The organism is Mycolicibacterium sichuanense (genome assembly GCF_033741125.1).
Taxonomy (GTDB): domain Bacteria; phylum Actinomycetota; class Actinomycetes; order Mycobacteriales; family Mycobacteriaceae; genus Mycobacterium.
This window is the reverse complement of the sequence record NZ_JAWQPU010000007.1, coordinates 229672-286278: the sequence shown is the minus strand read 5'-3', so window position 1 is coordinate 286278 and position 56607 is coordinate 229672. Positions and strand designations below refer to the sequence as shown.

At 69.0% G+C, this 56607-nt stretch carries 52 protein-coding genes (1 of these 52 only partly in view); 25 read left to right on the top strand and 27 right to left on the bottom strand.

Features of this window, described 5'->3' with window-relative positions; translation table 11 throughout:
* Both SBI80_RS21990 and fadD4 read right to left on the bottom strand, forming a co-directional pair.
* A protein-coding gene (locus SBI80_RS21990) for a cupin domain-containing protein (RefSeq protein ID WP_318976945.1) crosses the window boundary here: on the bottom strand, positions 1-888 show its 5' portion. It extends 156 nt beyond the left edge of the window; the window shows 888 of its 1044 coding nt (coding positions 1-888); its start codon is at positions 886-888; the stop codon falls past the left edge of the window.
* A 188-nt stretch (positions 889-1076) separates the two neighbouring features.
* Entirely contained in the window at positions 1077-2621 is a 1545-nt protein-coding gene (fadD4, locus tag SBI80_RS21985) for a fatty-acid--CoA ligase FadD4 (RefSeq protein WP_318976944.1), read from the bottom strand.
* 274 nt (positions 2622-2895) lie between these two features.
* Between fadD4 and SBI80_RS21980 the strand changes: the two genes are divergently transcribed.
* Positions 2896-3738 carry a hypothetical protein gene (locus SBI80_RS21980; RefSeq protein ID WP_318976943.1) on the top strand — a complete coding sequence of 281 codons (843 nt, stop codon included), beginning with the start codon at positions 2896-2898 and terminating at the stop codon, positions 3736-3738.
* Positions 3739-3767: 29 nt separating this feature from the next.
* Here SBI80_RS21980 and SBI80_RS21975 read toward each other — a convergent pair whose 3' ends face one another.
* From SBI80_RS21975 to SBI80_RS21965, 3 genes are all read right to left on the bottom strand, one after another.
* Positions 3768-5597 (bottom strand): phosphoenolpyruvate carboxykinase (GTP), encoded by a 1830-nt coding sequence (locus SBI80_RS21975; protein WP_318976942.1) that lies wholly within the window; start codon positions 5595-5597, stop codon positions 3768-3770.
* A 153-nt stretch (positions 5598-5750) separates the two neighbouring features.
* Positions 5751-6899, bottom strand: coding sequence for a hypothetical protein (locus SBI80_RS21970; RefSeq protein WP_318976941.1), 1149 nt, complete (start codon positions 6897-6899; stop codon positions 5751-5753).
* Positions 6896-7897: a hypothetical protein gene (locus SBI80_RS21965; RefSeq protein ID WP_318976940.1), complete on the bottom strand. Its 1002-nt coding sequence runs from the start codon at positions 7895-7897 to the stop codon at positions 6896-6898. The genes SBI80_RS21970 and SBI80_RS21965 overlap by 4 nt, the downstream gene beginning before the upstream one ends.
* A 146-nt stretch (positions 7898-8043) precedes the next feature.
* Here SBI80_RS21965 and trmB point away from each other — a divergent pair, with 146 nt between their 5' ends.
* Genes trmB through SBI80_RS21950 form a run of 3 tightly spaced genes read left to right on the top strand, consistent with a single transcriptional unit; the run spans position 8044 to position 12962 of the window.
* Entirely contained in the window at positions 8044-8853 is an 810-nt protein-coding gene (gene trmB / locus SBI80_RS21960) for a tRNA (guanosine(46)-N7)-methyltransferase TrmB (protein ID WP_318976939.1), read from the top strand.
* A 7-nt stretch (positions 8854-8860) separates the two neighbouring features.
* Positions 8861-9601 carry an NYN domain-containing protein gene (locus SBI80_RS21955; RefSeq protein WP_318976938.1) on the top strand — a complete coding sequence of 247 codons (741 nt, stop codon included), beginning with the start codon at positions 8861-8863 and terminating at the stop codon, positions 9599-9601.
* A 52-nt stretch (positions 9602-9653) separates the two neighbouring features.
* The gene (locus SBI80_RS21950; protein ID WP_318976937.1) at positions 9654-12962 is read left to right on the top strand and encodes an MMPL family transporter; all 3309 of its coding nucleotides are present in this window, start codon (positions 9654-9656) and stop codon (positions 12960-12962) included.
* Here the strand turns inward: SBI80_RS21950 and SBI80_RS21945 are convergent.
* Positions 12959-14131, bottom strand: coding sequence for an AI-2E family transporter (locus tag SBI80_RS21945; RefSeq protein WP_318976936.1), 1173 nt, complete (start codon positions 14129-14131; stop codon positions 12959-12961). The genes SBI80_RS21950 and SBI80_RS21945 overlap by 4 nt on opposite strands.
* Before the next feature lie 109 nt (positions 14132-14240).
* On the opposite strand from SBI80_RS21945, the gene SBI80_RS21940 reads away from it, so the two are divergent.
* The 3 genes from SBI80_RS21940 to SBI80_RS21930 are packed head-to-tail and all read left to right on the top strand — an operon-like array spanning position 14241 to position 16908.
* Positions 14241-15278 carry a lysylphosphatidylglycerol synthase transmembrane domain-containing protein gene (locus tag SBI80_RS21940; RefSeq protein WP_318976935.1) on the top strand — a complete coding sequence of 346 codons (1038 nt, stop codon included), beginning with the start codon at positions 14241-14243 and terminating at the stop codon, positions 15276-15278.
* 9 nt (positions 15279-15287) lie between these two features.
* Entirely contained in the window at positions 15288-16541 is a 1254-nt protein-coding gene (locus SBI80_RS21935) for a M23 family metallopeptidase (protein WP_318976934.1), read from the top strand.
* A complete protein-coding gene (locus SBI80_RS21930; protein WP_318976933.1) occupies positions 16528-16908 on the top strand; it encodes a DUF3054 domain-containing protein in 381 nt (126 codons plus the stop codon). Before SBI80_RS21935 ends, SBI80_RS21930 begins: the two co-directional genes overlap by 14 nt.
* A gap of 51 nt (positions 16909-16959) precedes the next feature.
* Here SBI80_RS21930 and SBI80_RS21925 read toward each other — a convergent pair whose 3' ends face one another.
* The 4 genes from SBI80_RS21925 to SBI80_RS21910 form a co-directional block, all read right to left on the bottom strand.
* A complete protein-coding gene (locus tag SBI80_RS21925; RefSeq protein WP_318976932.1) occupies positions 16960-18393 on the bottom strand; it encodes a HAMP domain-containing sensor histidine kinase in 1434 nt (477 codons plus the stop codon).
* A gap of 1 nt (position 18394) precedes the next feature.
* Positions 18395-19063 (bottom strand): response regulator transcription factor, encoded by a 669-nt coding sequence (locus tag SBI80_RS21920; protein WP_318977034.1) that lies wholly within the window; start codon positions 19061-19063, stop codon positions 18395-18397.
* A gap of 56 nt (positions 19064-19119) precedes the next feature.
* The gene (locus tag SBI80_RS21915) at positions 19120-19503 is read right to left on the bottom strand and encodes a heme-binding protein (RefSeq protein WP_318976931.1); all 384 of its coding nucleotides are present in this window, start codon (positions 19501-19503) and stop codon (positions 19120-19122) included.
* Between the two features lie 191 nt (positions 19504-19694).
* On the bottom strand, positions 19695-20270 hold the full coding sequence (locus SBI80_RS21910) for a hemophore (RefSeq protein WP_318976930.1): 576 nt from the start codon (positions 20268-20270) through the stop codon (positions 19695-19697).
* A 293-nt stretch (positions 20271-20563) separates the two neighbouring features.
* Here SBI80_RS21910 and SBI80_RS21905 point away from each other — a divergent pair, with 293 nt between their 5' ends.
* From SBI80_RS21905 to SBI80_RS21890, 4 genes are all read left to right on the top strand, one after another.
* Positions 20564-23521 carry an MMPL family transporter gene (locus tag SBI80_RS21905; RefSeq protein ID WP_318976929.1) on the top strand — a complete coding sequence of 986 codons (2958 nt, stop codon included), beginning with the start codon at positions 20564-20566 and terminating at the stop codon, positions 23519-23521.
* Positions 23518-24033, top strand: coding sequence for an XRE family transcriptional regulator (locus tag SBI80_RS21900; RefSeq protein ID WP_413232773.1), 516 nt, complete (start codon positions 23518-23520; stop codon positions 24031-24033). The genes SBI80_RS21905 and SBI80_RS21900 overlap by 4 nt, the downstream gene beginning before the upstream one ends.
* Positions 24012-24701, top strand: a complete 690-nt coding sequence (locus SBI80_RS21895) for an alpha/beta fold hydrolase (RefSeq protein ID WP_318976928.1) — start codon at positions 24012-24014, stop codon at positions 24699-24701. Before SBI80_RS21900 ends, SBI80_RS21895 begins: the two co-directional genes overlap by 22 nt.
* A 67-nt stretch (positions 24702-24768) precedes the next feature.
* Positions 24769-25155: a DUF1330 domain-containing protein gene (locus SBI80_RS21890; protein WP_318976927.1), complete on the top strand. Its 387-nt coding sequence runs from the start codon at positions 24769-24771 to the stop codon at positions 25153-25155.
* Here the strand turns inward: SBI80_RS21890 and SBI80_RS21885 are convergent.
* Together SBI80_RS21885 and SBI80_RS21880 are read right to left on the bottom strand one after the other, a co-directional pair.
* A complete protein-coding gene (locus SBI80_RS21885; RefSeq protein ID WP_318976926.1) occupies positions 25152-25841 on the bottom strand; it encodes a hypothetical protein in 690 nt (229 codons plus the stop codon). The genes SBI80_RS21890 and SBI80_RS21885 overlap by 4 nt on opposite strands.
* Positions 25838-26428 (bottom strand): hypothetical protein, encoded by a 591-nt coding sequence (locus tag SBI80_RS21880; protein ID WP_318976925.1) that lies wholly within the window; start codon positions 26426-26428, stop codon positions 25838-25840. Before SBI80_RS21880 ends, SBI80_RS21885 begins: the two co-directional genes overlap by 4 nt.
* An 85-nt stretch (positions 26429-26513) precedes the next feature.
* On the opposite strand from SBI80_RS21880, the gene SBI80_RS21875 reads away from it, so the two are divergent.
* Positions 26514-28505, top strand: a complete 1992-nt coding sequence (locus SBI80_RS21875) for a M13 family metallopeptidase (RefSeq protein WP_318976924.1) — start codon at positions 26514-26516, stop codon at positions 28503-28505.
* A 65-nt stretch (positions 28506-28570) separates the two neighbouring features.
* Here SBI80_RS21875 and SBI80_RS21870 read toward each other — a convergent pair whose 3' ends face one another.
* From SBI80_RS21870 to SBI80_RS21860, 3 genes are all read right to left on the bottom strand, one after another.
* Positions 28571-29554, bottom strand: coding sequence for a L,D-transpeptidase (locus SBI80_RS21870; protein ID WP_318976923.1), 984 nt, complete (start codon positions 29552-29554; stop codon positions 28571-28573).
* A gap of 164 nt (positions 29555-29718) precedes the next feature.
* Positions 29719-30024 (bottom strand): copper-sensing transcriptional repressor RicR, encoded by a 306-nt coding sequence (ricR, locus tag SBI80_RS21865; protein ID WP_318976922.1) that lies wholly within the window; start codon positions 30022-30024, stop codon positions 29719-29721.
* Positions 30025-30026: 2 nt separating this feature from the next.
* Positions 30027-30644 carry a DUF305 domain-containing protein gene (locus SBI80_RS21860; protein WP_318976921.1) on the bottom strand — a complete coding sequence of 206 codons (618 nt, stop codon included), beginning with the start codon at positions 30642-30644 and terminating at the stop codon, positions 30027-30029.
* Positions 30645-30724: 80 nt separating this feature from the next.
* Here SBI80_RS21860 and ilvD point away from each other — a divergent pair, with 80 nt between their 5' ends.
* Positions 30725-32437: a dihydroxy-acid dehydratase gene (ilvD, locus tag SBI80_RS21855; RefSeq protein ID WP_318976920.1), complete on the top strand. Its 1713-nt coding sequence runs from the start codon at positions 30725-30727 to the stop codon at positions 32435-32437.
* 12 nt (positions 32438-32449) lie between these two features.
* Here ilvD and SBI80_RS21850 read toward each other — a convergent pair whose 3' ends face one another.
* On the bottom strand, positions 32450-33709 hold the full coding sequence (locus tag SBI80_RS21850) for an HNH endonuclease signature motif containing protein (RefSeq protein WP_318976919.1): 1260 nt from the start codon (positions 33707-33709) through the stop codon (positions 32450-32452).
* A gap of 82 nt (positions 33710-33791) precedes the next feature.
* Here SBI80_RS21850 and SBI80_RS21845 point away from each other — a divergent pair, with 82 nt between their 5' ends.
* From SBI80_RS21845 to SBI80_RS21835, 3 genes are read left to right on the top strand one after another with little or no spacing between them, the layout of a single operon-like run.
* Entirely contained in the window at positions 33792-34280 is a 489-nt protein-coding gene (locus tag SBI80_RS21845; RefSeq protein WP_318976918.1) for a peroxynitrite isomerase, read from the top strand.
* Positions 34277-35506: a lipase LipE gene (gene lipE / locus SBI80_RS21840; protein WP_318976917.1), complete on the top strand. Its 1230-nt coding sequence runs from the start codon at positions 34277-34279 to the stop codon at positions 35504-35506. Before SBI80_RS21845 ends, lipE begins: the two co-directional genes overlap by 4 nt.
* Positions 35507-35529: 23 nt before the next feature.
* On the top strand, positions 35530-35961 hold the full coding sequence (locus SBI80_RS21835) for a type II toxin-antitoxin system Rv0910 family toxin (RefSeq protein WP_318976916.1): 432 nt from the start codon (positions 35530-35532) through the stop codon (positions 35959-35961).
* Here the strand turns inward: SBI80_RS21835 and SBI80_RS21830 are convergent.
* The gene (locus SBI80_RS21830) at positions 35958-36389 is read right to left on the bottom strand and encodes a PPOX class F420-dependent oxidoreductase (RefSeq protein WP_318976915.1); all 432 of its coding nucleotides are present in this window, start codon (positions 36387-36389) and stop codon (positions 35958-35960) included. The two genes, SBI80_RS21835 and SBI80_RS21830, sit on opposite strands and share 4 nt — an antisense overlap.
* A 49-nt stretch (positions 36390-36438) precedes the next feature.
* Between SBI80_RS21830 and SBI80_RS21825 the strand changes: the two genes are divergently transcribed.
* The gene (locus SBI80_RS21825; protein ID WP_318976914.1) at positions 36439-37989 is read left to right on the top strand and encodes an acyl-CoA carboxylase subunit beta; all 1551 of its coding nucleotides are present in this window, start codon (positions 36439-36441) and stop codon (positions 37987-37989) included.
* Positions 37990-37992: 3 nt separating this feature from the next.
* Here the strand turns inward: SBI80_RS21825 and SBI80_RS21820 are convergent, their stop codons facing one another.
* Positions 37993-39075 carry an aldo/keto reductase gene (locus tag SBI80_RS21820; RefSeq protein WP_318976913.1) on the bottom strand — a complete coding sequence of 361 codons (1083 nt, stop codon included), beginning with the start codon at positions 39073-39075 and terminating at the stop codon, positions 37993-37995.
* A gap of 161 nt (positions 39076-39236) precedes the next feature.
* Here SBI80_RS21820 and SBI80_RS21815 point away from each other — a divergent pair, with 161 nt between their 5' ends.
* Positions 39237-40142, top strand: coding sequence for an AraC family transcriptional regulator (locus tag SBI80_RS21815; RefSeq protein ID WP_318976912.1), 906 nt, complete (start codon positions 39237-39239; stop codon positions 40140-40142).
* Between the two features lie 54 nt (positions 40143-40196).
* On the opposite strand, the gene SBI80_RS21810 is transcribed toward SBI80_RS21815, so the two are convergent.
* The 3 genes from SBI80_RS21810 to SBI80_RS21800 form a co-directional block, all read right to left on the bottom strand.
* Entirely contained in the window at positions 40197-40595 is a 399-nt protein-coding gene (locus SBI80_RS21810) for a heme-binding protein (protein WP_318976911.1), read from the bottom strand.
* A gap of 281 nt (positions 40596-40876) precedes the next feature.
* Complete coding sequence (locus tag SBI80_RS21805) at positions 40877-41980, bottom strand: FAD-dependent oxidoreductase (protein ID WP_318976910.1); 1104 nt, start codon at positions 41978-41980, stop codon at positions 40877-40879.
* A complete protein-coding gene (locus tag SBI80_RS21800) occupies positions 41977-42855 on the bottom strand; it encodes a DUF1295 domain-containing protein (protein ID WP_318977032.1) in 879 nt (292 codons plus the stop codon). The genes SBI80_RS21805 and SBI80_RS21800 overlap by 4 nt, the downstream gene beginning before the upstream one ends.
* 112 nt (positions 42856-42967) lie before the next feature.
* Between SBI80_RS21800 and SBI80_RS21795 the strand changes: the two genes are divergently transcribed.
* Both SBI80_RS21795 and SBI80_RS21790 read left to right on the top strand, forming a co-directional pair.
* Complete coding sequence (locus tag SBI80_RS21795; RefSeq protein ID WP_318976909.1) at positions 42968-44164, top strand: acyl-CoA dehydrogenase family protein; 1197 nt, start codon at positions 42968-42970, stop codon at positions 44162-44164.
* Positions 44157-45332, top strand: a complete 1176-nt coding sequence (locus tag SBI80_RS21790; protein WP_413232772.1) for an acyl-CoA dehydrogenase family protein — start codon at positions 44157-44159, stop codon at positions 45330-45332. The genes SBI80_RS21795 and SBI80_RS21790 overlap by 8 nt, the downstream gene beginning before the upstream one ends.
* A gap of 8 nt (positions 45333-45340) precedes the next feature.
* Here SBI80_RS21790 and SBI80_RS21785 read toward each other — a convergent pair whose 3' ends face one another.
* Positions 45341-45523: a hypothetical protein gene (locus SBI80_RS21785; RefSeq protein ID WP_318976908.1), complete on the bottom strand. Its 183-nt coding sequence runs from the start codon at positions 45521-45523 to the stop codon at positions 45341-45343.
* 57 nt (positions 45524-45580) lie between these two features.
* Positions 45581-46264, bottom strand: coding sequence for a GAP family protein (locus SBI80_RS21780; RefSeq protein ID WP_318976907.1), 684 nt, complete (start codon positions 46262-46264; stop codon positions 45581-45583).
* Between the two features lie 68 nt (positions 46265-46332).
* Here SBI80_RS21780 and SBI80_RS21775 point away from each other — a divergent pair, with 68 nt between their 5' ends.
* Positions 46333-46986, top strand: coding sequence for an MOSC domain-containing protein (locus tag SBI80_RS21775; protein WP_318976906.1), 654 nt, complete (start codon positions 46333-46335; stop codon positions 46984-46986).
* A complete protein-coding gene (locus SBI80_RS21770) occupies positions 46983-47855 on the top strand; it encodes an LLM class flavin-dependent oxidoreductase (RefSeq protein WP_318976905.1) in 873 nt (290 codons plus the stop codon). Before SBI80_RS21775 ends, SBI80_RS21770 begins: the two co-directional genes overlap by 4 nt.
* 32 nt (positions 47856-47887) lie before the next feature.
* Here SBI80_RS21770 and SBI80_RS21765 read toward each other — a convergent pair whose 3' ends face one another.
* Positions 47888-48334 carry an FAS1-like dehydratase domain-containing protein gene (locus SBI80_RS21765; protein WP_318976904.1) on the bottom strand — a complete coding sequence of 149 codons (447 nt, stop codon included), beginning with the start codon at positions 48332-48334 and terminating at the stop codon, positions 47888-47890.
* Between the two features lie 156 nt (positions 48335-48490).
* Between SBI80_RS21765 and SBI80_RS21760 the strand changes: the two genes are divergently transcribed.
* The gene (locus SBI80_RS21760; protein WP_318976903.1) at positions 48491-48658 is read left to right on the top strand and encodes a hypothetical protein; all 168 of its coding nucleotides are present in this window, start codon (positions 48491-48493) and stop codon (positions 48656-48658) included.
* 78 nt (positions 48659-48736) lie between these two features.
* Here the strand turns inward: SBI80_RS21760 and hrpA are convergent, their stop codons facing one another.
* Together hrpA and SBI80_RS21750 are read right to left on the bottom strand one after the other, a co-directional pair.
* Positions 48737-52663, bottom strand: a complete 3927-nt coding sequence (gene hrpA, locus SBI80_RS21755) for an ATP-dependent RNA helicase HrpA (protein ID WP_318976902.1) — start codon at positions 52661-52663, stop codon at positions 48737-48739.
* Between the two features lie 22 nt (positions 52664-52685).
* Positions 52686-53510 carry a PHP domain-containing protein gene (locus tag SBI80_RS21750; protein ID WP_318976901.1) on the bottom strand — a complete coding sequence of 275 codons (825 nt, stop codon included), beginning with the start codon at positions 53508-53510 and terminating at the stop codon, positions 52686-52688.
* A 56-nt stretch (positions 53511-53566) separates the two neighbouring features.
* Here SBI80_RS21750 and SBI80_RS21745 point away from each other — a divergent pair, with 56 nt between their 5' ends.
* Entirely contained in the window at positions 53567-54490 is a 924-nt protein-coding gene (locus SBI80_RS21745) for an SGNH/GDSL hydrolase family protein (RefSeq protein ID WP_318976900.1), read from the top strand.
* A 4-nt stretch (positions 54491-54494) separates the two neighbouring features.
* Here the strand turns inward: SBI80_RS21745 and SBI80_RS21740 are convergent, their stop codons facing one another.
* Positions 54495-55388: a mycobacterial-type methylenetetrahydrofolate reductase gene (locus SBI80_RS21740; RefSeq protein ID WP_318976899.1), complete on the bottom strand. Its 894-nt coding sequence runs from the start codon at positions 55386-55388 to the stop codon at positions 54495-54497.
* A gap of 211 nt (positions 55389-55599) precedes the next feature.
* On the opposite strand from SBI80_RS21740, the gene SBI80_RS21735 reads away from it, so the two are divergent.
* Positions 55600-56601 (top strand): ABC transporter substrate-binding protein, encoded by a 1002-nt coding sequence (locus tag SBI80_RS21735; RefSeq protein WP_318976898.1) that lies wholly within the window; start codon positions 55600-55602, stop codon positions 56599-56601.
* Positions 56602-56607: the final 6 nt, after the last annotated feature.

Sequence of the window (56607 nt, the reverse complement as noted above, 5' to 3'; positions counted from 1 at the left end):
CTGGTCGAAGAAGATCAGGAAGTGCCAGTCCTCGGTGCCGAGGTTCTCGATGTGGTGCGGGTAGGCCCGTGGGATGAAGTACACGTCACCGGTCGTCAGCTTCCACGTGTCGAGCGTGCCATCGGGATTCATGATCGTCATGCGGGCGTCGCCGTAGTGCACGTAGCCCATCTCGCCGGTCACCGGATGCCAGTGCGGCTCGCGCATCCCGTCTTCGGTGACGCGCAGGGAGTACATCGACATGTCCTTCAGCGCAGGCCAATACTGATCGCGGGCGAACCGGGCCTGCCCGCTGACGTAGTTCAGGCTGGGCGGCTGCGCTTCGACGTCGTACTTGTGCGGGTCGCCGAATCGGGCCGACGCGGGAATCTCCGGGTTCCCAACGCGGGCGGCGAGCTTGTGGTCGACGGTGGTTCGGCGGATCTTGGCCATGTCGGCCGACGGCAGGTCGTAGGTGTTGCCCAGCACGGCGTCGCTGAACGCACCGAGGGTGGCTCCGAAGCCGAAGTCCTCGGGGCGTTCGTGGCGGAACGCGATGATGAACTCGGCGACGTCGGTGCCGATGTTCTCGATGTGGTGCAACGACCCCGAGTCGACGTGGAACATCTGCCCGGCGGTGATGATGAAGCTGGAGAACCGGCTGTGGTCGTCGAGCACCGAGACCAGCGCGGTGCCGGAGATGCAGTAGGTGAGTTCGTTGGCGTTGGCGTGCCAGTGCGGCGTGCGCATCGCGCCGGGGTTGAGCAGCACGCGCTTGATCGACAGGTTCCTCAGGATCGGCAGGTTGTCGGCCGTGACGCGGCGCATCGAGCCCAGTTCGCTCTCCTCGACGATCTCGCCGTCCAGCAGGGAGGTGGTGTGGCTGCTGGGACTGATGGACGTGGTCATGATGATGCCTCCTCGAGTGTGGCCCGCTGACCCGACGCTACTGCGGGTACGAGGAGAACTCTCGTCGATTTCATCGCCGCCGTCGTCGCGGCTGACCACCATCACACCTGCCGGGTGGCGGCATGATCCCGTTTCCGGCTAGCCCCCATTGACGGGGTAATCATGATGCCTGGCAGGAATGTCGAACCTCAGCGCGGTGTCGAGTACTTCTCGATCAACCCCTGCTTGTAGAGCTTGCCGGTGTCGGTCCGAGGGAGCTGCGCCTCGAACGAGATCGACCGCGGACACTTGTAGTGCGCGAGCCGCTCCCGCAGCCAGCCGAGCAGCTCCTCGGCGAATTCGTCGGTGGCGTCGGCCTGATCCACGGTCTGCACGACGCCCTTCACGCGTTGGCCCATGTCGTCGTCCGGCACGCCGAACACGGCCGCGTCCATCACCTTCGGGTGGGTCACCAGCATGTTCTCCGCCTCCTGCGGATAGATGTTCACCCCTCCCGAGATGATCATGTGGTGTCGGCGGTCGGTCAGGTAGAGGTATCCGTCCTCGTCGAGGTAGCCGATGTCCCCCACGGTCTTCCAGCCGTGCGCATCCCGTGACGACGCCGTCTTGGCGGGGTCGTTGAGGTATTCGAAGTCGGCCCCGCCCTCGAAGTAGATCTCGCCGGCCTGACCGGGCGGCAGCTCGTTTCCGTCCTCGTCGAGGATGTGCAGCGGGGTCATCATCGACTTGCCGACCGACCCGGGGTGCGTCAGCCAGTCCTCGGCCAGGATCAACGTCGACCCGATCGCTTCGGAGGACGCGTAGTACTCGTCGATGATGGGTCCCCACCAGTCGATCATCTGCTTCTTGATCTCCACCGGGCACGGCGCGGCCGCATGCATGACGCGCTCCAGGCTCGACACGTCGTACGAATCACGCACCGCAGCAGGTAGTTTCAGCATGCGGGTGAACATCACCGGGACGAACTGGCCGTGTGTGACGCGGTGCTTCTGGATCGCGTCCAGTGCGCCCTGCGGGTCGAACTTCTCCAACACCACCGTGGTGATGCCACCGGCCTGCGTCTGCATCGACCACACCGATGGGGCGGTGTGATAAAGCGGGGCGGGGCTCAAGTAGACGGCGTCCGGGTGCATCCAGAACCCGACGAGGGCTGCCATCAGACCCGGTACCTCCGACGGCGGTAGGTGTGGCAGTTCGCGCTTGATGCCCTTCGGCCGTCCGGTGGTGCCCGATGAGTACTGCAGCAGGTCACCTTCGATCTCGTCGTCGATCGGCGTGGTCGGCTGGTCCGCGACGCACTGCGGGTAGTGCTGCCAGCCGTCGAGGTCACCCGACGCGCCGGCGGCGTCGACGAGGAGGCGGACCGGTGGCAACCCGTCGGGCAGCTCGGCAGCCAGACCGGCCAGGATGTCGCGCAACCCCGCCGAGCCGACGATGGCCTTCGCGCTGGAGTTGTCGACGATGTAGGCGACCTCGGCGGCCGTGAGATGGGTGTTGATCGGGACGTAGTAGAGGCCCGCGCGGCGCGCGCCCCACATCACCGCGTGCACGTGCTCGCCGTTCTCCATCAGGATCGCCACCGCGTCACCCTCGACGAGTCCGGCCGCCCGGAAGTAGTGCGCGAGTTGGTTGGCCCTGGCCTCCAGTTCGCCAAAGGTCACCACGATTCCGGACGGATGCATGATGACGGCGGGCTTGTCGGGAGTGGCAACGGCGGTGTCGCGAATCTGCATGGCAGAACTCTACGACGATGTGAATTGACAGGTGTCAATTGGGTTCCTTCGGCGCGCCAGGCGTCCCCGAGTTCTGCCCAACTGGACCTCACCATGCATTTACAGCAACTACACCACGAGTTGCGAGACTCGTCGTATTCCGTGGTCATGGCTCTGCAAATTGGTTACCAGCTCCAGGAATGCGATAGCAGCGTGCAACTTCAGCTATTACATCCCAGAAGTATGTAATACAGTGAACGCACGGACCCGAAGTCCGTTCAGGGGAGGACCAATCATGACGACATTCGAGTGCGCGAAACCCGACGAGCGGACCGCGGGGAAGACACCGGCGCTGGCGGAGGGCTTCGATGCCACGATCGACGCCGTCGCACACGAGATCGCCACCTCCGGCACGGCGTGCCTGCGCAACGTGGTGAGCGAGCGGTGGCTCGAGACTGCTTGCGACTACGTGCGCACCTCGGTCGACCTCGACGGCAAGCAGGAACTGTTCATCGAGAACTTCGCCGCCGACCCGCGCAACTTCGCCGGCGAGCTCTTCGCCGACCCTCGACTGGCGACCTTCCTGCGGGCGGTCGCCGGAGCCGCGCTCCCCCGATTGCGCGCCGAGGGCCAGCCAATCGAGACCGAGCTACGAGTCATCGACGGGCCGCCCCGCACCGACGACCCCCTGTGGTTCCACTACGACGGCACGGCCGTCACCATGGTGCTGCCCATCCTGATTCCCAAGGCCGCACCCGGTGCATCCGGCGAACTGATCCTCTGCCCGAATCGGCGCCCATTCCGGCGTTCGGTCGTCACCAACATCGCCGAGAAGTTCCTGTCCCAGAACCGCCGCTACCGCCGCCGGTTCGTCGAGCGCCTCCCTCGCGAGGCCAACGTCGCGACGGTGACCCTCGAGCCGGGCAATGCCTACCTCTTCAGCGGTTACCGGTCTTACCACGCCACGTTGCCCTGCCCGCCCGACAGCTTGCGGGTGACGCTGATCCTGCACTTCGGCAACGTCCACCAGGACAGCAGGCTGCTGGCCACCGCCCGGCGGCTCTACCGGTCGGTCTACGAGCGCAGCCGCGCCCACGGTCCGACGGCCGCCGTGAAGCTCGCGGCCGACGCCGCCTGACGAACGCCGCCCGATCCGCGGGCCGAGCGTCAGTCGGCTTCGGCCAGGCGGGTCTTCAGCGCGTCGAACTCATCCATGATGCCGGTGGGCAGCTTCTCACCGACGAACTCGAACCACTCCTCGATCAGGGGCAGCTCCTTGCGCCATTCGTCGGCGTTGACCGCCAGCGCCTCGTCGACGTCGGCGGCGTCCACGTCCAGACCCTCGAGGTCCAGATCGGCTGCGGTGGGCACGATTCCGATCGGCGTGCTCTTGCCATCGGCCTGGTGCTCGATGCGCTCGATCGCCCACTTCAGCACGCGGCTGTTCTCACCGAAGCCCGGCCACAGGAAGCGGCCGTTGTCCCCGCGCCGGAACCAGTTGACGAAGAACACCGCGGGCAGCTTGGACTCGTCGGCGTTCTTGCCGAGGTCGATCCAGTGTTGGAAGTAGTCGCCCACGTTGTAACCCATGAACGGCAGCATGGCCATCGGGTCGCGGCGGATGGTACCGACCTTGCCCTCGGCCGCGGCGGTCTGCTCCGAGCCCAGGGTGGCACCGATGAACACACCGTGCTGCCAATCGCGGGCCTGGGTGATCAGCGGGACGGTCGTCTTACGCCGACCGCCGAACAGGATCGCCGAGATCGGAACGCCCTGCGGGTCATCCCATTCCGGCGCCAGCGTCGGGCACTGTGAGATCGGCGTGCAGTAGCGCGAATTCGGGTGCGCCGCCTTGCTTTCCGTCTCGCGCAGGTTCCAGTCCTGGCCCTTCCAGTCGATCAGGTGGTCCGGCTCGCCCTCGAGGCCCTCCCACCACACGTCGCCGTCGTCGGTCTTGGCGACGTTGGTGAAGACCGTGTTGCCGGCTGCAATCGTCTTCATGGCGTTGGGGTTCGAGCTCCAGTTGGTACCCGGCGCCACGCCGAAGAAGCCGAACTCCGGGTTGACGGCGTACAGCCGGCCATCCTTGCCGAAGCGCATCCAGGCGATGTCGTCACCGACGGTCTCGGCGCGCCAGCCGGGGATGGTGGGCTGCAGCATCGCCAAGTTGGTCTTGCCGCACGCCGACGGGAACGCCGCCGCGATGAAGTAGGCCTTGTTCTCCGGGCTGATCAGCTTGAGGATCAGCATGTGCTCGGCGAGCCAGCCCTCGTCGTGGGCCATCGCCGAGGCGATGCGCAGCGAGTAGCACTTCTTGCCCAGCAGCGCGTTGCCGCCATAGCCCGAGCCGTAGCTCCAGATCTCGCGGGTCTCGGGGAAGTGGGTGATGTACTTGGTGTCGTTGCAGGGCCACGGCACGTCCTTCTGGCCCGGCTCCAGCGGCGCACCGATCGAGTGCAGCGCCTTGACGAAGAATCCGTCCTCACCCAGCTTGTCCAGCGCGCCCTTGCCCATCCGGGTCATGGTGCGCATGGACACCACGACATACTCCGAGTCGGTGATCTCCACGCCCAGCTTGGGATCCTCCGCGTCGAGCGGGCCCATGCAGAACGGCACGACCCACATCGTGCGGCCGCGCATCGAACCGCGATAGAGGCCGGTCATCAGCTCCCGCATCTCCGCGGGGTCCATCCAGTTGTTGGTCGGCCCGGCGTCGATCTCGCGCTCCGAGCAGATGAAGGTGCGTGACTCCACCCGGGCGACGTCGGACGGGTCCGAGAGCGCAAGGTAGGAATTGGGCTGCTTCTTCGGGTTGAGCTTCTGGAAGGTGCCCGCCGCGACGAGCTCGTCGCACAGTCGCTGGTACTCCTCCTCGGAGCCGTCGGCAAACATCACGCGATCGGGCTGGGTGAGCTCGGCAACCTCGCGGACCCAATCGAGCAGCCCCTCGTGTTTGGTCGGCGCGCTGTCCAGGCCGGGAATGGTCGCTGAGGTCATCAATGTTCTCCTGCTGGCGGTCTCGGTGATACCTGGCTCGAGGTTAACGTGGGTGACATACCCGCGGTAAATCGGGACTATGTCCGTTGTCTCACAAGAACGATTCAGAGACGGGTAACCGGCGAAATTGGTGCCGAAATCTTCCACATTTCATCATCGGTACTGGTCAGTAACATGATCACGGGTCCGTTCGGCCCCGTCGGCAACCCCCATCCGGGGCCCGTCCGACGCCCGCCACGACCGCCGCGCCGACCACCCGGACTCCACGTCGAGCAACCGTTCGGCAAGCATCGCCTCGCCATGCCACCGCAGCGTCGCGGCAACCTCGGTGACCCATCGGTCGAGCAACGCGCGATCGTGCAGCAGACCCCGGGCTCGCACCACCCACGCCACCAGGACGGCGCCGGCTCCGGCACCAACCACCAGAGCCACGAACGACAGACCCGGGGCCAGCCCGGACAGCAGCCGGCTGGTCGCCAACGCGATACCCAGCCCGAACCCGACGCCGAGAACGGTCATCAGCCGACCCTCCAGCGAGCGTGACGACGACGGGATACGGGCGATCTCCGGCAGCACCACCCGACGAACGGGCACGGGCACCACGCGCCCGAACTCGATGGCCGTCTGCGCCACCGCGGTGATGATCTCGGCGTCGAGCTCGGCCACGAACCGCTCGGCCCGCTCCGCCACCATTGCCTGGAAGGACGCCGATCCTCCCGCCGGCACGGCCGACGCCGCCTCGCGCAGGTCGCTGCGCAGCGCGGCCGATCGGTCCCGGACGGCCCTCAGCAGCCCAAGGCGCAGCCGGGCCAGCGCGGTTCTGCCTCGCTGGGCCTCGTCCGACGGCGGCCGGCCCGACGGCGCGGGCGCGTGCCGGGCCACCCGTGGCGCGGCCAGCCGTTCGGTCAGCAGCGCGACCAGCTCCTCGACGCACGGGGCGCCGAGGTCGGGCGCCGCGGCGACACCCAGCCACGGCACGTCCGCCCGACCGCTCCACTCCGTCACGCGCGTCTGGTCGGCTCGAAGAACCTCTCTCCACCCCCGGTGCGCGTCGACCTTGGTCACCACGCCGACGAGGAGCTCGGTGCGGGCCGCGGCCTGCTCGACCGGCAGCCAGTCCGACGAAGTCAGCGGCGTGGCGGCGGAGAACACGCCCAGTACCGCGTCGGGGGCCCGGTTCCGTGGTTGTGCACCGTCGAGGATCACCAGGTGCGGCAGCCGGGTGCGCAGTGCGGCCACCACGCCACCGACCCCGGCAAGGGGCGGTCCGACGACGAGAACCACCCGCTCCCCCGACGTCACGTCGTCGACCCGCGCACGGCGGCCAGCAGCCGCAACGACCCCCTGACCACGTCCGCGCTGCACCTGCGGTGCAGGCCGTTGACGGGCCCACCGCCGTAGCGCCGCCAGCGGACCGCACGGTCCAGGTGCGCGGTCGCGGTGTCGGCGCGATCGACGCACAGTCCCTCGGCCTCCAGCACGTCGACGGCGACGGTCATGGCTGCCATCGCCGCGGCGTCGGAGGCTGCCAGCTCCGCCACCCGCGGATCGTCCAATCGAACTGCCAGCGAACGCAATTCGTCGATCGCCTGATGTACGCGCCGGTACCGGATCGGCGCGCAGACGGCGTGCAGCGCCGAGGCGACCTCATCGAGCAGGCCGATGCCGGCCAGGTGGGTGCCCAGGTGCGAGGGCTCACATCCCTCGGCGAGTGCAACCAGCGCGTGCGCGACGCCGAACCTGTCCAGGCGGGCCAACAGCCGGGCCCGCAGCTGCGGCGGCGCCGGGTGGGGTCCGCCGACGAAGGCGTCGACACCGGTCAGGTTCGGCGGATGCGTCGCCAGCAGGGCGAGGCCTTCGATCAGCTCGGCCTCGAGGTCGCCGAGCGACGCCAGCAGTCCCACCATCGGCACGGTCGGCACCCCGCTGCGCCGGGCGATGGCGGTGGCCCGGCGTCTGGCGACGGCGATCGGCCCACCCTCACCGGCGCCGGAGAGGTCGGCCTTGGTCAACACGACGAGCACCGGCACACGCGCCGTCCGCACGACGGCGAGCTCCTCGTCCTTCAACGCCTCGGCGATCACCAGCACGCACACCTCGTGGGCAGCCGTTGCGGCCGGGGAGGCGACGAACACCCCGCGGCGCCGCAACGCCGTCGCGACACACCCGCGGCCCACACCGGGGCGCCCCAGCACGGCAACGCACACCGGCCGCCGCAACCTGGCGATGACGGCGGACAAGTGCGGGCCACCCACGGATTCAGCGACGTCGGTCAGCGCGGCGGCGAACGCCTTGGTCACGATCGACTCCCCCCAGAATGTCCCAGGATGTCATCGTCGCACCGCGCCATACCCCCGCGGAGCGGCAAGATTCGCCGGCCCCCCGTAGCGGCAAAAGGCAACCATTGGGTATCGAATTGTCCGTCGATGCGGGTACACCGCCCTCGATGAGCGACGATGGACGGATGCAGGTGCAGCGCGAGCAGGCTCGCGAAGAGGAGGGGGCGGACTCCGCACCTCCGGCTCCCGGCGAACGATCCACGCCTGCGCATCCGTTTCCCCGCGTCGCCAGCTTCCGGTCCCGCCGGTCGGCTCTGTCCGGACTGCAGCGCGAGACGTGGGATCGGCGCTGGCCGGAGCTCGGACGCCAGGCCAGGGATTCCGACGGCCGGATCGCCGGCCCGCTGGACACCGAGGCGTGGTTCGGGCGCGTCGCCCCGCTGGTGCTGGAGATCGGCTGCGGCACCGGCGTCTCGACGCTGGCGATGGCCGCCGAGGAGCCAGAGCTCGACGTCATCGCCGTCGAGGTCTACAAGCGGGGCCTGGCACAGCTGCTCAACGGCATCGACCGCGAGGGCCTGAACAACGTGCGGCTGATCCGCGGTGACGGCGTCGACGTCTTGGAGCACCTCCTCCCGCCGGCCTCGCTGACCGGCGTGCGGGTGTTCTTCCCGGATCCATGGCCCAAGGCCCGCCACCACAAGCGGCGTCTGCTGCAGCCCGCGACCGTCGCCCTGATCGCCGACCGGTTGCGTCCCGGCGGGATCCTGCACGCCGCGACCGACCATCCCGGATACGCCGAACAGATCGGGGAGGTCGGCGACGCCGAGCCCCGCCTGCGCCGGTTGAGCTTCGAGGCCGCCGGCGACACCGGCGCCGGACTGCCCATCTCGGTGCACCGCCCCGTCACCAAGTACGAGGACAAGGCTCAGCGTGCGGGGAGCGCCGTCGCCGAATTCGTGTGGGAGAAGGCGTGAGCGCCGCATGAGCATCTCCGAGGACTTCGAGATCGTCGAGCCTGCCGACGTCCAGGACGACGGCGTCCCCGCGCTCGACGACATCGGTGACACCATCCAACCCAGGTTCCGCAGCCCCCAGCGGGTCCTGCTGGTCTGGGATGCCCCCAACCTGGACATGGGACTCGGCTCCATCCTCGGCGGCCGGCCCACCGCAGCGCACCGGCCCCGGTTCGACGCCCTGGGCCGCTGGCTGCTTGCCCGCACGGCCGACTTGTCGAGCAGCCGCGCGCACGAGGAACCGCAGGTCACCTTCGAGCCCGAGGCGACCGTCTTCACCAACATCGCCCCCGGCAGCGCCGACGTCGTCCGCCCGTGGGTGGAAGCCCTGCGCAACGTCGGTTTCGCGGTGTTCGCCAAGCCCAAGATCGACGATGACAGCGACGTCGACAGCGACATGCTGGACCACATCGCACTGCGCCGCAGCGAGGGCCTGGCCAGCGTGTTCGTGGCCTCGGCCGACGGGCAGGCGTTCCGCCTCCCGCTGGAGGAGATAGCCCGTGATGGCATCCCGGTCAGCGTTCTCGGATTTCGCGAACATGCGAGTTGGGCGTTAGCGTCGGATACCTTGGAGTTCGTCGACCTCGAGGACATCCCCGGTGTCTTCCGGGAACCGCTACCGCGAATCGGCCTCGACTCGCTGCCCCAGCAGGGGGCGTGGCTGCAGCCGTTCCGACCGCTGTCCTCGTTGCTCACCTCGCGCGCGTGAACATCCGGAGCGCAGGTGCGGAGAACTTGAAGAAGATCAGTTAGGAGCTCGAGTGTTCGCCTGGTGGGGTCGGATGGTGTACCGATTCCGATACGCAGTGATCGGAATCATGGTCGCGCTGTGCCTTGGTGGCGGCATCTATGGCGCAAGCCTGGGCCAACACGTCACGCAGAGCGGTTTCTACGACGAGACGAGCCAGTCGGTGGCGGCGTCCGAGCTCGCCGACGACGCCTACGGGCGCGACCGGCTGAGTCACATCGTCGCCGTCCTCGATGCACCCGACGGCAAGAAGGTCAACGACCCGCAGTGGTCCAAGAAGGTCAAGGGCGAGCTGGACAAGGTCGTCGCCGATCACCCCGACCAGATCCTGTACTGGCGCGGTTACCTGGAGAATCCCACCGGCGATCCCACCACCAACGCGGCGCTGGCCAACAACGGCACCCGCACGTTCGTCGTCATGCCCCTGAAGGGCAACGACGACGACACCATCCTCAAGAACTACAAGATCATCCAGCCCGACCTGCAGAAGGTCGACGACGGCAAGATCAAGCTGGCGGGCCTGCAGCCCATCGCCAGCGAGCTCACCGGCACCATCGGTGACGACCAGAAGCGCGCCGAGGTGGCGGCCATTCCGCTGGTGGCTGTCGTGCTGTTCTTCGTCTTCGGCACGGTCGTCGCCGCCAGCCTGCCAGCCATCATCGGCGGTCTGACCATCATGGGTGCCCTCGGCATCATGCGGCTGGCCGCCGACTTCACCCCGGTGCACTTCTTCGCCCAACCCGTCGTGACGCTGATCGGTCTTGGCATCGCGATCGACTACGGCCTCTTCATCGTGAGTCGATTCCGAGAGGAGTTGGCCGAGGGATACGACACCGAGGCCGCCGTGCGGCGGACGATGATGACCTCGGGGCGCACCGTGATGTTCTCGGCGGTGATCATCGTCGCCTCGTCGGTGCCGCTGCTGCTCTTCCCACAGGGCTTCCTGAAGTCGATCACCTACGCGATCATCGCCTCGGTCATGCTCGCCGCGATCATGTCGAACACCGTGCTGATCGCTGCACTGGCCGTCCTCGGCCATCGCGTCGACTCGCTCGGCGTGAAGTCGCTGATCGGCTTCGCCATGCCGAACACCATCCATTCCGACCCGGCGAACCCGAAGAAGAACCCGCTGGCGCTGGCCGCGATCCCGACGGGCATCCTGCTGCCCCCGGTGGGCATCGCGGTCGGTCACGTCGCCCGCATGCAGATCAAGAAGACCGGTGAACAGGGCGCGGGCCTGGCGTACATCGGCCTGGTGTTCGCCTACATCGGTCTCTACGGCGGACTCGCCTACGGCTGCTACGCCCTACGGGACCAGGGCGTCATCGAGGGCGCCCTGTTCTGGATCCTGCTCGGCATCGTCATCTTCTGCGCGGCCGTCACCGCGATCCTCGCCCTGGCCAGGTACGTTCCGTTGATTCGCCGGATCACCATCTGGTGGCTGCACTTCCTCGCCGAGAAGACGCAGAAGACCAAGACCCGCGAAGAGGTCGAAAAGGGCTTCTGGGGCATGCTCGTCAACAAGGTGATGAAGCGGCCCGGGATGTTCGCGCTGCCCATCGTCATCGTGATGGTCCTGCTGGTCATCCCGCTGGGCCAGCTGGCCCTCGGCGGCATCAGCGAGAAGTACCTGCCGCCCGACAACGCGGTGCGCCAGGCGCAGAACGCCTTCGACTCCAGCTTCCCCGGTTACCGCACCGAGAAGCTGACCCTGGTGATTCAGCACGCCACCCCGGAGCAGATCGCCCAGGTCAAGAACGAGGCCTCCCAGATCAGCGGCTTCACCGGCACCTGGGACGAGCGCCCGGTCGCACCCGACGTGAAGAACCCCGACATCGCTGTCGGCGCGGACGGTCAGGGGCACCCTTGCCAGTCCAAGGACATGCCGTGCGTGCTGCAGAACGGTCTGCAGGAGCGCAACGACGCCGCCCAGAAGATCGACGAGCTGCGCAACATCTCGGCGCCCAAGGGCGTATCGGTCTGGGTCGGCGGCACGCCGGCCCTGGAGCAGGACAGCATCCACAGCCTGTTCGCCAAGCTGCCGCTGATGGTCGTCGTGCTGATCCTGACGACCACGGTGCTGATGTTCTTGGCGTTCGGGTCCCTGGTGCTGCCGATCAAGGCAGCTCTGATGAGTGCCCTGACGCTCGGCTCGACGATGGGCATCCTGACGTGGATGTTCGTCGACGGACACGGCTCGGGGATCATGAACTACACGCCACAGCCACTGATGGCGCCCATGATCGGGTTGATCATCGCGGTCATCTGGGGTCTGTCGACCGACTACGAGGTCTTCCTGGTCTCCCGCATGGTGGAGGCCCGGGCGCGGGGTCTGTCGACGGCCGAGGCCATCCGGATCGGCACCGCGACCACCGGCCGGCTCATCACCGGCGCCGCGCTCATCCTGGCGGTGGTGGCCGGCGCCTTCGTGTTCTCCGACCTGGTGATGATGAAGTACCTGGCCTTCGGCCTGCTGCTGGCGCTGCTGCTCGACGCCACCGTCATCCGGATGTTCCTGGTGCCGGCGATCATGAAGATGCTCGGCGACGACTGCTGGTGGGCTCCGCGCTGGATGAAGCGCATTCAGGAGCGCCTCGGCCTCGGCGAGGTCGAGCTCCCCGACGAGCGCAAGCGTCCGACCGTCCGCGAGTCGGAGCCGGACTCCGAGGCCCTCGTCGGCGCGGGCGCCCCGATGCGCGCGCTGCCGCCGCCACACGATCCGACCCACCCGCAGCCCGGCCCCCGTTTGGCGTCCACCGGCAAGGCCGCCCCGCAGCGGGTCAGCCCGCCGTCGGCCGCCGGAACGACGCGCATCCCGGCCGGCCCGGCCGTTCCGGAGGCTCCCGCCGCCGAGCCGCCGACGACGCGGATGCCCGTCGCGCCGGCCGAACAGACCACCCGGTTGTCGGCGCCCGCCGAACCGCCGACCACCCGCACGCCCCGCGTCGAGCCGGGTCGCCCGGTGACGCCGCCGCGTACGGCGACCCCGTCGCGGGGATCGAGTTCGCGGGGAGCCAGCGCCACCGGCAGCCGCGAGATCGAGTCATGGCTGGGTGATCTCCGCGGCGGAGCCGCAAATTCGAACGTGGGCGGAGCCGCCGGAGCGAGCGGGCAGCCGGACGCCAAGTCCGCGGGCCGGCGTCAGCCGCCTCCCCCGCCCGCGGCCGAACCGCCGACGACGGCGATCCCCACGCAGCGCGCCTCGGATGCCGACCAGACCGAGAAGATCGACACCCGGCAGGCCGGCGAGGACGATGCCCCCAAGCGCCGGGGTGGCGGGGTCAGCGCGGCCGACCTGCTTCGCCGCGAGGGTCGGCTCTAGCGCTCGTCGCCGTTGCCGGCCGAGATGTCGTCGGTGGCGCCGGCTATGGACGGCGCCCCGTCGGCCTCGAGCGTCGCCTCCTCGGCGGCGGGATCCTCGGCCAGCAGTACTCGCAGCGCGCTGTTGAGCACCGCGACGATCGGGACGGCGAGCAACGCGCCCACGATCCCGGCGGTGACGCCGCCCGCGGCGATCGCCAGCACGACGGCGAGCGGGTGAAGTGACACCGCCCGGCCCATCACCAGCGGCTGCAGGATGTGCGACTCGAGCTGCTGCACGGCGATGATCAGGCCGAGCGCGATCAGCGCGAAGACCCAGCCCTTGGCGATCAGCGCCACGATGACGGCCAGACCGCCCGCGATCACCGCGCCGATGAGCGGGATGAACGCACCGAGGAACACCAGCGACGCCAACGGCAGCGCCAGCGGGATGCCCATGATCGCCAGCCCCGTGCCAATGCCGATGGCGTCGACGAGCGCGACGAGGAACGTCGCACGCACGTAGCCGATGAGCGAGTGAAAGCCCGCCCGGCTGGCGTCGCGGACCCGGTCCCGGACCGTGGACGGGAAGATCTTGCTGACGAACGCGAAGATGTTGCGGCCGCCCTGGAGCAGGAAGATCAGGGTGAACAGCATCAACAGCGCGCCCGTGACGATCTCGGTGATGGTGCCCGCCGTCGACAGCGCGCCGCTGGTCAGCTTCGACTGGTTGTCCTTGAGCGCGTTGATCGCGGTGTCGGTCGCGCTCTTGATCTGGTCGTTGCTGAAGTGCGACAGCAGGCCGGTGTTCAGCGAGTTCCTGGCGTTGGTGATGCTGAGCGTGACCTGGTCGATCAACGCGGGCGCGCCCTGGACGAACTGGCTGACGACGAACGTCAGGATCCCGCCCACCACCACGATGCTGCCCACGATGACGGCGGCCACGGCGGCGCCGCGCGGCAGTCCGCGCCGGTCCAGGAAGTCGACGAGCGGTAGCAGCATCGCCGTCACCATCGTCGCCAGCAAGAATGGCACCACGATCACCTCGAGGTGCATCACCAGCCACAGGAAGGCGATCAGCGCGGCGAAGATGACGAGCAGTCGCCACGACCAGGCGGCGGTCTTGCGGACGATGGGGTGGACCGACTCATCGGCCTGCGGGTCGAGCGACGATGGGAGCGCCTCGGGCATTCCGGTAGCGTAACGACTCGATTCACCTCTTCCCGGCAACCACGACAGCCCGCGCTGCGGAGTTACTCTGATCCGCGTGTCGGAGGACGCCTCCCCCAGCAGGGCTGACATGACCCGGGAAATGGCCCCGGAGTGCCGGCCGCGCGGCCGGTACTGGTGGCTGCGCTGGGTGATCATCGCCGTCGCCGTCGCGGTGCTGACCGTCGAGGTCGTGCTGGTGTGGGACCAACTGGCCAAGGCGTGGCGCACCCTTGGCCGGGCGAACTGGTGGTGGGTACTCGCGTCGGTGTTCGCCGCGCTGGCATCGATGCACAGCTTCGCCCAGATCCAGCGCACCCTGCTGAAGTCCGCCGGCGTCAAGGTCAAGCAGTGGCGCTCGGAGGCCGCGTTCTACGCGGGCAACGCGCTGTCGACGACCATGCCGGGCGGTCCCGTCCTGTCCGCGACCTTCGTCTACCGGCAGCAGCGTCTCTGGGGCGCCTCGCCCATCGTCGCGTCGTGGCAGCTGGTCATGTCGGGCGTGCTGCAGGTGGTCGGTCTGGCCCTGCTTGGCCTGGCCGGGGCATTCCTGTTGGGCGCCAGCAAGAATCCGCTGTCGCTGATCTTCACCCTCGGCGGCTTCGTCGCACTGTTGGTGCTCGCGCAGACGGTCGCCGCCAACCCCCAGCAGATCGACGGCATCGGGGTACGCCTGCTGTCATGGGTCAACTCGGTGCGGGGCAAACCGGCCGATACCGGGCTGACGAAGTGGCGCGAGATGCTGGCCCAGCTCGAATCGGTGAGCCTGACCCGGCGCGCGCTCGGCACGGCGTTCAGCTGGTCGTTGTTCAACTGGACGGCCGACGTCGCCTGTCTGGCGTTCGCCGCCTACGCCGCGGGCGGGCACCCCTCGCTCGCCGGCCTGACGGTCGCCTACGCGGCGGCGCGGGCGGTCGGTTCGATCCCGCTGATGCCCGGCGGGTTGCTCGTCGTCGAGGCCGTCCTGGTCCCCGGCCTGGTGTCCAGCGGGATGACGCTAGCGTCGGCAATCTCGGCGATGCTGATCTACCGCCTGGTCAGCTGGATCTTCATCTCGGCCATCGGCTGGGTGGTCTTCTTCTTCGTGTTCCGCACCGAGAGCGACGTCGACCCCGACGTCGGGCCCTAGGATCGCCCCATGGTCCGCACCGGATTCGCGTCGTTGGCTGCGATCCTCCTGGTGGCCGGCTGCTCTTCCTCGGCGCAGTCGCCGACCGCGTCCTCCACGTCGGCCTCCGCTTCGTCGTCTGCTCCGTCGTCCGTCGCGTCACCGTCGGCAGCAGCCCCGGCCAAGGTCACCCCCGTCCTCGCCGCCGTCGTCGCACCGCCCGTGCCGGTGCCCACCACCGACGGCAAGCGGCACCTGGCCTACGAGCTCCAGCTGACCAACGCGTTCGACGGCGACGTGACGCTGAAGTCGTTGTCCGTCAAGGCCGGAACGAAAGAGCTGCTGACGCTGACCGGTACCGGGCTGGCCTACTGGACCCGGGCGCTGGGCGCCACGCAAACACCCACGACGACGCTGGGCCCCGGGCGGGCGGCGTTCGTGTGGCTCGACGTCGTCCTCGACGCGACGGCAGCACCGGTGCCGACCGAGCTCTCGCACACCATCGTCGTCGACGTCGCCAAGCCGATGCCGCCGCTGCTGCCCGCGGAGGTGACCGAGAGCGACGTCGCACCGTTCACCGTGTCCACGCACCGGCCCGCCGTCATCTCACCGCCGCTCGACGGGCCACGCTGGCTGGACGCCAACAGCTGCTGCGACCTGACCGCGCATCGGATGGCGATGAACCCACTCGACGGAAGCACTTGGGCCGCTGAACGTTTCGCCATCGACTACGTGCAGCTGGGTGCCGACGGCACGATCTATCACGGGGATCCGACCCGACCGGAGAGCTACCCCTACTTCGGTGCCGACATCCACGCGGTCGCCGACGGTCCCGTCGTCGCCGTCGTCGACGGGTTGCCCGAGCAGGTGGCGGGCCAGAGCCCGACCGGGTTACCCCTGGACCAGTACGGCGGCAACCACGTCGTGCAGGACATCGGCGACGGCAACTACGCGTTCTACGCACATCTGAAGACTGGGTCGGTCAAGGTCGAGCCGGGCGACCGCCTCAGCCGGGGCCAGGTGATCGCCAACCTCGGCAACAGCGGCAACACCGACGCGCCACATCTACACTTCCACGTGATGAGCACACCGGACCCGTTGCGTTCCAATGGCTTACCGTTCGTGATCGATCACTTCACCCTGGATGGAAGGCTGGCGTCGATGGATGCGCTCGACCCCCTGTTCACCGGCCGGCCCGTCGAGCTGGCCCCCGGATCGACACCCCGCGACGAGCAGGACCTCAGCCCGCTGGTGCTCGACGTGATGACCTATGCCAAGGGGTAGCGACCCGGCGCCGCGGGCCGCCGTGACGACCGCCCTGCTCGCCGACGTCGTGTGCGTGCTGGTGTTCTGCGCGATCGGACGGCGCAGTCACGCGGAGGGCATCACGGTCGCGGGCGTCGCCGAGACTGCGTGGCCGTTCCTGTCGGGCGCCGCGGTGGGCTGGCTGATCGCGCGCGGATGGCAGCGACCGACGGCGCTTACACCGACGGGTGTCGCGGTGTGGCTCAGCACCGTCGTAATCGGAATGCTGCTGCGCAAGTTGACGTCTCAGGGCACGGCACTCAGCTTCGTGGTGGTCGCTTCGCTTTCGACCGCCGTCCTGCTACTCGGTTGGCGCCTCGGCGCGAAGGTCCTGGCTCGCCGCTGAGGAAGCCCCTGCCGTTCGGGTGTCGTCATCGTCCGTCGGCGCCAACGGCGTTCAGCTTCGTGGCGCTCGCTTCGCCTTCGATCGCCATTCCGCAACCCGGTTGGCGCCTCGCCTCAGCGCCCCGTCGACGTTGGCCGTGTCGTCCGCGGCGACATCGGCCTCGGGCTGCGGCGCCGTCGACACGGTCAGCGTCGCCCGCAGGCCCCCCAGCGGGCCGTCGGACAGCTCGAACCGCCCGCGGTGCAGGTCGGCCTGCTGAGCCACCAGTGCCAGACCCAGACCCGACCCGCCGGGGGTGGCGGTGCTACCCCTGGCGAACCTGCCCATGACGAATTCGTGTTCCTCGGAAGGCAATCCGCGGCCGTCGTCGTCGACCACGATGGTGAGCATCTCGCCGCGGCCGTCCGGTGCGGGCTGCCGGTGGGCGGTCAGCACGATTCTGCTGGCGCCACCGTGCGCGATGGCGTTGCGCACCAAGTTGTCCACCGCCAGCCGGAGACCGCCGGGCCAACCCCAGATCGTGCCGATCGCCTCGTCGCTCTGCACGACGATCTCGACGTCGCCGAGCCGGGCGTTCTCCCGCGCCACCCGGTCGAGCATGTCCGTGACGTCGATCAGCTCGCGGTCCTCGACCTGCGCGAGCTGGCCCGACGCTAGCTGTCCAAGCGCGGTGATGATGCCCTCGACCCGGCGTTGCGCCCGCGCCAGGTCGCCGACCACCTCGTCGCGCTCATCGGCGGGCAGGTCGTGGATGCGCAACGTATCGAGATCGGCCCGCATGGCGGTCAGTGGCGTGCGCAGCTCGTGGGCGGCGTTGGCCGCGAAGTCCTGCGCGGCCTGCAGCGAGTTGGTGGTCGCCAGCTGCGCCGCGGCCAGCCGCTCCAGCATGCCCGCCATGGCATCGGACAGTTCCTCGGCCTCGCGCGCTCCACGCACGGCCGTCATCTGCACGCTGCCCTTGCCCAGCCGCATCGTCTGTTCGGTCAGTCGGCGCAGCGGACGGATCGCCGGGCCGGCCAGCATCCACCCCAACCCTCCCGCGATGAGCACGGTGACGACGCCGACGGCGGTGTAGAGCGGGATCCTGGCCCGGTTCAGCAGGATGCTGTCGGCGCGTATGCCCACCGACATGATCACCCCGCCCTGCTGGTCCAACGGGATGGTGCGCACGCGGTACTCGATGCCGTTGACCTGGACGGTCTCGGTGCCAGGCGGCAACTGCGGGAGCTGAAATCCGCGCTGGAAGACCACCTGCCCGGAGGACCGGGACCGGCCGGTCTGCAGCACGCCGTTGGTCTGGTCGTAGACGCTGGCATCGACGATCGAGTCCAGCCGTCGGTCGAGTTGGGCGGCGTCGTTGTTGGCCAGCACCACCGACGTCAGCACGGTGAACACCGCGACCACGGCGGCCGCCGCGGCAGCCGAGGCCAGTGCCACGCGCGTGCGCAGCGACGCCGATCTGCCGAAGAAGCGCCGCGAGGCCACCTCAGACCTCGTCGCGCAGGACGTACCCGATCCCGCGAACGGTGTGGATTACCCGGGGGTGGCCTTCGCGCTCCAGCTTGCGCCGCAGATAGCTGATGAAGACGTCGGCGACATTGGTGTCGACGTCGAAGTCGTAGCCCCAGACGAGTTCGAGCAGGCGCTGGCGGGACAACACCACGCCCGCATTCTCGGCCAGCACCGCGAGCAGGTCGAACTCCCGCTTGGTCAGATCGGCGCGCTCCCCCTCGACGAACACCAGGCGTCGGGCCGTGTCGATGGTCAGCGGGCCGACGGTCATGGTGTCCGGTGAGCGCTCGGACAGGCTCGACCGCCGCAGCAGCGCGTGCAGGCGCGCCACCAGCTCACCCAGATCGAACGGCTTGGTCAGGTAGTCGTCCGCGCCCGCCTCGAGTCCGGCGATCCGGTCGTTGACCGTGTCGCGCGCGGACAGCACGCAGATCGGAATGTCGTTGCCGAGCGCCCGCAGGGCGGTCACGACCGCCACACCGTCCAGCTCGGGCATCTGCACGTCGAGGACCAACGCATCATGGGATTCGTTGGACAGCAGTCGCAAGGCCTCCTTGCCGGTCGCCGCGACCCGCACGTCGAACCCGGAATGGCGCAATCCGCGCGACACCGAGGTTCTGACGTCCGGGTCGTCGTCGACCATCAAGACCGTGCGACCCGCGCCGTCGAGCGCAGATGGTTCAGCCACCTGCACCGGGATTACGGCGTGGCTGGGGCGGGTGCTGCGCCGCAGCGATTCTTCAGGTCGACGAGGGGCTGACGAATGCCCGTCATGTCCGCCTTCACACCGGGGTTCTGGTCCATGTAGTCGGCCACCTGCTTGCGGACCTGGTCGCGCGGCAGGCCTTCGAGGCTGGTGAAGAACCAGTTCACGTCGGGATGGGTGAAGAGGTAGGCCGAGGTGGAGGCCGAGACGCCCGCCGCGACGCCGGCGAGGTCCGCGGCGGTGCAGTTCGGCGGGTTCAGCGCGGGATCGTCCGCCAGAGCGGACGGGAGCGTACCGAACAGCATCGCGCCTGCGATCGCGCCGGCGCCCAGGGCACCAGCTACCGCACGTCGCCCAGCACGGGCTGAGACTGACATGATCAAGCTCCTTCTTCGAATGTGCAGAAACCTGCAGGGTTCGTCCGCGGCCGTAACCACCAGCGGTTACTCGCATCGAAAAGCTAAGCAGAAACCATGACGAGTTTCTTGCCTTGCGCCCAAACGATCGAGATAAAGTCCGAATAGCCAGTTCACAGCGTTCGCACGAGCGGGCGGGCACGCCGGCCGGGCTACCTGGTGCCTGCGGTCGACGGGCCGGGCAGCGGCCCGGTGGCCGGCGTGGCGGCGGCAGCCGGCGCCGACTGGGCCGGCACCAACGTGCCTGGCACACCGACGGTCTGCGCGGTGGGCGACGCTCCCGGCAAACCCGGGTTGGCGGTCGAGGGCGACGCCCCGACCGGGGACTGCGCACCCTGGAGCAATCCCATCACCTGGGGCAGGGTCAGCGGGAGCTTGCACCGGGCGGACAGGTTCATCAACGGCTGCTGCAGCGACTGCATGTCCTTGGCCGCCTGCGGGTTGGCGTCGAAGTACGCCTTGAGCGCACCCAGGCTCTGCGGGCCGGTCTGCTGTTGGGAAATCGTGGTCAGCGCGGTGTTCGTCTCGGGGTGGGCATCGAGATAGGTGCCCATCGACGTGGCGACCGAGCCGATGGTCTTGGCGACCTCGCTGGCTGCGCAGGGGTCCGCCGCGGCGTCGGCGACCGGCGTTCCCGGGATCGCCACGGCTGCCGCTGCCCCGCCAACGACACATGCAGCGAACACTCCGGCGAGACCGCGGCGCAGGGACGTTCCGGTCTTCGTCATGGGTTACTCCTCAAGGGTGAATGCCGTCGAATCTGCACTTGAGCGCCGACATTCGACGTAGATTCACGACGCTGGGCTTCCCCGACCCCGGTCCTGTACGAGGGCCATACTGCCATCCCGCCGGCGCGGTCACCAATCCACACAGCAAATCGCCAGGTGGGGTCGACGGCCGACGCCGTTGCCTTGACCACCCCGCGCGGGGCAACGACACTACCTCGTGCTGCGGTACGCTCACGCTTTGAAACGCAGGAGCAACTCGGGGAGTAAGGCAGGGGTTCGCCATCCAGCAGTTCATGTTGCGGTTGAGCAGCAAGCTGCGCCGATTCCGTTGGGCAGTGTTCGTTGCCTGGCTGCTCCTGCTCATCCCGTCGGTGTTCCTCGCCCTGCACCAGTCGGGCAACCTGACCGGCGGCGGGTTCGAGGTCGCGGGCTCGCAGTCCCTCAGCGTCGAGCACGCCGTCCAGGACCACTTCCCCGACCAGGGTGCCTCGCCGCTGGCACTCGTCGCGGCGCCCCGGGCGGACGCCACCTTCGACGACGTGAACCGCGCGGTCGCCGAGCTCGAACGCATCGCCGGCGAGGTCCCCGGCGTCAAGGTGGTCCCCAACCCGCAGCAGCCGCCGCCGCAGCCGGACCGGCCCTACGTCGTCACCCTGCAGACCGACTTCAACAGCGGCAGTTCCGACGTCGCCAAGCAGCTGCGCAAGAAGGTTGGCATCGACGGTTCCCAGCCGGGTCAGTTCGAGGGCGGCAAGGTCAAGCTGTACGTCATCGGCCAGGGCGCCCTGGGCGCCGCGACCAGCGAGGCCACCAAGCACGACATCGCGCAGGCCGAGAAGTGGAACCTCCCGATCGTCATGATCGTGCTGCTGGCGGTCTTCGGCTCACTCGCGGCTGCCGCCGTACCGCTGGTGCTGGGACTCTGCACCGTGGTCGTCACCATGGGGCTGGTCTATCTGCTGGCGATGGTGACCCAGATGTCGGTGTTCGTCACCTCGACGGTGTCGATGTTCGGGATCGCGCTGGCCGTGGACTATTCGTTGTTCATCCTGATGCGGTTCCGCGAGGAGCTGCGGTCGGGCCGCGACCCGGACCAGGCGGCCGACGCGGCCATGGCGACCTCGGGCCTGGCGGTGCTGCTCTCCGGCCTGACCGTCATCGCGTCGGTGACCGGGATCTACCTCATCCACACGCCCGTGCTGGCCTCGATGGCCACCGGCGCCATCCTCGCCGTGGCGGTCGCGGTGCTGACCTCGACGACGCTGATCCCCGCGGTGCTGGCGACCTTCGGCAAGGCGGCCTCCAAGCGGTCGTCCTACCTGCACGTCTCCCGGCGGCCGGAGACCACGCAATCCCGGTTCTGGACCCGCTGGGTGGGTGCGGTCATGCGCCGGCAGTGGTGGTCGGCGTTCGGTGCTGCGGTCGTGCTGATCGTGCTGGCCATGCCGGCGTTCGAGATGACGCTGGGCAACAGCCTGCAGCGCCAGTTCGAACCCACCCACGAGATCCGCGGCGGCATCAGCGCGGCCGCCGAGGCGCTCGGCCCTGGCGCGCTTGGCCCCATCCGCGTGCTGGTGACGTTCCCGGACGGCGACGCCAACGGCGCGGAGAACACCGGGGCCCTGGACGCACTGCAGCAGAAGATGAGCCAGGGGCCCGACGTGGCCACGGTGATGCCGCCGGTGTTCGGCAACGACAACCGCAGCGCGCTGCTGTCGGCGGTGCTGTCGGTCGACCCGGAGGATCCGGCGGCCCGCAAGACCGTCGACTGGATGCGGGCCGAGCTGCCCCGCGCGGCGCCCGGTTCGCCTGCCGTCGTCGACGTCGGCGGCCCGACCGCCCTGCTCAAGGACTTCGACGACAGGGTGGCCGACACCCAGCCGATGGTGTTCGCGTTCGTGGCGTTCATCGCCTTCGTGATGCTGCTGATCTCGATCCGCTCGGTGTTCCTGGCGTTCAAGGGCGTCCTGATGACGGTGCTGTCCGTGGCGGCGGCCTATGGCAGCCTCGTCGTCGTCTTCAAGTGGGGCTGGCTGGAGGCGCTGGGATTCGAGCCGTTGCAGTCGCTGGACAGCACCATTCCCCCGCTGGTGCTGGCGATGACCTTCGGGTTGTCGATGGACTACGAGATCTTCCTGCTGACCCGCATCCGCGAACGCTTCCTGCAGACCAACGACACCCGCGACGCCGTCGCCTACGGAGTCAGCACCAGCGCCCGCACCATCACCAGCGCCGCGCTGATCATGATCGCGGTGTTCATCGGGTTCGCATTCGCGGGCATGCCGCTGGTCGCCCAGCTCGGCGTCGCGTGCGCGGTCGCGATCGCCGTCGACGCCACCATCGTGCGGCTGGTCCTGGTGCCGGCGCTGATGGCCATGTTCGCCCAGTGGAACTGGTGGCTACCGGGCTGGCTGGATCGCATCCTGCCGTCGGTCGACTTCGAGAAGCCGCTGCCCAAGGCCGACATCGGCGACCTCGTCGTCATCCCCGAGGACATCTCCACCACGGGCCCGTCGGGGGCGGACATCCGCAACGTGGTGAAGTCGGCGGCCAAGCTGAAGTCGATGGCGCCGCAGACCATCACGGTGGCCGACCCGCTGGCGTTCAGCGGCTGCCTGCCTCCGGCCCCCGCGCTGGCCGGCCACGTCAAGGGCGGCGACGAGCCCGTGGCCGCACTGCGCCCCGGGGACACCGTCCGGCTCAGCGGCATCGGTCGGCCGGGACGGCGCAACGGCCGAACCGGGGCCGGTAGTGGCAGGTTCTTCCCGCGCCAGCCCGTGCACCCGGTGACCATGTGGCGCGGCCGGCTCGCGGTGGCCCTCGACGCGTTGGCGACCGCCGCCGACGCCGAGCGCCCGGCGGTCCGCCGGCTCAGCCCCGTGGAGACCACCAACGTGCTGCTGCCCACCGGCGACCGGCTGCAGATCCCGACGGGCGCCGAGACGCTGCGCTTGAAGGGCTACCTGATCATGTGCCGCAACAGTGCCAGGGACTACGCCGAGTTTGCCGATCTGGTGGAGTCGATGGAAACTCAGACCGCCGCGGTGGTGCTTGCCGGGATGGACCGGTACTACTGTGGACAGCGGTTGAAGAGCCAGTGGGTGGCGACGCAGCTGGTGCGGCGGCTCGCCGACCCGCATCCGTCGGATGACGACGAGGACTGGACCAGCCCCGAGGCGGAGACCGACTGGGTATACGTCAGGCAACGCTGCCTCTCGGTGGCAGTTGCAATGTTGGAGGAGGCGAGGTGACGTTGACTTCGGATACGCGTGGCGAGGCCGCCGGCCGCCCGCATCCCGCGGAGCGCAACCGCCCCGCCACCGAGAACCGACCGGTGGAATTCTGGCCCACCTCGGCCATCCGCACCGCGCTGGAGACCGACGATCTGACGGTGTGGCAGCGCATCGTCGCCGCGATCAAGCGGGATCCCTTCGGAAGAACCGCGCGGCAGGTCGAGGAAGTGCTGGAGACCGCACCGCCCTACGGCGTCTCCAAGGCGCTCGACGAGGTGCTGACCCGCACCCGTGAGCAGCTCGAGGCCAACGAGTGCGCCGAGGTCGCCCGTCACATCTACATGCTGATGCAGCGCTCCGGTCTCGGTCAGGACGAGTTCGCCTCGCGGATCGGCCTGCGCAGTGAGCAGTTCGCGGCCTACCTCGACGGGTCGGGCAGCCCGGCCGCGTCGTTGATGATCAGGATGCGGCGGCTGTCGGACCGCTTCGCCAAGATGCGCAACGGCGAGTGCCCACCACATTCGCGCTGATTCCCGGCGCGGGCGGCAGTGCGTGGTACTGGCACCGCGTGGTGCCCCTGCTGATCGATGCCGGCGTCGACGCCATCGCGGTCGAACTTCCCGCCGCCGATGACGCTGCCGACCTGGACGTCTACGCCGACGTCGTCCATCGGGCGGTCGCCGAGGCGGCGGGCCCGCTCGTCGTGGTTGGCCAGTCGATGGGCGCCTTCACCGCGCCACTCGTCGCCACCCGCGTGCCCACCGCGGCCATCGTCCTCGTCAACCCGATGGTGCCCACTGCGGGCGAGTCGGCGCGAGCGTGGTGGGATGCCACCGGCCAGCGTACCGCCAGAGTCGCCTACTTCGCTCGAATTGGCTTGGGCGACAGAGACTTCGACGTGGTCGAGGACTTCTTCCACGACGTGCCCGCTAACGTGCGCGACGAAGCGATGCGCCATCCCGAGCCCGAGCAATCGGAGACGCCCTTCGTCCAGCCCTGGCCGCTCGCCGGGTGGCCGGACGTGCCTACGCGGGTGATCCAGGGCAGCGACGATCGCTGTTTCCCGCTCGAGTTCCAGCGCCGGCTGGTGCGTGACCGACTCGGGATCGAGTGCGACGTCATACCGGGTGGGCACCTCGTTGCCCTCAGCCACCCGCACGAGTTGGCCGACCGGTTGCTCGCGGCCGTTGGGCCCTAGCCATCGCAGCCCCGGCGTAGCAGGCTGGGGCTCGCACCGACAGCACCGAAGAGCCCGAGGAGACCGCATGACCAACACCGTCGACGAACGTCCGGTCAACCTGAAGGCGCTTGCGCAGCTACCCGCCGACGCCCCCGTGGTGATGATCAACCTCTTGAAGTTCCACGCCGGCGACGGTCTGGAGCACTACGGCCGCTACGCCCGGGAGGTCGAGCCACACCTGCAGCGGGTGGGCGCCAGCATTCGCTACGGCGGCGCCAACCCGGTCAACGTCATCGGCGATGGTGAACACCCGTGGTGGGACGCGATCCTGGTGGTCGAGTACCCGACGCCGCAGGCCTTCACCGACATGGTCACCGACCCGGAGTATCAGCGGATCCACCAGCATCGAGCCTCGGCCCTCGAACAGGGTGATCTGGTCGCCACCACGCACTGGACGCTCGCCGGAGGCTAACGCGAGTTGATCGGCGAAAGATCGTCGACCAGCCAGCGGCCGTCCTGTTTGAGCAGCGACACCCGCAGCGGCAGCGGGACGGTCTCGGGCGCCCGTCCCGGTCCGTTCTGCGTGCCGCGCATGACGACCGCGACGACGGCAGCCTGCGGGCCGATCGCCTCCACCCCCGCCGACACCGTGCTTGCTTGAACGCTGAGCCCCTTGGTCGTCAAATCCTTTGCCATCGAATCGAATTCGGCCTTGAACGCATCCGACCCGCGCGGCGTCATCATCGACGTCAGCCGGTCCAGGCTGGCGGTCGGCGTCGCAGGCGCGAACGTCGCGGAGGCCTCGGCCGCACTGCTGGCGATACCGACCACCTCGGAGACGTCGCGGTGCATCGCGGCCTCCGGCGCGGTCCACCGGGTGTAGCCCACCACGACCGCGGCCGCCAGCGCGACGGTGGCCAGCCCCACCACGGCCAGCCGCAGACCCGGGCCATCGTCGTCGGTGCCGACGGTGACGCCATCACGCCGGAACAGCACCACGTTGACGATCGACCCCTGCACGATCAGCAGGCACAGCACCGAGCACACCGAGACCCACCACAGCGGCCAAGCCAGCACCACGCCCAGGTACACCAGTGCCAGAATCGCGGCGAGCGGCGCTGCGACGTCGAAGCCGAGCACCCGCAGGCGGTTCCTCATCGGATGGTCTCCAGTCGCGAGACCAGCAACTTGCCGTCGACGTCGGACACGGCCAGCCGCAGCGTCCAGTGCACCGTCAGTGGCTTGGTGCCGGCATTCTGGCTGACCGACGTGGCGACCACCAGGACGTCGTCGGTGCGCGAGGACACGGTGGCCAGCTCGGGCTGCGGTACCGGCGGCAACCCCGGATCACCGGGCTTGGCGTGGAACAGCGACTCGATCGCCACCGATTCGACCTGCCCGACCGTCTGGGACTGCAACTTCTGCACCACCTGGCTGAAGGGTTCGACGGCGGTCTCGAAGTTGGCGTTGAGCTGACCGACCGTGCCGTCGTGCAGCGTCTTCATGCTCTGGGTCACGGTCGATGAGTTCATGTTGATCAGCACGTTGGTCCAGTCGGCGGCGGCCTGCAGCACGCGGGTCTGGTAGGCACGATCGTCGACCTCGTGGCGGTGGCCGTTCCAGATCAGCACCGCCAGCACGACGGCGGCCACCGACAGGACGCCCAGCACTGCGGAGGCGATCCCGAAGCCGGTGATGCCACCGGCACCCGCCTGGGTGCGCTCGTCGTCGAGCTCGTCTGACATGCGCGTGAGGGTACCCGGCGAAGTGCGGTCGCCGCCGCGACCAGCGAGCCCGCGGCGGGCCGCCATCTTTTGGCAGGATGGCGAGGTGACCTTAGAAGCCACCCACTCCGGTATCGACCTGTCCCACGTCGACGACGACACCCGCCCCCAGGACGACCTGTTCGGTCACGTCAACGGCCGTTGGCTGGCCGACTACGACATCCCGGCCGACCGGGCGACCGACGGCGCGTTCCGGCTGCTCGCCGACCGGGCCGAGGAACAGGTCCGCGATTTGATCGTCGAGGCCAGCGAGCTGCACGCCGAAGCCGGCACCGACGAGCAGCGGGTTGGCGACCTGTACGCCAGCTTCATGGACGAGGCGACGGTCGCCCGGGTCGGCGTGCAGCCGTTGCTCGACGAGCTCGCGACGATCGACGCCGCTGCCGACCGCGATGCGCTGGCCGCCGTGCTGGGCGGACTGCAGCGCAGCGGCGTCGGCGGCGGCACCGGGCTCTACGTCGACACCGACTCCAAGGACTCCACCCGCTACCTGCTGCACCTCTCGCAGTCCGGGCTCGGGCTGCCCGACGAGTCGTACTACCGCGATGCCAAGCACGCCGACATCCTGGCGGCCTACCCGGGCCACATCACCCGGATGTTCGCGCTGGCGTTCGGCGAGGAGCCCCAGCCCAACGAGTGGGAGGCCACCGCCGAGCGCATCGTCGCGCTGGAGACCAAGATCGCCGCCTCGCACTGGGACGTGGTCAAGCGCCGCGACGCCGACCTGACCTACAACCTCCGTACCTTCGACGAGCTGATCGCCGAGGCGCCGGGATTCGACTGGGCCGGCTGGATCGGCGCCATCGGAACCAACGCCGAGAAGGCCGCCGAGGTCGTGGTGCGCCAGCCCGATGCCCTGACCGCCTTCGCGGCGCTGTGGGCCGCCGAAGACCTCGAGGACTGGAAGCGCTGGCTGCGCTGGCGGGTGATCAGCTCGCGATCCTCCATCCTGACCGATGCCTTGGTCGCCGAGAACTTCGACTTCTACGGCCGCACCCTGAGCGGCACCGAGGAGATCCGCGAGCGCTGGAAGCGCGGGGTGGCCCTGGTGGAGAACCTGATGGGCGACGCCGTCGGCAAGCTCTACGTCGAGCGCCACTTCCCGCCGGACGCCAAGGCGCGGATGGACGAGCTGGTGGCCAACCTGCGGGAGGCCTACCGCGTCAGCATCGACGACCTCGAGTGGATGACCCCCGAGACGCGAGCGCGCGCGCTGGCGAAACTGGACAAGTTCACCCCGAAGATCGGCTATCCCGTCCGGTGGCGGGACTACCCCGGCCTGGTGATCGACCGGGCCGACCTGTACGGAAACTACAAGCGCGGCAACGTCGTTGGCTATGATCGCGAACTCGCGAAGCTGGGCGCCCCGGTCGACCGCGACGAGTGGTTCATGACGCCCCAGACCGTGAATGCCTACTACAACCCCGGCATGAACGAAATCGTCTTCCCCGCAGCGATCCTGCAGCCGCCCTTCTTCGATGCCGACGCCGACGACGCTGCCAACTACGGCGGCATCGGCGCGGTGATCGGCCACGAAATCGGACACGGCTTCGACGACCAGGGCGCCAAGTACGACGGCGACGGCAACCTCGTCGACTGGTGGACCGACAGTGATCGTGCCGAATTCGGTTCGCGGACCAAGGCATTGATCGAGCAGTACGACCAGTTCGTGCCGCGACAGCTGACCGATGGACAGCACGTGAATGGCGCGTTCACCGTCGGGGAGAACATCGGGGACCTCGGCGGGCTCTCGATCGCCCTGCTGGCCTACGAGCTGTCCCTCGGCGGCGAGCCGGCTCCGGTGATCGACGGCCTCACGGGCGTACAGCGGGTGTTCTTCGGGTGGGCGCAGGTGTGGCGCACCAAGTCCCGCGACGCAGAGGCCATCCGCCGGCTGGCGATCGATCCGCACTCCCCGCCCGAGTTCCGCTGCAATGGCATCGTGCGCAACCTCGACGCCTTCTACGACGCCTTCGGGGTGACCGAGGACGACGAGCTGTTCCTGGATCCCGAGAAACGCGTCAGCATCTGGAACTAGCTGCCGAGCAGACGCAAGGGGCCCTGAAACACTAGGTTTCAGGGCCCCTTGCGTCTTTTCGCGAGCTACATCTGCCAGTCCTGTGCGCCGTCGTTCTGGCTGTAGGTGCCGACGGAGTTCTTCACCACGATCGGGTCACCGCTGCCGAAGTTGTCGAAGAACCACTGCGCGTTGGCTGCACTGAGGTTGATGCAGCCGTGGCTGACGTTGCGCTTGCCCTGATCGGCGACCGACCACGGGGCGCTGTGCACGAAGTTGCCGCTGTTGTCGATGCGCACGGCGTTCTGGACGGTCAGCTTGTACCCCTGCGCCGAGGTGCTCGGCACGCCATAGGTCGCGGAGTCCATCACGATGCTGGGGAACTTCTCCAGCACGTAGTAGGTGCCGTTGGGGGTGTCGTGGCCGGGCTTGCCCATCGACACCGGGAACGTCTTCTCCAGCGTCCCGTTGCGGACGATCTGCATCTGGTGGGTGGTGTTGTCGACCGTGGCCACCAGGGACTCACCGGTGCGGAAGCTCGACTTGGTGCCGCCGGCGTCGATGTTCACCGTCGTGTTGGCCGGCCAGAAGTCGATCGGGCGCCAGCGCAGCTGGGTGTCACTCAGCCAGTAGAACTTGCCGGGCACCGCCGGCACGGAGGACACGTGCACCGCGGCCTGCGCCATCGCTCGATCGGCGATGGGGCGGGCGAAGTTGATGGCGATTGGCTTGGCGACCCCGACCATCGACCCGTTGCTTGGGTTGAAGCTCGGCGGCGCGAAGACCGGCGGCCCGGTGTAGGGCGTCGGATCCTGCCCGGCGGGCGTGCCCTGCGGGATCACGGTCGGTGCCGCTGCGGGGGCGGCCAGCGGATCGGCCGGTGCCATGGGATCGGCCGGTGGCGGCGCGGGCTGCTCGATGGGCTGCGAGTCGATGGCTGCGGGATCGGGGTTGACCTCGGGGTCTGCCCAGGCAGCGGGGCTGCTGACGACGGTGCCGGCGACCAGTCCGGCGGTGATGATTGCGGTGGCGAATCTCGCCGTCGTTCGCTTGAACGTTTCCTGGCGCATGCGCCACCTCCAATACACGAGTGAATCCAGTGTTGCACAGCGCGCCGACCGGGCCCGTGCTGCGGAAATCCCCCACCCCCGACCACCGGTGGGTCGAAACGGGCGTCTAGCTGCCCGTTTGATCGTCGATCCCGGCCCGTTCGTTACCCTCGGCCGGGGGCTGGTCAGGACTTGACCAGGCGGGCGATCGCGGCCGATGCCTCGGCGAGCTTGCGCTCGGCCTCGTCGCCACCCTCGGCGACCGCATGCGTAACGCAGTGCCCGAGGTGCTCGTCGAGCAATCCCAACGCGACCGACTGCAGGGCGCTGTTGACGGCACTGATCTGGGTGAGGACGTCGATGCAGTACTTGTCGTCCTCGATCATCTTGGCGATCCCGCGGACCTGCCCCTCGATGCGCCGCAGCCGCTTGGCGTAGTCGACCTTGTTCGCCGAGTAGCCGTGCGGACTGGCGCCGGACGTCTCCGACATCTTCACTCTCCCAGCATCTTCTTCATTTGGTCGATCTCGGCCTGTTGCGCCGTCACGATCGTCTGCGCCAGCGTCTTGGCGTCGGCATTGGCGCCATCGGCGATCTCGGTCCTTGCCATCGCGACGGCCCCTTCGTGGTGGCCGATCATCGACCGGAGCCAGAGGTCGTCGAACTCGGCGCCCTCGAGCGACTCGAGCTTGGCCATCGTCGCATCGTCGACCATGCCCTGCATCCCCATGCCGGGCATTCCCGTCATGCCGTCATGTCCCTCGTGGCCGGTGGCCGGTGCGGCGTTCCACTGCACCAGGAAGGCCTTCATGGTCTCGATCTCGGGCCCCTGCGCGGCGGAGATGTCGGAGGCCAGCTTGATCACAGCGGGGTTGGTGGAGCGCTGGGGCACCAGGGCCGACATCTCCACGGCCTGCTGATGGTGCGGAATCATGTCGGTGGCGAAGGTGACGTCGGCGGCGTCGTTCGTGGCCGGCTGGGCGGCCCCCGCGCTGGTCTCGCTGGAATGCCCGCCGTGGGAGTCGGGCGCCGGGCTGCTACACGCGGACAGGAACAGGGCGGTGGCGATACCCATGGCGATGGCGGCCACCGGCACGATCGACGACTTCATGAATTCCACCGTACCGGATACCCCACCGGGGTATCGAAAACTGGTTTGGTGGGCGAACCACCCGAAGGCATACTTGACCAATGCCCTCTGATCAGCCTGGTAGCAGCCCCGACATCAAGCCGCGCAGCCGTGACGTCACCGACGGCCTCGAGAAGACCGCCGCCCGCGGCATGCTGCGCGCCGTCGGCATGGGCGACGACGATTGGGCCAAGCCCCAGATCGGCGTCGGATCGTCGTGGAACGAGATCACGCCGTGCAACATGTCGCTGCAGCGACTGGCGCAGTCCGTCAAGGGCGGCGTGCACTCCGCCGGCGGCTACCCGCTGGAATTCGGCACGATCTCCGTGTCGGACGGCATCTCGATGGGCCACGAGGGCATGCACTTCTCCCTGGTCTCCCGCGAGGTGATCGCGGACAGCGTCGAGACGGTGGTGCAGGCCGAACGGCTGGACGGCACCGTGCTCTTGGCCGGGTGCGACAAGTCGATCCCCGGCATGCTCATGGCGGCCGCCCGCCTCAACCTGGCGAGCGTCTTCTTCTACAACGGCTCGATCATGCCCGGCGTCGCCAAGATGACCGACGGCACCGAGCGAGAAGTCACCATCATCGACGCCTTCGAGGCCGTCGGCGCCTGCGCCCGCGGGTTGATGTCGCGCCAAGACGTCGACATCATCGAGCGCGCCATCTGTCCGGGCGAGGGCGCCTGTGGCGGCATGTACACCGCGAACACCATGGCCAGCGCCGCCGAGGCACTGGGCATGTCGTTGCCGGGCAGCGCATCCCCGGTGGCCATCGACAAGCGGCGCGACGAGTACGCCCGCCAGTCGGGCGAGGCCGTCGTCGAGATGCTTCGCCGCGGCATCACCACCAGTGACATCCTCACGCTCGAGGCGTTCGAGAACGCCATTGCCGTGGTGATGGCATTCGGCGGATCCACCAACGCCGTGCTCCACCTGCTGGCGATTGCGTGGGAGGCCGGCGTGAAGCTGACGCTCGCCGACTTCACCCGCATCGGACAGAAGGTGCCGCACCTCGCCGACGTCAAGCCCTTCGGTCGCCACGTGATGAAGCACGTCGACGAGATCGGTGGCGTGCCCGTCGTCATGAAGGCACTGCTGGACAACGGCCTGCTGCACGGCGACTGCCTCACCGTCACCGGCCGGACCATGGCTGAGAACCTCGCCCACATCGAGCCACCGGATCCCGATGGCAAGGTGCTGCGCGCGATGAGCAATCCGATTCACCCGACGGGCGGCATCACGATTCTGCACGGGTCGCTGGCTCCCGAGGGCGCCGTGGTCAAGTCGGCTGGGTTCGATTCCGACGTCTTCGAGGGCACCGCAAGGGTCTTCGACGGTGAGCGGGCCGCGATGGACGCACTCGAGGACGGCACGATCACCGGTGGCGATGTCGTCGTCATCCGCTACGAAGGTCCCAAGGGCGGGCCCGGCATGCGCGAGATGCTCGCCATCACCGGCGCGATCAAGGGCGCGGGACTCGGCAAGGACGTGCTGCTGATGACCGACGGGCGCTTCTCGGGCGGCACCACCGGTCTGTGCGTCGGTCACATCGCTCCGGAAGCGGTCGACGCCGGACCCATCGCGTTCGTCGCGGACGGCGACCGGATCCGGCTCGACGTGGGCAGGGGCACGCTGGACCTGCTCGTCGACGCCGACGAATTCGAGTCCCGCAAGAAGGGTTTCACCCCGCCCGCCCCCAAGTACCCCACCGGCGTGCTGGCCAAGTACCGCAAGCTGGTTGGCTCCGCGGCGACCGGCGCAGTCTGCGGCTAGTTGTCGTGACAGCTAGCCGTCCGGTGGTGGTTGGGGTTCGTAGGGGTCGTACCACCACCAGTCGGCGCGTTCTCCGAGGGGGCCGCGGCATGGTGGGACATCAGGTGGGGGTGTGGTCGGTGGCCGGGCCAGCGAGGCGCCGGTCAGCGGGGTGTCCTCGGTGTCGGTGACGACGAGGTCGTAAGCGGTGCCGGCGATGGTGAGGCCGCCCCGGTGGTGCAGCCGGTGATGGTACGGGCAGAGCAGGACGAGGTTGTCCAGCTCGGTGGGACCGCCGTCCTCCCAATGCCGAACGTGATGAGCATGCAGTCCGCGGGTGGCTCCGCACCCGGGGACCACACAACAGCGGTCGCGGTGCTCCAGGGCCCGGCGTAGTCGGCGGCTGATCTGGCGGGTCTCCCGGCCCGCACCGATCACCCGGCCGTGGCGTTCGAACCAGACCTCACACGTGGTGTCACACAGCAGCAGGCGGCGTTCATCATTGGAGAGCAAGCCACCCAGATGCCAGGCCGCCGAACGGCTCTCCACGTCCAGATGCACCACCACCGTGGTCCGCTGCCCGTGTGGACGGTGGGCCACGTCGGTGTCCCAGCCGGCCTGCACCACACCCAGGAACGCATCGACCCGATCCGGGAACGGCGGCACCCGAACGTCTTCGGAGTCGCCACCGGCGTCACTGGGATCGCTCTCCTCGCCGCGGTCGCGTCTCCATTGCGCGATCAACGCGTCGTGGTGGGACTGCACCGCGGCGTCGAACACCGCCGCCTCAGAAGGTGGCAGGGTGATCTTCCACGTCGTACCGCGGTCGCCTTCCCTCCGAATGAAGGAACGTTCCGGTTCCGGGCGCGGTCCGGGTTCGGGCTTGGGTTCCAGCTTCACCGCGGTCCGCAACTGGGTCACCGTCGCGACCACGGCCAACTCGGCGTAGTGATCGTCGGAGCCCGATGCCGCCCCGGCGGCGATCACCCCGATCTGATCCAGCGAGAGGCGGCCTTGGACGGTGGCTTCGGCCAGGCGGGGGAATTCGTGCAGTCGCCGCGCCACCGTCACCAGCGTGGTCGCGTCGTACGGGGAGATGCCCAACTTCCACGCCACCAGCGCAGGCACCGAGCGGGCGCCGGTGGAGCCCCAGATCCCGTCGCCGTCGATCTCGGCGGCGATCTGCGCCAGCCGGCCGTCGATGGCGTTGCGTTGCCCGGCGAGCTCTTCCATCTCGGCGAACAACACCTCGAGCCGCTCCTGAGGAGCCAAAGACGTTGCCGCTGAGGACATGCCACCATCATCGCAGAGACGTACGACAAACCCGGACGATGCGATCCGCGGGGATTCTCCGCATGTGGGTAGGGTTTTCTCCATGACGCCAGACCTCCATCCCGGCTTGGCGATGCTCGCTCCACTGCTGGGCACCTGGTCGGGCACCGGCGCGGGCGAGTACCCGACGATCCCGTCGTTCGGCTACCTCGAGGAGGTGACGTTCGGCCACGTCGGCAAGCCATTCCTGACCTACGGCCAGCGAACCAGGGCCACCGACGACGGCCGTCCCCTGCACGCCGAGACCGGATATCTGCGGGCCCCGGCGCAGGGCCGGGTCGAACTGGTGCTCGCGCATCCGACCGGCATCGCCGAGATTCAGGAGGGCACCGTGACGGTCACCGACGGCAGGATGGACATCGAACTGACCGCGACGTCGATCGGCTTGACGTCGTCGGCGAAAGACGTTACGGCACTCAGCCGTTCGATCCTCGTCGACGGTGACGAGCTCACCTACACGCTGCGTCTCGGCGCGGTCGGCCAGCCGCTGCAGCACCACTTGGCCGCCACGTTGCGCAGGAAGCAGGCATGACGGCCGACGGCAGGATTCGGGTACCGAGCGACCTCGACGCGGTCACCTCGCGCGGCGAGGAGGATCAGTCCGGCGTCGACGTCTCGGCCATCGAGCGCATCTGGCGGGCCACCAGGTACTGGTATTCGGCCGGCATGCACCCGGCCATCCAGGTGTGCGTGCGCCACCGCGGGAAGGTCGTCCTGGACCGGGCGATCGGGCACGGGTGGGGCAACGGGCCCGACGATCCGCCGGACGCCGAGAAGGTGCCCGTCACGACGGAGACCCCGTTCTGCGTGTACTCCGCGGCCAAGGCGATGACGACGACGGTCGTGCACATGCTCGCCGAACGCGGGGTGCTGTCGCTCGACGACCGCGTCAGCGACTACCTGCCGAGCTACACCGGCCGCGGCAAGGACCGCACCACCATCCGGCACGTGATGACCCACAGCGCGGGCGTCCCGTTCGCCACCGGCCCGAAGCCCGATCTCAAGCGGATGAACGACAGCGAGTACGCCCGCGAGATGCTTGGCAACCTGCGGGCGATCTACCCGCCGGGGCTGGTGCACGTGTACCACGCACTGACGTGGGGCCCACTGACCCGCGAGATCGTCTCGGCCGCGACCGGCAAGAACATCCGCGACGTGCTGGCCGACGAGATCCTCGACCCGCTCGGCTTCCGGTGGACCAATTACGGCGTCAGTCCGCAGGACGTTCCACTGGTCGCTCCGAGTCACGCCACCGGCAAGCCGCTGCCGCCGCCCATCGCGGCCGCGTTCAAGCTGGCCGTGGGCGGGACGACGCACCAGATCATCCCGTTCACCAACACCCCGCAGTTCCTGACCAGCGTGGTGCCGTCGTCGAGCACCGTGTCCACCGCCAACGAGCTGTCCCGGTTTGCCGAGATGCTGCGCCGAGGCGGCGAATTGGACGGTGTGCGCGTCATGCAGCCCGAAACCCTGCGCGCCGCCACACGTCAGGCCAGGCGCATGCGCCCCGACATCGCCATGGGATTGATGCCGATGCGCTGGGGCACCGGATACATGCTGGGCTCCAAGCGCTTCGGACCGTTCGGGCTGAACGCACCCGCCGCGTTCGGCCACACCGGCCTGGTCGACATCGCCGTGTGGGCCGACCCCCAGCGCGACATCGCGGTCGGAGTCGTCAGCAGCGGCAAGCCCGGTGGTCACCGCGAGGCCAAGCGCTACCCCGCCGTGCTGGATGCCATCGCCGCGGCCTTCGGGTGAGCACCTCGGGTTAGCATGCGCGGATGGCCAAGGTCGAGCTGTCCCGCAAACTGTCCATCACCCCGGAGGATGCGTGGTCACACGTATCGGACCTGTCCTCTCTCGGTGACTGGCTGACGATGCACCAGGGCTGGCGCAGCGACCTGCCCGACGACCTGGCCGTTGGCACGACGATCGTGGGTGTCGCGGGCGCCAAGGGCATGCGCAACCGCGTCACGTGGACGGTGCAACAGCTCGATCCCCCGACGCTGATCGGCATCACCGGCGACGGCGTCGGCGGCACCAGGTACGCCCTGAACATGACCGTCAAGCCGCTACCGAAGGGCTGCGAGTTCCGGCTCAAGATCGACCTCGGTGGCGCACCGCTGTTCGGGCCCATCGGCATGGCGGCCTCGCGCGCGGTGAAGGGCGACATCGAGCGGTCGATCAAGAAGTTCGAGGAGCTGTACGGCTAGCGGACGCTCTCGCCGTAGATCCTTTGAACCGCCAGCGCCATCAGCACTCTGCGGTCGGACACCATCACCGACCGGTATTCGTCCCAGTCGGGGTGCTCCCCCGCCGCGCTGCGGTAGTAGTCGACGAGTACCTGTACCTCCGGCCCCTGCGGATCGGTGCCTGGGCCGGTCAGCGTCACGGTGCCCTCGGCGGTGGCCCAGGACCAGCCGTCGGCGCTGGTGACCTCCAGCGCCGCCCGGGGGTCGCGGCGCAGGTTGGCGGTCTTGGCCCGGCCCTCGGTCATCGACACGTAGACGACGTCGGCGGCCCGGTCGTAGAAGGGGGTCACCGGTGAGAGCTGCGGCAGGCCGTTGGCCTTGATGGTGGCCAGCACGCCGAGTCGCGCCTCGGCCAGCAGGATGCGCGGGTTGAATGAGGATGCGGTCATGCCAGAGCGCAACCCGTGACCGCGGTCACGCTATTCCAGAAGGGTCGAGATGCCGACTGACGAACCGCTGCGCGACGACCTCGTCGAGCTGCTGCGCCGCCGCACGCTGACCGAGGACGCGGCCCGCCCCGACGCCGTCGAGCGCAGACACGCCGGCGGCGGACGCACCGCGCGGGAGAACGTCGCCGACCTGATCGATCCGGGTTCGCTGGTCGAGTACGGCCGCTATGCGATCGCGGCGCAACGTCTTCGGCGTGACGTCCACGACCTGGTCGCGCGGACGCCCGCCGACGGGCTGGTGGCCGGAACGGCGCGCATCGAAGGCGCCCCCTGCGCGGTGCTGGCCTACGACTACACGGTGCTGGCGGGGACGCAGGGCGCGCTCGGCCACCGGAAGAAGGACCGGCTGTTCGACGTCATCGAGCGCCTGCGCCTGCCGACGGTGTTCTTCGCCGAAGGTGGCGGTGGCAGGCCGGGTGACACCGACTATCCGGTGGTCTCGTCGCTGGACGTGCGCGCGTTCAAGCTGTGGGCGGCGCTGTCCGGGCTGGTACCGCGGATTGCCGTGGTCCGGGGTCGCTGCTTCGCGGGCAACGCCGTCATCGCCGGGTGCGCCGACCTGATCGTCGCCACCGCGGACGCCTCGATCGGGATGGGCGGTCCGGCGATGATCGCCGGCGGTGGTCTCGGTGACGTCGCACCCGACGACGTCGGTCCGATGTCGGTACAGGCCCCCAACGGCGTGGTCGACGTCGTGGTGCCCGACGAGGCCGCGGCCGTCACCGTCACCAAGAAGCTGCTCGGGTACTTCCGCGGGCCGAGCACCCCGGGTGGTGCCGCGGACCAGACCGCCCTGCGCTCGATGATTCCCGAACGCGCCCGACGCGCGTACCACGTCGGGCCGATCATCGAGACGATCGCCGACGAGGGATCGGTGACATTCCTGCGCGAGCGTTTCGCACCGGAGCTGGTGACGGCGCTGGCGCGCATCGACGGCCGCCCGGTCGGCTTGCTGGCCAACGACACTCGCGTGATGGCCGGGGCCATCACCGCGGATGCCGCCGACAAGGCGGCCCGGTTCCTGCAGCTGTGCGATGCGTTCGGACTGCCGGTGGTGTCGCTGGTCGACTGCCCCGGATACATGGTCGGCCCCGCCGCGGAGGCCGAGGCGCTGGTGCGGCGCGGTTCGCGGCTGCTGGTGGCCGGCGCGGCGCTGCGGGTGCCGCTGATCGCGGTCATTCTCCGACGCGGTTACGGGCTTGGGGCACAGGCGATGTGCGGTGGCAGCTTGCACGAACCGCTGCTGACGGTGGCCTGGCCGGGCGCCCATCTCGGACCGATGGGCCTGGAGGGCGCCGTCCGACTGGGGTTGCGCAAGGAACTCGAGTCGATCGCCGACGACGACGAACGCGAAGAGCGGGTGCGACAGGCCACCGCCGCCGCTCAGGACAATGCCAAGGCCCTCAACGCCGCCGCGCTGTTCGAGATCGACGACGTCATCGACCCGGCCGACACCCGTGACCTCATCGCGGCCACCCTTGCCGCCGCGGCCGCCGCACCCAGGGAGTCCGCCCGGCCGCGCTTCGTCGACACCTGGTAGCGGTCAGTATCTCGTATCGCTGTGCAGCAGCGGCGGATACACCTCGGAGGGCTCTCCATCCACGGTCGTCCCGGCGAACTGCAACGAGGCCCGCTGCGCCCCGTGCATCGGCGCCGGATAGTTCAGGGTTGGGCGCGAGACGTCGTCGAGGAGGCACAGCTGCTCGTCGGTCAAGACGACGTCGGCCGCCGCGAGGTTGGCCTCGAGATGGTGCAATCGGCGGGCACCGAGGATGGGGACGACGGTCCCCCGGCGCGCCCGTAGCCAGGCCAGGGACACCGCCGCAGCAGAGGTGCCCAGATCATCGGCGATGGCGTCGACCACGTCGATCACGCCGAAGTCGGCGTCGCTGGGCCCGCCGACGAATGCCGCGCGGGCAGAGTCCGCCACGGTCGACCCGCGCCGATACTTGCCGGAGAGGAATCCGTTCCGCAGCGGGCTCCACGGCATCAGGGCCATCCCCTGATCCAGGGCGAGCGGAGCGAGTTCGCCCTCGACCGTCCTGGCCAGCAGCGAATACTCCACCTGCAGCGCGACCAGCGGTGTCCAGCCGCGCAACACTGCCATGGTCTGTGCGGTGGCAGTCACCCAGGCCGGGGTATTGGAGAACCCGACGTAGCGGACGGTACCCGCCCGGACCAGATCATCGAGGGTGCGCATCGTCTCCTCGATCGGGGTGTGCCGATCCCAATTGTGCAGCCAGTAGACGTCGAGGTGGTCGGTCTGCAGACGGCGCAGACTCTGGTGAAGCTGCGCGATGATCGACGATCGTCCCGCACCGCCGCCATTGGGGTCGCCCGGGTACATGTTCGTGAAGAACTTGGAGGCGACGATGACACGATCCCGCAACCCTGGCCGCCTGGTGAAGTAGTCGCCAAGGATCTTCTCGGAATGTCCGTTGGTGTAGAAGTTGGCGGTGTCCACGAAGTTTCCGCCGCGCTCGAGATAGTGCGACAGGATCCGCTCGGATTCCTCGACGCTGGCGCCAGCCCCTCCGGCGTCCTCTCCGAATGTCATGGCGCCAAGCGCAAATGGACTGACCCGCAGGCCCGATCGACCAAGGGTGACGTAGTGGTCGAGTGACACGGTGTGGCTCCTCATCTCGATGAATGGCTTACGACATCATCGAAGCGCTCACGGCCGGCCGGAGGTAGACCGATCCCCGCGATCTCTTGCCCATTCCTGCTCGACTTGCGCGGATCAGGTTGCCGGGCGCGAGTGTGAGGTGGTTCTGTGGTCGGGTGCCCATGACGACCGTCCTCGCGGAGATCCGCACCCGCATCGGCACGCATGCCCGGCCGGACATGTCCACACCAATCGAAGGACTGCTGCTGTCCAAGGTGACCACCGGTGGCGAACACGTCGACTACTCGTTGACTGAGCCGCTCGTGGTCGTGATGGCTCAGGGCGGCAAGCGACTCTGGCTCGGCGACCAGGTGTACGAATACCGCTCCGGGCAATTCCTGGTGGTGACCGCCGCACTGCCCGTGACTGGCCAATTCATCGAGACCAGCGCGGCGCACCCGGCGCTGGGCGTCGGCCTGGTGATCCGGCCACCGGTCGTTGCCGAGCTGGCGCTCGCGGCCGCGCGCGGACACCGGCCAGAGCCGGCGCGGGGACAGACGGCGATGACCACGGGTGATGCCACACCCGAGTTGCTCGACGCCGTCGCCCGCATGTTGCGACTCCTCGAGTCCCCCAGGGATGCACCCATTCTCTCGCCGTTGATCGAGAGGGAGATCCTCTGGCGACTGCTCAGCGGGCCAGATGGCCACACGCTGCGTCAGATCGGCCTCGCCGACGGCAACCTGTCGCACGTCACCAACGCAATCACCTGGCTGCGCGAGCACTACAGCGAACCCATGCGGGTCGAAGATCTCGCTCAGTCCTGCGGGATGAGCGCTTCGGCATTTCACCGACACTTCCGCGCGGTTACTGCGATGAGCCCCTTGCAGTTTCAGAAGAGGATCAGGCTGCAGGCAGCACGCTCATACGTGATGTCTCGACACGGTGACGTCGCGTCCATCGGCCACCTGGTGGGTTACGACAGCCCGTCGCAATTCAGTCGCGAGTACCACCGCCTCTTCGGTGCACCACCGGCTCGGGACGCACAGCGTCTGCGTACCGCCGCCAGCCATCCGGCAGTGCTCTGACCCGACACCACCGCCGCAGCGAATACGCTGCGGCGGTGGTTGGTTCGACTCCGGTCAGCCGGCCATGAACTCGTCGTAGGCCGTCGAGAGGTCCGGCGGCAGCACCGACACGTTGCATTGACGCTGCGTCTCGCCGATCGGGGCGAGGATGCCGCGCAGCTGGTAGTACTCCGACGGGTTGGCCGTGAAGTAGCTCCGGATGTTGGCCGCCGCCTCGGCCCGCGGCTGGTGGTACGCCGCGGTCACCACGTCGTTGGCGCCAGGATGCGCGCCAAGGTAGTCGCGGGCCTGGCCCGTCGTCGTGCTGACGGTGTCGGCCACGCCCGCGGCGCTGCAATCCGGTGCCGCTGACGCGACGGGTGCCGCGATGGTGGCGGCCGCGACCGCGGCGAACAGGCTTCCGGCCAGCGTCCCGATGGCACTCCGGCGCGCGAATTCTCCACTGGATTTCATGATGTCTCGATTCCCCTCGAAAGTTGGTCGCGGGAACCACGTTCTGGATTCTCGCATCCCGACCCGTTGCCCACCGTACGCGTCCGACGGCGCACTGCCAGAACCTGTTTGGACCCCCATCGCGTCGTGCGCGCCCGGCGTTACGCCGCCACCGGGTGACCCGTGCGACACTTTCGGCTCGATTGCGCGCATTTGCTCATGAACGAGCCCAGACTCTTAATTGATCGTGATCATCGCCCTGACGGACGTGACCGAATCGTTATGCAGCTGTGCTGACACCCTCAGCCACGCACGCCGCCGTAGATGCCCCGGCGCACGATCACCGGTTGCAGGATGCGATCGATCGACCATGCCGGAAACCGGACGGCACGACCGCCGCTGGTGAACACCTCAAGACCGTCGCGCTGGACGCCCAGCACCGACCCCCAACGCCGTTGCGGCGCTTGAAAGACGCGCAACGGCCGGCCGTCGAAGTACGCGCGGACGTTGTGGGCCAGGAGCCCGTCGGCCCGGTTGCGCGCCGAACTGCGCAGCGGGTCGGTGGCGGCGACGTCGCCGATCGCGAAGACACCGGGGTGCCCCGGCACCCGAAGATCGGGGTCGACGCGCACGAAACCGTGCTCGTCGAGCATCTCCCGGGGCAACCAGCCGGTGTTGGGACGCACCCGGCCGATGGTCCAGAGCACGGCGTCGGCGGTGACCGGCGGTTGGCCGGTGCTCCAATGCACCGGATCGGCGGTGATCTCGTCACACGCGAATCCGTCCGGCACCACGGCGCGGTGCCCGGCGTGCAGACCCACGCCGAGATCGAGCAGCCTGCGCCGGATCCGGCCCCACACCCGCGGGTGGTGCCGAGGCAGCGCTCGCTCACCCGGGTAGTAGAGGTCGACGTGCGTGGCAGGCCAAGTCGCCGCCAGGTTCGCCGCACTACTCACCGCCGCGGCGCCACCGCCGAGGACGACGACGGATCCGGCAGCCGCCAGCCGAGCGTGGGCGTCGCGCAGCTCGTTGCCGATCTCGTTGGGCGACTGCACCTTCGGTCGTCGCCAGAAGCCATTGGACACACCCGTCGCGATCACCAGCGCGTCGTAGTGCTCGGTGTCCTCGGTACCGTCGGCGCACTCGACCGAGACCGTGCGCGCCGCGAGGTCGACACCGCTCAGCGTGGCGTGCACCTTGCGCACGCGATCCAGGCCGCGGAATCTGTCGAATGCGATCCAGTAGTCGCGTGCCCAGTCGTCGGGCCGGCTGAGTCGGATGCCCAGCTCCTGGCCGCTGACCAGCGCGGTCTTGCTGGAGATACCGACGACCTCGGCCCGCCGCGCGAGCCGGATGGCGGTGAGGATGCCGCTGTCCCCGAGCCCGGCGACGACGACGCGCTTCACCGCCCGGCCTTCGGCGGGCGCGGCACGAAGCGCGACACCCTGTCGACGACGTCCTGGTAGCCGGGTCGGCGGTCCAGGCTGCGTTGCTCCATCATCGGAATGCTCGCGAAGAGGAACATCGCCAGGATGGCCACCGCACCGATGACGAGCCACCAGGCGTCGGCCGGGGCCGCCGCCACCCCGAAGAGTGCGACCGCGAGCCAAAACCCGAACTCGCCGAAGTAGTTTGGATGGCGCGACCAACTCCACAGTCCGCGGTCCATCACCTCGCCGGGGCGCCGCGTCGCCACGAACCGGTGCATCTGCACGTCGGCGGCGAGCTCGATGCCGACCGCAGCCAGCCCCACCACGAAAGCCACCCAGGCGAGCCAGGTCACGCCCGCGCCGGGCCGGGTGACGGCGACGTAGGCCGGCACCATGGCGAGGAAGACCTGACAGGTCGGGATCAGGTGGATCGCCCCGAGGTCGGCCAAGAACTCCCACCGCCCGGCACGCTCCTTGAACATCGGATAGCGCCAGTCCTCGTGGTGCAGGCCGGGAAACGCGTAGACCCAATTCGCGGTCAGCCGAATCGCCCAGAGGACCACCACGATCGCGACCAGCCAGCAGCGCATCCGGTCCACACCGGGTCCCGCCTGACTCCACCAGTACAGAATCAGCAGCGGCGGAATGACGCTCCAGTACGCGTCGTAGAAACTCGAGTTCCGGTACATGCGGCTGAACGCGAACACCACCAGGGTGGCGAGCACGTCGGCGACGAGGGTGTCGAGCCAGAGGCGGCCCGTGCCAGGACCCCATGCCAGCCATGCCGCCGCGACACCGATGGCGAAGACGTACGCGACCGCGACGACGAGCAGGGACCGGGTCTTGTTCATCGGCCGGCCGAGGAATTGCAACACGTTCTAGTTGTACGCCCTGAGCCGTCCCTCGATGCGAGAAACGACCCCCGGTGTGGATTGACGGGTGTCGAGTTCCTATCGTGACTGAATGAGCAACGTTGCTGATGCCGACCGGGTCGCCGACCTGGCGCGGACCGTCGTTCGAGAGCACGATCCGAAGTCGGTGCCGATCCCCGAATTCCTCGGCGCCTGCTACGACGCCGGCCTGTCCTGGGTGCACTTCCCCGAAGGTCTTGGCGGACTCGGGGTCTCCCGCGGAAACCAGGCCATCGCGGACCGGATCCTGCAGGGCGCCGGCGGGCCGGTGCCGCTGGGGCTGAACCCGATGGGGTACGGCATGGCGGCCCCGACGCTGCGCGAGCACGCCCAGTCCGACGAACTCAAGCGCTCCTGGCTGCGGCCACTGGCCACCACCGAGGACATCTGGTGTCAGCTGTTCTCCGAACCGGGAGCCGGTTCGGATCTGGCCGGGCTGGCCACCTCCGCAGTGCGCGACGGAGACGACTGGGTGATCAATGGGCAGAAGGTCTGGACGAGCCTGGCCCACCGGGCGCGGTGGGGACTGCTGCTGGCCCGCACCAACCCCGACGTGCCCAAGCACAAGGGTCTGACCTACTTCGTCATCGACATGCACTCCCCGGGCGTCGAGACCCGGCCGCTACGCCAGCTCACCGGCCAGGCCGAGTTCAACGAGGTGTACTTCGACGACGCCCGCATCCCGGACGCCCATCGCCTCGGTGACGTCGGCAACGGCTGGGCCGTCGCGATGACCACGTTGATGAACGAGCGCAGCGCGCTCGGTGGCAGCGGCAGCCGGCGCGGCGCGGGCACGATCGCCGAGGCCGTCGCGCTGTGGGCGGCCCGCCCCGAACGACAGACCCCCGTCCTGCGCGACCGGTTGACCCAGCTGTGGTTGCGCTCGGAGGCACAGCGCCTGACGTCGGAGCGGTCCCGCGCCAAGGCGACCGTCGGCGGACCGGGTCCCGAGGGCTCGATCGGCAAGCTCGTCGGTGCCGAGCTGAACCAGCAGATCTACCAGTTCTGCATGGATCTGCTTGGGCCGGAAGGGATTCTGTACCACGGCTATTCGACGCAGGAGGGCGACCGCGAAGACGCCGATTGGCGCGGCCCGATCCAGCAGCGCTACCTGCGCAGCCGCGCCAACACCATCGAGGGCGGCACGTCGGACGTGATGCGCAACATCCTTGGCGAGCGGGTCCTCGGCCTGCCCGGTGACTTGCGTGCCGATGCCGGCATGCCGTGGAAGGAGATCCCTCGTGGTTGAGGAGCTTGCGGAGTACACGTTCACCGACGAGCAGGAGCAGCTGCGCAGCGCGGTGCGCAGATTCTGCGCCGAGAACTTCGACGAGGCGACGGTGCGCCGGCTCATGGAGTCCGACCCGCCCTTCGACCCCAAGGCGTGGACGCGGCTGGGCACCGAGCTCGGCGTACTCGGGCTCTCGGTGCCCGAGGCCGACGGAGGCGTCGGTGGCACGCTGATCGACCAGGCGGTGGCCGTCGAGGAGCTCGGTGCCGCGCTGGCGTGCGGGCCGTTCTTCGGCACGGTCTACCTCGCCATCCCCGCGCTGGTCGCCGCCTCGCCGGGCCCGGTGCGCGACGAGGTGCTGGCCGCGCTCGTCGAGGGCCGGCGGACCGCGGCGTTCGCCGTGCGGGACCTGGCGGGTGCACTGGATTCGACGGTGCACGTCGCCGCGACCGCCACGGGTGACGCCTGGACGCTCACCGGCACCGTCGAGCGTGTGGTCGACGCGGGCGCCGCCGACGACCTGCTGGTGGCTGCCGCCGGCCCCGACGGCCTCGGCCTGTACGTCGTCGACGCCGGTGCGGCCGGTGTCTCGCGTACGCCGTTGCTCACCGTCGACCCGACGCGGCCGCAGGCCACCGTCTCACTGACGGATGCATCGGCCCGCCGGGTGGCCGGCCCCAGCGAGGCTGCGCGCGTGATGAGTCATGCGCTGCAGGTGGGTTCGGTGCTGCTAGCCGTCGAACAGGTCGGCGCCGCACAGCACATCCTGGACGTCGCCGTGCAATACGCCAGGGAACGCCTCCAGTTCGGTCGGCCGATCGGGTCGTTCCAGGCGGTCAAGCACCGGCTGGCCGACATGATGGTCGACCTCGAACACGCCCGCTCGACCGCACAACACGCGGTGTGGGCGCTGACCGACGGCTCCGACGACCCGTTGCTGGTCGCCAGCATCGCGCAGGCGACGTGCTCGGCGGCATTCAGCCGCGTGGCGACCGACGCCATCCAAACCCTCGGCGGCATTGGCTTCACGTGGGAACACAAGGCGCACTTGTACTTCAAGCGTGCGATCACCGACGCGGCCCTGCTGGGCAGCGCCGAGCAACACCGGTCCCGCATCGCCGAACTGGTGCTCGACACCGCGTCGCCCGACAAGCCACCGCGCGTCGCCGACGGCACCCGCGGCTAGGCACGCACCTACCGCGACAGCTCCGCCCAGATCGTCGCCGCGTCCCTCCCGCCCGCCTGTCGCACCGCCACTGCATCACGCCCCAGCGCGCTGCCAACGGCGTTCTGCCACAGGCTGTTCCAACCCGGCGCCGGCACGTTGGGACCTACCTCGGGCAGACCCGTCAGCAGTGCCCTCTCCCCCTGATCCATGGCCTCAGTCAACGCGCACCGAGGCGTGGTGGGCAATCGATTTTCCGCGCGGACGGCTCAGAAGAGCACGCGGTAGTTCCACAGCGCTCCGGCGACCAGCACGATTCCGACCCCAAGGAACAGGACTCGCACCGTCACCGGCCCGTAGCGGGTGGTCACCCGGACGATGTTGCGCTGCACGCGCCTGGCCCGGATCGTCCGCTGGGTCGACAGCGCCAGCACGGCCACCGACGGCAGGAGCGCCACCGCGCAGTAGCAGAGGATCAGCACCGGCCACAGCGTCGGCAGCGGGTGGCGCGCGGACAGCATCGTGAGGGTGGTCAGATAGGGCACCGAGGTGACGGCTTGGCCCGCGCCGATGACCAGACCCACGATCGCGAACAGCCACGGGTTGCGGCGCGCCATGTTAAGCGCCCACAGCGGAGGGGTGGGCCGTGCCGCACCCGACAGGCTCGCGACGGCGATCAGCACCAGACCAAGGACCAGCTGACCCCAGTAGCGGATGGTGGGCGTGACGTCGAACTCCACCCGACCGGTCACGAAGGTGATCCCGACCACGGTCAGTAGCCCGAACGACGCCGTGGCCACGAAGACACCCGCGACGAAGCTCAACCCGCCCGGTAGCGCCGACCTGCGGCTCAGTCGGCTGTCGTAGACGACGGCCGACGTCACTCCCAGGTTCAGCACGTTCAGCGAGTCGAGGAGGGCGAAGCCGAGGAGCGGGAGCAGGAGACCGAGCATGACACTGGAGAACCTACGGCAGTGCCGGCCGCGGGGCGTACTCGTCGGGCCCCAACTACCCTCGAGACGTGGCAGCGGTGTTGACGGTGAACAGTGCATACGTCGAGGACGGCGGCGGTCGGCCGAAGACGGGCATCGACAAGCGTCCGACGGGTCAACCCGTCGAGGTGCGCGCGCCGGGGCCGATGCGCGGGGGCCTCGGCAGCGGCATCGTCGGTGACGTGATCGGCAACCGCAAGCTGCACGGCGGTGACGATCAGGCCGTATATGCCTACGCGCGTGAGGATCTCGATGCGTGGGAGAAGCGGCTGGACCGCGAGCTGAGCAACGGGACCTTCGGCGAGAACGTCACTACCTCCGGCGTCGACGTCAGCGAGGCCGTCATCGGTGAGCGGTGGCGCATCGGGTCCGACGGAGTCCTACTCGAGGTGACCTCGCCGAGGACGCCCTGCAAGACCTTCGCCAACCGGCTCGGCATCGCCGGCTGGATCAAGACCTTCACCCACGGCGGTTCGCCGGGTGCCTATCTGCGGGTGATCGAACCGGGGTCGATTCGGGCCGGGGACGACGTCGAGGTCCTCGAGCGGCCCGCCCACGGCATCACCATCGCGTTCGTCTACCGTGCGCTGATGCTCGACCCGGACCTGCTGCCAGAGCTCCTCACCGTCGACGCCCTGCCCCAGGACATCAAGGACCAGGCCCAGCGTCGGGCCGCGCGGTGAGCACCCGACTCGGCGTGATCCATCGTCCGGACTTCGCGCCCGACGGACTGCGACGGGTCGCGGCGGCAGTGGAGACCGCAGGCGTCGACGAACTGTGGCTGTGGGAGGACTGCTTCCAGCAGGGCGGCATCGCCCAGGTCGCGGTGGCACTCGCAGCCACGCAGCGACTCAGCGTTGGCGTTGGACTCGTGCCCGCGCCGCTGCGCAACGTCGCAGCCACGGCGATGGAATTCGCCACCCTGGAGGCGATGTTCCCGGGCCGGGTCCAGCTCGCGGTCGGCCACGGCGTGCAGAGCTGGATGCACCAGGCAGGCGCCGCGGTGGCCTCTCCGATGGCCCTGCTGCGGGAGTACGTCACCGCGCTGCGCAGGCTGCTGGCCGGTGAGCGCGTCACGGTCGAGGGCCGCTACGTCCGGCTCTCCGAGGTCGAGTTGCTGTTCCCGCCCCAGCGGCGGCTCCCCATCCTGATCGGCGGCACCGGGCCCAAGACGCTGCGACTGGCCGGGGAGATCGCCGACGGGGTCGTCATCGACAGCCGCTACTCCACCCGCACGGTGCTCGAGGCGCTGGGGCACGTCGCCGCCGGCCGGGACGAGGCCGATGGCCGGGAGCCGTTCCGCACCGTGCAGTTCGTGGCGTGCGCACCGGGGGTGGACGCCACCCGAATCCTGGCCGAGGAAGCGGCGCGCCAGGAGGTAGCGGCGGGTGACCAGTTCGGCGTCGGCGGCAGCGCCGAAGGCATCGCGCTCGGCCTTCGCCCCTACCGCGGCGCCGGGGTGGATGCCATTGCGCTGCAACCCCTTGGCTCGCAGGACGAGATGCTTACGTTCATCACCGCGGCCGGCGAGGTACGCCGCCTCCTTCACTGAGCGGCTCGATACCCCAAGGGGCCGTGCGGTTCTCAGCCCTCGCTGCGGCCGGCCATGATGGTGTAGTCCTCCTGCACCAGCTCACCGTCCTGGTTGGTGATCCAACTCTTGAGCACCAGCACGTCCGCCCCGAAGGCCTGCCGCAGCGCGTCGATCCGGATGCGGCAACGCAAGCGGTCCCCCGCCTTGATCGGCTTGAGGAATTTCAGCCCCTGTTCGGCCTGGATCATCTTCTCGTCCCGGATGGGAATGTCCTCGTGGTCGAAGAACGCCATCTGGGCCCGGTAGCCGAGGATCGAGATGAAGGTGAGCGGAGCCAGCAGGGCGGGGTGCCCGAGCTCGGCGGCGGCCCCCTCGTCGACGTAGGACGGATCGAGGTTCTTCACCGCCGCCGCGTACTGACGCACTTCCTCCCGCCCCACCGTGAAGTAGTCGGGGTACTCGTACTCCAGTCCGACGATGTCGGGCGACAGTGCCATGGCACGCCACGCTAGTCGGTGGCCCCCGATGTGCGTCACGACACACGCGGAATCAATCGTCTCCGTTGCCGGTTCAACCACACAGAGCGTCCGAATCGGAGCATTACCGCAACGGCTCGAACACGTTCGAGATGAAGGGAAGACGACATGTTGAACATGAAGAAGTTTGGACTCGCAACGATCCTCGCCGGCGGCTTCGCCGCGGGCGCCCTCGGTTTCTCGGGTGCCGCGCAAGCCGACATCGACCATCACGCGTTCATCAACGACATCACCCCGACCGTCAACGTCCCGCACGTGGACACCACGGTCCATCAGAGTCGCTGAGTCTCAGACTCCGGTCCTCGCGAGAGGGACGACGAAGGGGGCATCCGCCGCGGCGGATGCCCCCTTCGCATGTCCGGCCTAGGACGCAGTGACGGCGTCGATCGCGCGGTGGATGCGCTGCTCGCTCACCGGTCGCGCCGTTCCGAGCTGCTGGGCCCAGAGGCTCACCCGGAACTCCTCGATCAGCCGCCCGATGTCCCGCACGTCCTCGGCGGACGCCCGCGAGGGTGACAGCGCCGCGACGAGTTGGGCATGGTCGGCCTGCAGGGCGTGCACCCGCGCCATCCGCTCCCGGTCGGCGGTCGGCGCGTGCGGCAGCCGCTCGAGCCGCCTGCCGATGGCGTCGAGGTAGCGCGCCAGGTCCAGTAGATGCGTGGCGCCGGTGGCGCTGACGAACCCGACGGGCAGCAGCGCGGCCAGCTGGGCACGGATGTCGGCGATGGCGTCGGCGTGGGCGGGCGGCACGGTGGCCGGCAGAGCGACCTGGACCTCGTGCAGCGCGCCGAGCACCCGCTGCACCCGGTGCAGGACGTCGCGCGTGGTCGACGGCAGCGCCGTCGCCACCCGGTCGCGCAGCGCGACGAACTCGGCCCGGCTCCACGCCGGTTTCGGTGCGAGCACCGCCACCGCGGCGTCGGCGCAGTCCTCCAGCAGCGCGGTAAGCGAGCCGTCGGGATTCGCCCCCAGCGTGAGCCGGGCCCGCATGTCGAGTTGCTTCTCGATGGCCTTGACCGGCGATGGAACCGCCAGGCGTAGCAGGCGGCGGGTGCCCGGTCCCATCGCGGCCGCCTGTTCGCCGGGGGTCGGAAACACCCGAATGTCGACGCCGGCGCCCGCGTCGACCAGGGCGGGATGACCGCGGACGGCGCGCCGGCCGCCCGCGCTCTGAACGACGCGGGGCAACTCGTCGAGGTCGTCGGGCCACGACCGCAGACCGCGGCGCTCCAGATCGCCGGCGAACGCCTCGGCGACGGCATGGCGTACCGGCGCCGCGAGCTGGTCCTGCAGGGCCTCGAGGTCCTTGCCGCGGGCCAGCTCGATGCCGTCGTCGGATTCCACGGCGAACGTGACGCGCAGATGGTCGGGCAGCTTGGTCAGGTCGAACGCGTCGATCGGCACCTGCACCCCGGTGCGGCGCCGGAGTTCGCGCTGCAGGGCATCCAGCAGCGAGCCCGCGCTCGGATCGAGCGAGCCGACTACCGCCCGGGCGGTGTCGGGTGCGGGAACGAAGTTGCGGCGCAGGTCCTTCGGCAGCGACCGGATCAGCGCGGTGACCAGCTCTTCACGCAATGCCGGTACGTGCCAGGCGAATTCGTCGCCACCGAGGCGCGCCAGCACCTGCACCGGGACGTGCACGGTGACGCCGTCGTCGGTGCGCCCCGGCTCGAAGCGGTAGGTCAGCGGCAGTGACACGTCGTCGGCCTGCCAGGTGTCCGGGCGATCGGCGTCGTCCTCGTTGCGCAGCAGGTCCGCACGGGTGAACGTCAGCAGATCCGGCGTGCGGTGCCGCTGCTTCTTCCACCACCCGTCGAAGTGTCTCGCCGAGACCACTTCCGGAGGCACCCTGGCGTCGTAGAGCGCGTAGATCTCGTCGTCGTCGACGAGCAGGTCCCGCCGCCGGGCCCGCTCCTCGAGCTCGGTCAGTTCCTCACGCAGCCGGGCGTTGTCGCGGAAGAAGTGGTGCCGCGTTTGCCAGTCCCCCTCGACCAGCGCGTGCCGGATGAACATCTCCCGCGCCACCACCGGGTCGACGGTGGCGTAACCGACGCGCCGGCGGGTCACCAGGGGCAGCCCGTACAGGGTGACCCGCTCATACCCCATGACGGCACCGCGCCTGGCGTCCCAGTGCGGTTCGCTGTAGGTGCGCTGCACCAGATCCCCGGCGACGCGTTCGACCGTCTCGGGTTCGGTGCGTGCCGCGATCCGCCCGAACAGCCGGCTGGTCTCCACGAGGTCGGCGACGACGATCCAGCGCGGCGGCTTCTTGGTCAGCACCGAGCCCGGCGCGAGCACGAACTTCGAGTTGCGCGCACCGGCGTACTCACGTCCGTCGCCCTCGCGCAGCCCGACGTGCGACAGCAACCCGGCCAGCAACGCGGCGTGCACCTTGGCCGGGTCGGCGGGCTCGGGGTCGTCACTCTCCCGGATGCCAAGGTCCCTGGCGATGCTGCGCAGCTGTCCGGTGAGGTCCTGCCATTCCCTGATTCGCAGGTAGTGCAGGAACTCTGCGTGGCACATCCGGCGAAAGGCACTGCCCGACAACGCTCTTCGCTGCTCACCGAGATAGCGCCACAGGTTCAGGTAGGAGGTGAAGTCGGAGAATTCGTCGGCGAACCTGGCGTGCTTCTGCCGCGCGGCCTCCTCGCGGTCGGTCGGCCGCTCCCGCGGATCGGGGATCGACAGCGCGGCGGCCAGCACCAGCACCTCGCGCACGCACCCCTCGGCGTCGGCGGCAAGGATCATCCGGCCGATGCGCGGGTCAAGCGGCAGGCGCGCCAGGCGGCGGCCCAGCTCGGTGATCGCACCCTCCTCGTCGAAGGCCCCCAGTTCGCGTAGCAGTTGGACGCCGTCGCGGACACTGCGCGCATCCGGCGGATCGAGGAACCCGAAAGCCTCGACGTCTCCGAGACCGAGCGCCGACATCTGCAGGATCACCGCGGCCAGATTGGTCCGCAGGATCTCGGGATCGGTGTAGCGGGGCCGAGTTTGGAAGTCGGCCTCGGAGTACAGCCGGATGCAGACACCGGGTGCGGTGCGCCCGGACCGGCCCGCCCGCTGCGCCGCCGACGCCTGCGAGATCGGTTCGATGGGCAGCCGCTGCACCTTGGTGCGCCTGCTGTAGCGGGAGATGCGGGCCGTGCCTGGGTCGACGACGTAGCGGATCCCCGGCACCGTCAGCGAGGTCTCCGCGACGTTGGTCGCCAGCACCACGCGGCGCGGCCCACCGCTGCCGCGGTCGAAGACCTTCTGCTGTTCGGCCGTCGGCAACCGCGCGTAGAGCGGCAGCACCTCGGCGTACGGCAGCGCCTCCCGCAGGACCTCTGCGGTGTCGCGGATCTCGCGTTCGCCGGACAGGAACACCAGCACGTCCCCCGGCGGTTCGTCGGCCAGTTCGGCCAGGGCATCGACGATCGCGTCGGTCTGATCGCGGACCTCGGTGCGGACGATCTCGTGGTCCGGGTCGTCGGGATCCTCGTCGCCATCGGTCACCGCGGGCACTTCCAGTGGGCGATAACGGATTTCGACGGGATAGGTGCGACCGGACACCTCGACGATGGGGGCCGGGCCCGCGTCGGAGCCGAAGTGCGCGGCGAATCGCTCCGGTTCGATCGTCGCGGAGGTGACGATCACCTTCAGGTCGGGCCGCCGGGGCAGCAGCTCCCGCAGATAGCCAAGCAGGAAGTCGATGTTGAGGCTGCGTTCGTGGGCCTCGTCGAGGATCAGCGTGTCGTAGCGCAGCAGGCGGCGGTCGCGCTGAATCTCGGCGAGCAGGATGCCGTCGGTCATCAGCTTGACCAGGGTGCGGTCGCTGGCGTGGTCGTTGAACCGCACGGTGTAGCCGACGGCGTCGCCGAGCGGCACGTGCAGCTCGTCGGCGATGCGCTGGGCGACGGTGCGCGCGGCCAGCCGCCGCGGCTGGGTGTGCCCGATGGTGCCCCGGATGCCGCGGCCCAGCTCGAGGCAGAGCTTGGGCAGCTGGGTGGTCTTGCCCGACCCGGTCTCGCCGGCGACGATCACCACCTGGTTGTCGGTGATCGCGGTGGCGAGCGCACCGCGCATGTCGGTGACCGGCAGGTCGGGGTAGGTGATCTCGGGGACGGCGGCCAGCCGGGTGGCGACGAGGGCTTCCGCGGCGGTGAATTGCTCGGCGAGCTTGGCGAGCGCCGCCGGGTCGGCGCCACGGAACCCACGTAGCCGGCGGCGCAGGCGGTCGGCGTCGCGGATCGTCAACCCGTCGAGGCGAGCACGCAGCTCGGACGGCTCGACGCGGGGCGGTTCGGACACTCAGTCAACGATAGGCGAGCCCTCAGCGGCGCCAGAAGTCGTACTCGTCGCGGCCCGGCCGGAAGCCGGCCGCCTCCACCACGTCCACGGCCACCTCGAACTGGTCGCCCACCCGCAGCGGGACGTGCGCGTCGCTGCCGAAGGACACCGCCCCGCCCCCCTCCTCGTACCACCACCGGATCAGCGACACCGAGGCGAGCGGGCTGGCGGTGTTGAACTCCAGCGGCCGGTCGGAGGCGGCCAGCGCCCGGAACACCGTGCGGTACTCCTCCTCGAAGTCGGCCTCGCGATATGGGCCCTCGCGGCGGGTGGGCCAGTAGCGGCGGGGGTAGTCGCAGTGCGCGAGGACCTGGAAGACGTCGGAGGTCTCGACCAGGCGAAGCAGCTCGGCGAAGTAGTCGCGCACCACGACGTGGGCGGGCAGCGAGCCGAACACGTCGTTGGCGTAGACCAGGCGGCCGTCGTGGACGATCGAGTGCAGTGAGCCCAGTACGCGGTCGAACTTTCCGGTGCCGAGGACGGCGGCGACGCTACCGGCGAAGTGGTGCGGCTCGCCGGCCTCGACGCCGGACAGGATGCGGACCTCGGGAAACAGGTGGCGGCACTTCTCGATGCTGGCCAGATATCCGTCGAGGTCGACCGGCTGGACGCGGTGCCTGGCGTGGATCCGGGCGTCCGCCGGCGGCCGGTCGTCATCACCCCAATCGGTGAAGTCGACGTGCTCGGTGAACGCGATCGCCGGCAGCCCGACGGCGACGGCGCGGCGGCAGGCCTGCTCCATCGAGGCGTTGGGCCCGGTGTCCCAGGAGAACTGTGAGTGCACGTGGTTGTCGGCGGGAAGCGTCACGCAGCCCACAGTGGCACGGGCGGTGGGTTCTCTCGGGGCCCGGGTATGAACGAGTGATGGCCTCGAACCGAATCCGCCGGGCCGTGACTGCCAGCGTGGTCGCGGTCCTGCTGGCGGCCTGCGGTGACGCTGGCCAGCCGTCGGGGCCGTCCGGCGCCACCGGGGTGCCGCGGACCAGCGCGTCGGAGCCGAAGGATGCGGCTCCCGGCACCGGTCCCAGCTACGTGGCGATGGGCGACTCGGCAGCCGCCGCGCCGCTGGTCCCCGACCAGGCCCAGCCGATTGGTTGCCTGAAGTCGACCAACGACTACCCCTCGGTCCTCGCGCGCCGGATCGGCGCGGCGCCGTTCACCGACGTGACCTGCAGCGGGGCCAGGACAGAGGACCTCGTCTCCCACGAACAGACCACCCGCACCGGCCCGGTGCCGCCGCAGCTGGACGCGGTGTCGGCCGACACCCAGCTGGTCACCGTCACCATCGGTGGCAACGACGTGGACCTGCCGACCATCGCGGCCAGGTGCCGGCGCGACGCCCTCGACGTACCGCCGTGTTCGCCGGGGCTGGTGGTCGACGGCGTCGACGGCATCTCCGAGGCAATCGACTCCGATGCCAGCCGGTGGGCCGGCCTCATCGCCTCGATCCGCGCCAAGGCGCCGGACGCGCGGGTGATCCTGGTCGGCTACGGCACCTACGTCCGCCCGGAGGGCTGCTTTCCGGCCCAGCCGATCAACCCGCTCGACGCCACCTACTTCCAGCGCAAGCTCGACGAGCTGGACGATCGGCTCGAGCAGGTGGCCGAAGCCAACGGCGCGGAGTTCTTCGACACCAGGACGCTGTCGGTCGGCCACGACATCTGCGCAGCTCCGCAGGACCGCTACATCGAGGGTTTCGCGCCATCGCGGCCGGCGGCACCGTTGCATCCCAACGCCGACGGCGCGGCGGCCGTCGGCTCGGCGCTGGCCAAGTTCGTGACGGCCTAGCGGGCTAGGGGCGATCGGGGGCCCAGTACGCCAGCATCTCGGCGAAGGTCTCGAAGGCGGGCCGGGACACGCCGTAGGTCGCCTCGAAGTGGATGCTGAGCGGGAAGCCGAGATCGCCGACGCCGTCGATGACGCGCTTGTAGAGGTCGATCATCCGCTTGCGCTTGTCGGCGGGGTCGGCGGCCGCCAACTCCTTGACGAAGGCCTGTTCGGCGGCGACGGCGGCGTTACCGGGGTCCTGGATGAGCCAGTTGATCAGCCCGACGTTCGTCTCCATCTTGGGCACGAAGCCGAAGGACAGCAGGATCTCGGGGCGGTGCTCGGTGGTCTCGGCGAACTCGGTCAGGAACCCGACGATGGCGTCCGAGTACAGCAGCTGCGTCATGCCGTAGGTCGCGCCCTGGTCGCACTTGAAGGAGAAACGACCCTGCTCTGCCTCGCGGGTCGGGATGAGGATCGCACCGCGGTTGGGCACCAGGGCCTCGTACATCGACAGGGCGTCGGTCGGGGCGACGCCCACCCCCTCGCCGTCGGCCATGGTGCGCGGGACGCCCACGAAGGCGATGCCGTCGAAACCGGCGTCGCGCAGCTCACCCAGCCGGGCCTGCAGCGCGGACTGGTCCAGGAACGAGGTCACCTGCGTGCACAGCCCGTTCATGTCGGGCAGCTCCGGCCGGATGATCGACCAGTACTCCAGGACGTCCAGCTTGGGCTTCATCTCGATCGGACGGTCGTCGTCCTCCTCGATCATGCCGGGGATCATGACGTGCCGGATCCGGCCCTCGATGCCGGCGTCGACGGCCAACTGCAGCACCTTGTGCGCCTCGTCGACGGCCCAGGCGGCCCCCCGGTCGACGTTGGGCGGGACGAGTTCCAGCGCGATGGTGTTCAGGGCCACGGGACTGCTCCTTGCGACATGCACTGGATATGCACTGGTTTGATTTGGCGCTCCCTTGCGCGTGACCCGTGGTGTTCGGGCCGCCGGGAGGACACCCTACCGATCCTCCCCGAGTGGTCCCGAAACCGCGTTTCGTGCGCTGCGATGCAACGTCGGCAAAGCGCCTGACGTGGCCTACCATCCCAAGAATAGGTAATGTTAGCCTAACCAAATGTTGAGCATAGGACTGTCTACTCGGGCTCGTCGAGCCCTTGCCCTCGTCTTCACGATCGCACTCGGGTCCGCACTCCTCGCCGGTTGCGGGAGCTCCTCGAGCCCCGCGCCGACGTCGAGCACCGCCGCCGGGGGCGTCACCATCACCCACGAGTTCGGTGAGACCACGGTTCCGGCGAATCCGCAGCGGGTCGTCACCGCGGGGTGGATAGACCAGGACTTCGTGCTGTCCCTCGGGGTCGTCCCGGTGGGCAGCCGCGGCGGCTACTTCGACAACTACGACAGCTTCCCGTGGGTGCAGCAGGCCACCGGCGGCAAGGGCGTGCCGCGCATCGACGGCGACACCATCAACTTCGAGGGCATCGCAGCGGCCAAGCCCGACGTCATCTTCGCCATCAACGAGACCGTCGACCGCAAGACCTACGACCGGCTCTCGCAGATCGCGCCGACCATCGTGCAGTCCGCCGACTACCCGGCCGAGGAGACGCCGTGGGACGTGCAGCTCGTGACCACCGGCAAGGCACTCGGCAAGCAGGACCGGGCCCAGCAGCTGGTGGACCAGGTCAACGCCAAGTTCGCCGAGGCCAAGACCGCGCACCCGGAGTTCGCCGGCAAGAAGCTGGTGTCGGACTTCACCTCGGAACCCACCGCGCACTACGTGATCGGCAAGGGCGATCCCCGCAACGCGATCTTCGACGGCCTCGGTCTGGACACCGGCACCACCATCGGCGACGTCTCCGAGGAGAAGCTCGACCTGCTCGACGGCAACGCGCTGTTCGTCAACGGACTGAGCAAGGAGCAGCTGGCCGGCGCCCCGGCGTTCCAGCGTCTTCCCGTGGTGCGTGACGGACGCACGCTGTACGCGGGTTCGGACTCCACCCTCAGCGGCGCCATCGCCTTCCACGGACCCGACGCGATGCTCTACGCGCTGAACCTTCTGGTGCCCCAGCTGAGCAATGCGCTGACCGGCAAGCCGGTCGCCGACCTCTCCAACGCCTGACCCCCT

Excerpts from the sequence above, each read along its gene's own strand:
- SBI80_RS21955 (WP_318976938.1), top strand. The coding sequence starts at position 8,861 with ATGAGCATCTCCGAGGACTTCGAGATCGTCGAGCCTGCCGACGTCCAG.
- SBI80_RS21975 (WP_318976942.1), bottom strand. The coding sequence starts at position 5,597 with ATGACCTCAGCGACCATTCCCGGCCTGGACAGCGCGCCGACCAAACAC.
- SBI80_RS21835 (WP_318976916.1), top strand. The coding sequence starts at position 35,530 with ATGGCCAAGGTCGAGCTGTCCCGCAAACTGTCCATCACCCCGGAGGAT.
- SBI80_RS21760 (WP_318976903.1), top strand. The coding sequence starts at position 48,491 with ATGAAGAAGTTTGGACTCGCAACGATCCTCGCCGGCGGCTTCGCCGCG.
- SBI80_RS21915 (WP_318976931.1), bottom strand. The coding sequence starts at position 19,503 with ATGTCAGTCTCAGCCCGTGCTGGGCGACGTGCGGTAGCTGGTGCCCTG.
- SBI80_RS21780 (WP_318976907.1), bottom strand. The coding sequence starts at position 46,264 with ATGCTCGGTCTCCTGCTCCCGCTCCTCGGCTTCGCCCTCCTCGACTCG.
- SBI80_RS21885 (WP_318976926.1), bottom strand. The coding sequence starts at position 25,841 with ATGAGGAACCGCCTGCGGGTGCTCGGCTTCGACGTCGCAGCGCCGCTC.
- SBI80_RS21830 (WP_318976915.1), bottom strand. The coding sequence starts at position 36,389 with ATGACCGCATCCTCATTCAACCCGCGCATCCTGCTGGCCGAGGCGCGA.
- trmB (WP_318976939.1), top strand. The coding sequence starts at position 8,044 with ATGAGCGACGATGGACGGATGCAGGTGCAGCGCGAGCAGGCTCGCGAA.
- SBI80_RS21815 (WP_318976912.1), top strand. The coding sequence starts at position 39,237 with ATGACGACCGTCCTCGCGGAGATCCGCACCCGCATCGGCACGCATGCC.
- SBI80_RS21810 (WP_318976911.1), bottom strand. The coding sequence starts at position 40,595 with ATGAAATCCAGTGGAGAATTCGCGCGCCGGAGTGCCATCGGGACGCTG.
- SBI80_RS21980 (WP_318976943.1), top strand. The coding sequence starts at position 2,896 with ATGACGACATTCGAGTGCGCGAAACCCGACGAGCGGACCGCGGGGAAG.
- SBI80_RS21870 (WP_318976923.1), bottom strand. The coding sequence starts at position 29,554 with ATGCGCCAGGAAACGTTCAAGCGAACGACGGCGAGATTCGCCACCGCA.
- SBI80_RS21745 (WP_318976900.1), top strand. The coding sequence starts at position 53,567 with ATGGCCTCGAACCGAATCCGCCGGGCCGTGACTGCCAGCGTGGTCGCG.
- SBI80_RS21860 (WP_318976921.1), bottom strand. The coding sequence starts at position 30,644 with ATGAAGTCGTCGATCGTGCCGGTGGCCGCCATCGCCATGGGTATCGCC.
- SBI80_RS21905 (WP_318976929.1), top strand. The coding sequence starts at position 20,564 with ATGTTGCGGTTGAGCAGCAAGCTGCGCCGATTCCGTTGGGCAGTGTTC.
- fadD4 (WP_318976944.1), bottom strand. The coding sequence starts at position 2,621 with ATGCAGATTCGCGACACCGCCGTTGCCACTCCCGACAAGCCCGCCGTC.
- SBI80_RS21765 (WP_318976904.1), bottom strand. The coding sequence starts at position 48,334 with ATGGCACTGTCGCCCGACATCGTCGGACTGGAGTACGAGTACCCCGAC.
- SBI80_RS21945 (WP_318976936.1), bottom strand. The coding sequence starts at position 14,131 with ATGCCCGAGGCGCTCCCATCGTCGCTCGACCCGCAGGCCGATGAGTCG.
- ricR (WP_318976922.1), bottom strand. The coding sequence starts at position 30,024 with ATGTCGGAGACGTCCGGCGCCAGTCCGCACGGCTACTCGGCGAACAAG.
- SBI80_RS21930 (WP_318976933.1), top strand. The coding sequence starts at position 16,528 with ATGCCAAGGGGTAGCGACCCGGCGCCGCGGGCCGCCGTGACGACCGCC.
- SBI80_RS21795 (WP_318976909.1), top strand. The coding sequence starts at position 42,968 with ATGAGCAACGTTGCTGATGCCGACCGGGTCGCCGACCTGGCGCGGACC.
- SBI80_RS21920 (WP_318977034.1), bottom strand. The coding sequence starts at position 19,063 with ATGGTCGACGACGACCCGGACGTCAGAACCTCGGTGTCGCGCGGATTG.
- SBI80_RS21935 (WP_318976934.1), top strand. The coding sequence starts at position 15,288 with ATGGTCCGCACCGGATTCGCGTCGTTGGCTGCGATCCTCCTGGTGGCC.
- SBI80_RS21825 (WP_318976914.1), top strand. The coding sequence starts at position 36,439 with ATGCCGACTGACGAACCGCTGCGCGACGACCTCGTCGAGCTGCTGCGC.
- SBI80_RS21940 (WP_318976935.1), top strand. The coding sequence starts at position 14,241 with ATGACCCGGGAAATGGCCCCGGAGTGCCGGCCGCGCGGCCGGTACTGG.
- SBI80_RS21890 (WP_318976927.1), top strand. The coding sequence starts at position 24,769 with ATGACCAACACCGTCGACGAACGTCCGGTCAACCTGAAGGCGCTTGCG.
- SBI80_RS21785 (WP_318976908.1), bottom strand. The coding sequence starts at position 45,523 with ATGGATCAGGGGGAGAGGGCACTGCTGACGGGTCTGCCCGAGGTAGGT.
- SBI80_RS21850 (WP_318976919.1), bottom strand. The coding sequence starts at position 33,709 with ATGTCCTCAGCGGCAACGTCTTTGGCTCCTCAGGAGCGGCTCGAGGTG.
- SBI80_RS21845 (WP_318976918.1), top strand. The coding sequence starts at position 33,792 with ATGACGCCAGACCTCCATCCCGGCTTGGCGATGCTCGCTCCACTGCTG.
- SBI80_RS21800 (WP_318977032.1), bottom strand. The coding sequence starts at position 42,855 with ATGAACAAGACCCGGTCCCTGCTCGTCGTCGCGGTCGCGTACGTCTTC.
- lipE (WP_318976917.1), top strand. The coding sequence starts at position 34,277 with ATGACGGCCGACGGCAGGATTCGGGTACCGAGCGACCTCGACGCGGTC.
- ilvD (WP_318976920.1), top strand. The coding sequence starts at position 30,725 with ATGCCCTCTGATCAGCCTGGTAGCAGCCCCGACATCAAGCCGCGCAGC.
- SBI80_RS21735 (WP_318976898.1), top strand. The coding sequence starts at position 55,600 with ATGTTGAGCATAGGACTGTCTACTCGGGCTCGTCGAGCCCTTGCCCTC.
- SBI80_RS21910 (WP_318976930.1), bottom strand. The coding sequence starts at position 20,270 with ATGACGAAGACCGGAACGTCCCTGCGCCGCGGTCTCGCCGGAGTGTTC.
- SBI80_RS21880 (WP_318976925.1), bottom strand. The coding sequence starts at position 26,428 with ATGTCAGACGAGCTCGACGACGAGCGCACCCAGGCGGGTGCCGGTGGC.